The organism is Alteromonas hispanica, assembly GCF_010500915.1.
In the GTDB taxonomy this organism is placed as follows: domain Bacteria; phylum Pseudomonadota; class Gammaproteobacteria; order Enterobacterales; family Alteromonadaceae; genus Alteromonas; species Alteromonas hispanica.
The window spans coordinates 1-57,671 of record NZ_JAAAWP010000014.1; the positions used below are offsets into that span (position 1 = coordinate 1).

Consider the following 57,671-nt stretch of genomic DNA (forward strand, 5'->3'; position numbering starts at 1 on the left):
TCATGGCGTTTAACCTTCATTTGTTTTTGGCGAAAGATCTGATCACCAAACGTCATGAATGTTCCCTTTATTTTTTATCTTACTGAATTTTAGTCATTATTTGTGGGGATACCTCAGGGTCAGAACCGGATTATGCTGCACTGCTAGACGCCTACGGTGTGAGGCGCACAAACCCAAAATTTTGGGAATACGCCGACAACATGCATGAGTACTTTAAACGCAACTACCCCGTCGAGTTTGGCTATCTAGACTTTAATAGGCTAGAAAACAGATAGTTAAAGAATATTCTCTCCCGCCTCTGGGTCTCTTGAGTTGCGTGCCTGTTCTCTAATCTCATGGGCTTCAGAGGTCACATCATCACCTTCAGAGGGGGTTATAGCAGCTGATGATTCTTCATATTCATCGCTGCTTGGCTGTTGAGCACTAATAGACTCTTTCGAGCCATTTAAATTATGTTGAGGTTGTACGTTTTTCACCTCCAAACCTTGAGGAAATATCCGCTCTCTTGCGTCATCTGGCATGCTAATATTGGCATCCATAAAGGCTTGAGTAATATTGCGCATCAGTACTGAGGCCATTTTAAGTACGCTCGTTTCTTCTACATTTACCCAGAAATAAACCTTCACGTTGTAGGCTGACGCCCCAAGTGTATCAATTAGGATTTGGGGCTCAGGATCTTTTAGTACGTTTTGATGTGCTGCAATAACGTGCTGAGCAATACTCTGGGCTTGCTGAATATCGGCATCGTAACCTACCCCTATAACGAATTTGCCACGCATAAGTGGGTTGGCCGTAAGATTTTTAATAACGCCTTTATAAATTGTGGCATTAGGAATTTGAATATGATTGCCATCGAAATCGACCAAGGTGGTTGCTCTTGCTGTGACCTTTTGAATAATGCCAGTAAACTCGTTTATCTGAACAATATCGCCAATGCGAAACGGGCGCTGTATTGTTAACAGCAAACTTGAAATAAAGTTTTCTGCAATATCCCTAAAGGCAAAGCCTAGAATAAGCCCTACAACCCCAGTACCACTGACTACAGCAATAGCGAAACCGGTAAGCCCAGCCAGAAATAATAAAAGATAAATACCAAGCAATATAAGAACAATACTAATACTTCGCTGAATAACCGAACGCAGAAGTGGTGATGTTGTTGTGCGTGTTACTGGCTTTATGAGCAGTTTTGCAGCATGAGGCGCGAGAACAATAAACACCGCCATAACAATAATCCCCAATCCTAACCCTGGCAGGCGAAACAAAAAACTCTCCCACAGTTGGGCAAGCAATGATTGAGCATTAGACAGACTGGTAATTGCTCCACTCCCGGGATGAGATTGAACCTGGGTAAACACAGTAAAAAACCATTTCATTTGTGACAGCGTTGCAAACATAACCTTAATCCTTGGTGTATTGCCTGCTAAAAAACAGCGGCATTGTGAAGAGTTAAGCGCTGCATCAGCTTTTTATGCAGCACCAGTGAAAAGTGACACGGCGAAATTGACGCAGCGAAATTGGCGTAGCCACATTCACAGAGCAACATTACCCCTACTTGTCGCTGCCCCCGGCTTTATCGGCAAACTTTCGCACCCAAAAGAATAAAAAGGGCGCAAAAAACACAACGCAAACCGTGGTCATAGAAATACCGCCAAGCACGCCTATGCTTATAGCATTTTGTGCGCCAGAACCTGGCCCTGAAGCAAATGCCAATGGCATCACCCCTAAGATAAAAGTCAACGATGTCATAATAATAGGGCGAAAGCGTTGTTTTGCGGCGTCAAGTGCGGCATCAAATGCGTTAGCGCCTTCTTTGTAATTGCGCTGTGCAAACTCCACAATCAATATTGCATTTTTGGCAGCTAGCCCCATGGTCATTAGCAAGCCTACCTGAAAGTAAACATCGTTTGACTGCCCCGTTAACCACGTCGCCAACACAGCTCCACAAATACCAAGGGGCACCACCAGTATGATAGCCAGCGGAATGGCCAAACTTTCATATAGCGCAGCCAATATCATAAACACAACAGCAACGGTAATACTGTAAAGCAGTAACGTTTGGTTACCACTTTCCTTTTCTTCATATGACAGACCAGTCCAAGCAATATCGAAACCATCGGGCAGTGACTGGGCAATACGCTCTAGCTCTGCCAGCGCTTGCCCCGAACTTACCCCAGGAGGTGTTGAGCCCTGTATTTCTCTAGACGCGATGCCATTAAAGCGAGTGAGCTTTGAAGGCCCGAAAGACCAATTACCAGCTGCTATTTGACTAAGCTTTACCATAGTTCCGGCACTGTTGCGTACATACCAATCATCTATGTCTTTTGGCAGCATGCGATATTGCTGCTCGGCCTGAACGTAAACCCGTTTTATCCGACCACTATCAATAAAGTCATTAACGTAACGACCTCCTAAAGCAACGCTTAGGGTTTGATTGACCGTTGAAATTGGCACTCCAAGTGCGAGGGCCTTCGGAGTATCTATATCTAAATTATATTGCGGATTATCAGCCAGACCATTAAAGCGCACTTGAGTTAGCATTGGGCTGCTATTCGCTTCTGATAATAGCTGCTGAGTAGCCTTTTTCATCGCCTCATGCCCTGCCCCTTCGCGATCTATTAGCTGAAGTTGAAACCCACTTGCATTCCCTAATGCACTAACAGGAGGCGGAACGAGAGGAATAATCATGGCATCTTTCACTGGCGCCAGCGCTTTCGCCGCTTTCTGCTTAATATTGAAAACACTGTTTGCTTCGCCACGCTGCTCCCAGTCTTTCATCTTAACAAACGCTATTCCCACGTTTTGCGCTTGGCCTGCAAAGCTAAAGCCCGCTGCCGTGAATAGCCCGTCTACAGCACCGTTGCTGCCGTCCAAATAAAAGTCTTCAACTTTAGCCATTTTTTCTCGTGTTTGTTGAAGAGTTGAACCAGGTGGACCGGTTACCAAAGTGAACATTCTACCTTGGTCTTCTTGCGGTAAAAATGATGTTGGTATGCGTAAAAAGATCCATGCACCTGCAGCAACAAGTAGAACGAACACCCCAGGCAATATCAGCTTATTGTTGATTAACTTTTCTAGTAGCTGGCCTTGCGCATTTTTGACACCATCGAACCCTTTGTTGAACTTATGTAGCAAGCCGCCCTGTTTCTTTTTATCACTAGACTGCAAGAACAGCCCGCATAGCGAGGGGGAAAGCGTAAGCGCAATAAACAAGGAAATCCCCATAGCGACAGATATTGTAATAGCGAACTGTCGATAAATAACGCCCACCGAGCCACTGAATAACGCCATGGGTAAAAATACCGCCCAAATAACAACGGTTGTGCCAACCAAAGCCGATGATATTTCAGCCATGGCTTTTTTCACGGCTTCTTTAGGGGTGAGTTCGCTGTCTTCCTCCAGCTTTCTTTCCGCATTTTCAGTAACCACAATGGCATCATCTACCAACATGCCTATAGCAAGCACCAACGCAAACATAGTAAGCACATTGATTGAGTAACCAAATAACAGCAGAAAACTTAGGGTGCCGAGCAAAACGATGGGAATGGCTACCGCAGGAATAAGAGTAGCCCGAAAGGTTTGCAAAAAGATATAAATCACCAGCACCACCAGCACTACGGCAATACCCAGGGTTTCTAATACGTTAAAAATTGAGGCTCGGATAAAAGGCGAGGTATCTACTGGGTAGGCTATTTCCAGGTCTTCAGGAATAATTGTTTTAAATTCATCAATTCGTGCTTTTAGCGCTTCTATAGTGGCAAGCGCATTGGCTGAAGGCGATAATTCTATGGCAATACCCGACGCAGGTTTTCGATTCCAACGCCCAAGTACGCGGTAGCTTTCTGCTCCCACCTCAACGCGAGCAACGTCACCTAAAGTTAAATTTGCCCCACTTGTGTTTGAACGAAGCAAAATTTGTTTAAACTCCTCAGGGGTAGTAAGTAACGATTGCGCCGTAATGGTAGCATTAAGTTGTTGCCCTTCAACGGAAGGTGCGCCACCTATTTCACCGGTCGCTAACTGCACGTTTTGCTGTTCTATGGCATCAATGACATCAAGCGCGGTGATGTTGTAATTATTCATGGCATTGGGATTAAGCCATATCCGCATGGCATGTTCTGGGCCAAAGGTTTGTATTTGCCCAACGCCATTAATTCGGCTTAGCGGTTCTTCAAGATTAGAAACCAAAAAATCTGAAATTTCATTGCGATTCATTTTTCCGCTTTTGGAAAAGAAACTTACTAGCAGTGCATAGCTGTTGCCCGCCTTCTCAACCGACACGCCCAATTGCTGCACAATAGGAGGTAAGGCAGACTGAGCCTGAGACACTTTATTTTGAGTTTGAACCTGTGCAATGTCTGGGTCTGTGCCGGGTTCGAAGGTAAGTGTAATTGACGCAGTTCCGGCTGATGAACTTTGCGACTGAATGTAGCGCAAGTTATCTATGCCAGTAAGACTTTTTTCAATAACCTGGGTAACGGTTACTTCCAGCGTTTCAGCCGAGGCCCTCGGATAGTTTGCTGAAATAGATACTTTGGGCGGTGCAATGTTCGGATATTGTTCAAGGGGTAAGCTGAGCATTGAAAATACTCCGCTACCCATAATCAATAGCGCGATAACACAGGTAAATATGGGGCGATTAATAAAGAAGCGTGAAAACATAATTAGTCCTGCTCCCCATTCGTTCCTTTTTTACCCTGCATTTCGGTTTTTTGGCCTTGCGTTTCTTCTTGCCTTTTTGCATTGAGACGTTCCGGTTTTACCGGCTGGCCCTCTTGAAGCATCATAGTGCCTTCAACAATAAGCCGATCCCCCTCATTCAACCCCTTTTTTACTATCCATTTGTTTTCAAATGCGCTACCAGTAGTAACTTCTCGCTTACGCGCTTTAGCATCGCTATCTATCAACCAAACGTGCTTAGCGCCTTTTGCGCTCATTTTTACGCTTTTTTGAGGAACAATAACAACCTTGTTAGCCCTGTCGTCTTGAATTGCACCACGGACAAAAAGCCCAGGGAGCAATACGTTATCGGGGTTTGGAAATACGGCACGCAGCCTAATAGTACCAGTTTGATTATCTACCGCTAAATCTGCTGCCTGAAGCTTTCCCTCATGTGCATAGGGCTCATCCGAGCCTAAAAATAATGTTACGGTTTCGTTGCCTTCATTTTCTCTGATTCCAGATTTAATAAGCTGTGTGTACATCTGTTGCTGATCGTTTGCCGACAAAGACAAGTCGACATAAACAGGATCTAGTTGTCGAATAGTGGCAAGTGGCTGTTCCTGCTGCTGCGAAACCAGTGCGCCCTTTGTTACGCTAGAGGGGCTGATAAAACCAGTTATGGGTGCGTACACTTTGGTGTAAGCTAAATTTATTCTGGCTGTTTTCAGTTGCGCCTGCGCTTGTGCAAGCGAGGCTTCGGCCTGAGTTAACTCTGTTTCTGCATCGTCAAACGCTTGCTGGCTGAGAACGTCTGAGGCCGCTAAACTATCGTAGCGATTCACCACCGATTGGGCGTTTTCCACCCTTGCCTGCGCATTGTTGTAACTTGCTTGCGCCGACTCAAAATCAGCTTGATACCGATTAGGCTCTATTTGATAGAGCTGCTCGCCCTCTTCTACTATGGAGCCTTCTGTGAACATGCGCTTTTGTACAATACCACTTACCTGCGGTCTTACTTCAGCCACTTGAAATGGAACAACTCGGCCTGGAATCTTATTAACAATGGGCGTTGATTGAAAAGAAACCTCAATATAGCCCACTGGAGCAGCAGGTGCGCTTTTAGAACTTTCACTCGATGAGGTATTGGATGAAGATGGCTTTGACGATTTTTTATCGTCACTACAACCCTGTACCAAAAACAGAAGAGAAAGCGATATTACTACCGCTACAACACTGACACGTTTATTCATTTTTCCATGCTCTTTATTTGATGATATCAAAAGGACGAAGACGTTTAATCCATTAGGTTGTTTATCGCGTCAGCGAAAATAATCTATCGCGATGTTTTGGGAATAATAGGCAGATAACAACCAAAACTCGCAAATTGCTACGAATTCCAAAGGCAATAAAGATCAAACTAAATATGCGGCACTCTGATCTTTTACCCATTCAGTAGTCTAACTATGGTTGTAAAAATAAATTCAAAAGCCTGCAATTTAGCAATCAGATTGTGAGGAAAATAAACCTGAATAGTGCAAATAAAAAAATTAATAACTCTGTATTTTCAAAGTCACCTACTGTGTTACTTGTGTATGGCTATTTATTTTTTCTGGTAATCGCATTTTTGCTTCTCAACCTGCCTTTCGCAAAAACGGCGCAGATAGATTGGCTAGACACACTGTTTATGGCCACCTCAGCGGTTTCCACTACAGGACTTATCACAGCTCAACCTGGCTCAGATTATTCCTTTTTTGGGCAGCTAGTAATATTGTTAATTATTCAGATAGGCGGTATTGGATATATGACATTTGGCTCGTTCATCCTCATTGCGTTAAAAGCGAAAATGTCGAAAGATTCCCTTAAAAAAGGCTTACAGGTAAACAAAAGAGAATTTGCGTTCCCAAAAGAATTTAAGCCAAGTGAATTTGTAAAAAAGGTAATTCTTTTTACTCTTATCGTAGAATTTACTGGCGCTTTATTTCTGTCTTATATATTTATTCAAAGCGGTGAGAATATGCCGATTTGGTCGGCTATTTTTCACAGCGTAAGCGCATTTTGCACTGCCGGATTTAGCCTTATGACAAATAGTTTTCAATACTATCGGGGTGATTTGGCAGTGAATGCCATTATCTCTACTCTGTCTTTACTCGGTGCCATAGGCTTTATCGTGATGGTAGATGTTTGGAACGTAGTTAAATCGCCCAAGCGCTCCCCTCAATTTTCCACAACAATTATTTTAAAAGTTACAATAGTACTGCTCATGTTAGGCACTGTTTTCATCGCCCTCACGGACCCCACATTAAACAACTTATCTTGGTCTGAGCGTTGGATGACCGCATTTTTTCAAACTATGACGGCTAGCACCACTGTAGGGTTTAATACCTACAATGTCGCCGAATTAAATATTGCCTCGGTTTTCTTGTTATATTTTTTGATGTTGTTCGGCGCGTCGCCCTCAGGAACTGGCGGTGGTTTGAAATCGACAACACTGGCTGCACTTTTCGCTATCGTGCGTAGCACGCTGAAAAGGCGAGAATGGATAAGTTTTGATGGTAAAAAACTGCCTATAGACAAGCTTCAGGTGGCGGCGAGCAGCTTTATTTTCGCTACAGGTATTCTTTTTATCGCCATTCTCATTTTACTCGTGACTGAGAGTGCACCAATGAGTTGGATCATATTTGAAGCTCTTTCTGCACTTGGTACCGTTGGCCTCAGTATGGGGCTAACCACGGAACTGAGTTCAACAGGTAAATTCGTTATTATGATTTTGATGTTTATGGGCAGAGTAGGTATTTTGACGTTTGGTATATTCTTGTCGCTCAAAGAAGATGATAAAGAGAGCGAGAACGAAGAAGAATTGATGCTATGACTGTGTTTGAACCAAAGCCAGTAAAGCAATTATTACCTAACTAATTTTTGCTTAATCCAACATAATCCAATACTTCATTGGCCAATTTGGTGAATACCGCTAACGCATTGTCCCAATTCACTGGGCTTTCTGCATAAACCATTGGACTCACGTAGCTGTTGTACCTTTCCTCAAACTTGGGATCATCAGTCAGTAGTTGTAACCCGAAACACAACTCTTCGATGGGAGATTCAACCATTTGTGGATGCTGATTACCGAAACGTTCAACATCTAATTCAATGGCGATTGTCACTACTTTGCTAAGCGATTCTATATTTGCTGGTTGAGCCTTTTGGATATGGTACGTGTCGTAGATATGCCTGATTAGTGTTTCGTCGTCATCACGTTCATGATTTCTGGCGACGCTTGCCGTTCTGCGCATCATTGATAACAGTTTTTCAGCTTGAGTCTCTAAGATTGCAGCGCATGCCATGTTTTTTATTTCGATATCAGATTTGAGGACTTCGGCATAGATAGATTGAATGCTTTTAGATTCAGCTTCATCTAAGAGAACTGATTCGATGAATTCCAACTTAATAAAAGGTCGCAGGCAAGGTGCTTGCTGGTATGCTTGAGGATAACGAATATCAAAACTGAAGTAGCGATATTCATCGCTTACAGTAGCTTGTTCTTCAATGGAAAAGGTGCTGCTCTCTGTTATCAAAAACTCAATATGCTGCTTAACCGCTTTACGAGCCTTTCGCCTAGCGTTTCGTGATGTTAGATTATTAAGTGCCTTTTTGGGAACCAGCTTAATATCGATATCTTCCGACATGCGATACGTTTTGAAGGCAGACTTAGCAAGTGCAGTGCCGCCCGTGAATACCAACTGGTGGTGTTCGAATTCGATTATCGATAGGTGCTTTAATAGTTGGACAACATAGTAGTCCTTTTCGACAATTGCCGGGTTGCCTAGCCCTATGGCGTCGGCAACATCGACAAATAGCGAGCTATCGAGCTTCGTTGACACGCTGCTTACCTACGGTAATTTTACGGGTAAAGCGTGGATCGGTTGGAACAATTTTAACACTAGCTGGAATTTGCGTACTCTGGCCTGAAAAGTTCATGTTCGACAAATCATCGAACTTGTAGTCTACATCTAATCTTTCCATAGCTTCTATTAGTACACCATCAGCACCCGCAGCATTATCCGGCATTAATTTACCTGTAATGCGATTGACTCTGGCACGGGCATAAAGCCCGTAACCTATCTTCATCAACAAGCCTTCACGAGCAAGATTTCTAAGGCCTCGACCTACTTGGTCGTAGTCAGCTATATCTTTAAAATCAGAGCGCAAAAAAACAGAACGCTTAGAACGCTTGACTCTTGTCTTTATTCTGTCTTGTATCGTCATCTGCCACCCCCTATGCATATTGACTATATAATAGGCAAAAATACGACATTTTTCAACCGCAAAAATACGACACTAAGATGACGCAAAAACACGACACAAAAATAAAATAATTAACAATTAAAATAAATAGTTATGTGATTCCAAATACAGAAAATATATCACAGCGCAGACGGATGAAATCGCATGTACGTCTCATTCAACTTGCTCTGCACAATATGCGTGTATAAGTGCGCAGTAGAAAGGGCTAGATATGCCTGAATCTGGCGAGGGTTAGCACCATTGCTAAGCATTTGTGTTGCGGCTCAATGACGCAACACTCTATAGTGAGGGACTAAAAGCCGTATGCATACAAAGTTACTAAGCTGAAATTTATCAATTATTGCGCTCCGACTTTTGGCGCTTTTTACTATTTTTCAATCAGCCCTTTGTGGAAGATTATTTAACACCAAAGATTTTATTAACATGGATCTGAATTAACAGGAGTTTTTAAGCGGGTAGATTGCAGTAAGTACACAAACTGAATTTTAGAACTTGGGGTATCGCTGAAAGCGAGGAAGAAGTTGGTCGGTGTGAGAGGATTTGAACCTCCGACCCCTGACACCCCATGACAGTGCGCTACCAAGCTGCGCCACACACCGACCGAAAGAGCGTGTAAGTCTACTCAAATAAATCAACAATGCAACGACATTTAGCAATTAAGGCACTCAAGCGCTTAATTGCTAACCAGTTCTTTGAAATTACCTATGCAAGGGTGACATAACAAACGCCTGTCACCACTATAGCAACAATGACGTTGAGTACTATTCCTTCTCTGGCCATGGTTTTTATATCAAACTTTTCTGTTGAATACGCAATCGCGTTTGGCGCAGTTGCCACAGGTAACATAAAAGCACAGCTTGCGCTAATAGCAGCGGGGATCATAAGTAGTTTTGGATCTACGCCAACGGCTATTCCAGCTGCGGCTAATATAGGCATGAGCAGAGTTGATGTGGCGGTGTTAGACGTTATTTCAGTCAAAAACGTAACGAATAAACATATGCCCAATATCAGCAGGATTACCGGCAAAGTTGAAAGGCCGGTTAACCACGTCCCCATTAACACGCTCAACCCAGATGCAGTGAAGGCTTTAGCAATACAGATACCTCCAGCAAATAGCAGTAACATTCCCCAAGGAATATCGTTTGCGGTTTTCCAGTTTAACAACTTATCTCGGTTGCCTTTTGCATCAGGCTTTCCATCATCATTACCGCTATTGGTTAAAAACATAGCGGCAACGCCTGCAACCGCAATTGTGCTGTCACTTATTGTGGTTACACCTAGCCATGCTGTCCAAAATGGGCGAAATATCCACGCCATGGCTACGGTACCAAATATGGCTAGCACGCGTTTCTCCGCTCTCGACCATGTGCCTGGAACGGGTAAATCTATATTGCCCACTACGCTTATTCCACGGGCTAGCCATAATGCCATGATAGGTACGGCCAAAATAACGATAGGGATACCGGTTTTCATCCAATCTAAAAAGCTGTATTCAATACCCTGAGTTTCTTCATAAACACTCATAAAGATGATGTTCGGTGGAGTTCCTATAGGCGTGCCTACCCCGCCCACGCTAGCAGCGTAGGCAATACCCAAAATTAGGGCAACACCAAAACGAGGATTATCTACCGCGTTGATAATGGCGATAGCCATGGGCAACATCATCAGTATGGTAGCAGTATTACTTATCCACATACTGAGAACCGCTGTGGTTAGCATAAAACCCAATATCAACTTTATCGGGCTGCCGCTACCCGTAAGACGAAGCATATAGATGGCAAAACGTTTGTGCAGATTTGCTCGCTCTAATGCTTTAGACAGCATAAATGCCGCCATCAGCAAAATAATAACGTGACTGCCTAGAGCAGAAGCGGCCTCACTATGAGAAAGCACACCAAACAGAGGAAATAGCGCAAAAGGCAATAAGGAGGTAGCTGGAATAGGAAGCGCTTCGGTAACCCATAAAATGGCAACAAACAAAGTGATAGCGGCAGTGAAAATTATTTCACTGGGCTGCCCTACAAACCACAATGCGAGTCCACTCGCACAAGCGACTAAGAACGCGATGCCTATTATCAAGTTTTTTGATGTGGACGTTGTTTGAGGTGAGTTATTTTTATTTGTTTGAGGCGTAGTGTCCATTGCGCTTCCCAGTTACTCGTCGTATTTATTATTGATTTTATTTACTTATATAAGTACTACCAGTAATTGAAGGGAAACGCACTACCTAATCACCGCTTTGAAGGTTGAAAGTATTTCTCTCGTGTTTTGTTGGTAATGCCTTTGCTGCTACTTGCGTTGCTCATCGGATGAAATACGGCTTGCAATAGCACCATCTTGGCCTTTGTATTTTGCGTCCACTCTGGCGTTATAAGGTTTCTCTGCCGGACTTGATAGCACTTCAAAACTGATAGCCCCAATCTTCATACCTGGGCGAAGTGCCAGTGGCAACTTTCCACTGTTATAAAATTCCAACACAATGTTCCCAGACCAACCTGGGTCGATTCTATGGGCAGTTACGTGCACCATTAAACCTAGGCGAGCTAGCGAAGAGCGACCATCTAACCAACCTACGATGTTGTCTGGCAGGGTTACCGACTCTAAAGTAACAGCAAGGGCTAACTCTTTAGGATGAAGGAAAAAGGCTTTACCCTCTTCAAGCTCAATTTCATCACTCATAACATGGTCGAGCGCTTCTTGAACTTCAACTTTCGGGCCGCTTAAATCAATGAAAGGTGCTTGATGCTCTTCAAACACCCTAAACTTGTTACCTAAACGAATATCTACCGTTACACCGCTTATCTGGTCGTAGCTTGGTGTGGGTTCTATTTTAATTTTGCCGTCTTGCAGGTATTGATTAATATCGCGGTCACACAAACGCATGATGGTTTCCTCATTTCATTTGGCGGCTATTATGCGTATGTCAGGCAGTCCAATCAACTGCTAGAAGGCTTGTTTTATGTGGTTTTAACAATCTTATTTTTTTAACTCTGAAATCAATTAGTCAGTTGCCATCTTTATTGCATTAGCTATCATTGCTTTTTATCTCTCCGTCATTTTTTATGTCAGCCATTAATCGACAATATCTTATCGCTGTAATCTGTGTGCTTGTTGCAATGATCACCATTCAATCAGGCGCATCACTGGCGAAGCAGCTTTTTCAGCAAGTAGGTGTATTAGGCACAATTACTTACAGAGTGGGCTTTGCTGCCATTATGCTCTGCTTGGTGTTTAAGCCTTGGCGCAATAAACCTGAACAGCTACCATCCATTGTTGTTTATGGCTTGTGTTTAGGGGGAATGAACACTGCATTTTATTTCGCCATCGAGCGTATTCCCATTGGCATAGCTGTTGCGCTTGAATTTGTCGGGCCTCTGATGGTTGCAATTTTTTCATCTAAAAATAGAGTAGATTTGTTGTGGGCATTTATGGCGATAATTGGTCTTGTATTGTTACTACCCGACTTGAGAGCCGCCGACGGGCTTGATCCACTGGGCTTTATTCTGGCACTAGGGGCCGGAGCCTGCTGGGCAGGTTATATTTTATTCGGTAAAAGAACAGGTGAAAGTGGTTCTTCGGGAGCAATCGTTGCTTTGGGCATGCTAGTGGCCGCCGTTGCAATAGTGCCATTTGGTATTGCTATTCACTTTGATGAATTAATGAATGTAGCACTTATTCCCACTGGAATAGGTATTGCTCTTTTATCAAGTGCTTTACCCTACAGTTTAGAAATGATTGCGCTTAGAAAAATGCCATCTCAAAGTTTTAGTATATTAATGAGTGTAGAGCCTGCCATTGCTGCACTAGCCGGCTTTATTATACTTGGCGAGCTATTAACCCTGTGGCACTGGCTCGCCATTGCATTGGTAATAAGTGCGTCTATTGGCACTGCAGCAACACCAAAAAGCTAAGTTAGCTACCCACAACCCCTATTGGGTCGCCTTTTATATGCTTATTACTGTTTTCTCTTGGTGATAGCGTAAATGCCAACTGCATAGAAATAGCCCTCGCAGCCTCTTGATAACTGGCCGCTATAGGGCTCTCAGGCGCGCCAATCAGCAATGGGGTTCCGGCATCGCCGTGCTCTCTAATGTGAATATCTAAGGGGAGCTGCCCTAACAGCGGTAAACCATGCCGCTCGGCAAGTTGTTCACCACCGTCTCTAGAAAACACATAGTCTTTGGTACCACATGCACGGCACTGGTAATAACTCATATTTTCCACTAACCCAAGCACAGGCACGTCGACTTTTTCAAACATACTAATGCCCTTTTGAGCATCGGCTAAGGCTAAATCTTGTGGCGTGGTAACGATCACCGCTGCCGTAAGCGGAACTTGCTGGGCCATAGTTAATTGAATGTCACCTGTGCCTGGTGGCATATCAACTATTAAATAATCCAATACAGGCCATAGGGTTTCGTTTAATAGTTGCGTAAGCGCTCTACTTGCCATAGGGCCCCGCCATACTGCGGCGTCGTCTTGAGGCACTAAATACCCGATAGAGTTAGCCACTAACCCGTGTGCCTCCAACGGCTGCATGTGCTTATTGTCCTCACTCTCTGGATGATCGTTGGTGTTACCTAACATAATAGGAATGGAAGGCCCGTAAATATCGGCATCTAAAATACCCACTCTGGCACCTTCTTTCATAAGTGCAAAGGCAAGATTGATACTGGTTGTCGACTTCCCTACCCCACCTTTGCCGCTAGCCACAGCGATAATATTCTTGATATTCGTAATGGGTGGCAGCTTGGTGTGTTGGCTAGTAATTTGTGTTGTAAATACAAGCTGAGCGCTGTGAAACTCGCTCTTTAATTGGCTCTTTAATTCACTAATCACTACGTCTTTGAGATGAGCTAGCTGGCTATTCATACAAAAAGGCAGTGTTACTTGCACTGTTTGACTTTTATCGCTGCTACCAGCATCGCGTGCACTGGCATTACTGCGGCTATCTTCTATAGTGCTACACCACAAAAGTGTCTCATCAGTGCTTACACTAAAATAGTTGGCTAAAATAGCAGCAACCTTTTGGGCAACTGGCTCGGCTTTACGAGAAAAGAACATAAATTGCCTTACAACCTGTAGAATTGTTTGAATTACGTAATGCAAAAAACGCGGTTTTCCGCTAGTATTTGCAGCCATTTTGAAACGCAAAGAATCAATAACGTCATTATGTCAGAAAAACGCCGAATTCTGGTAACCAGTGCGTTGCCATACGCAAATGGCTCTATTCATTTAGGGCACTTGCTTGAACACATTCAAACAGACATCTGGACTCGTTTTCAGCGCCTTCGCGGAAACGAATGTTACAGTGTTTGTGCCGATGATGCACATGGCACACCGGTTATGCTTAAAGCGCAAGAGCTAGGTATAACGCCAGAAGAAATGGTTGCCCGGACGCGTGCAGAACACCACCAAGACCTCATTGATTTTCACGTAGATTACGACAACTACTATGTAACCCATTCGCCAGAAAACAAGGCATTTTGTGAAGAAATCTATTCTCGCCTTGATAATGCCGGTTACATTAGCAAACGTGTTATCAACCAGCTTTTCGACCCTGAAAAAGAGATGTTTCTGCCAGATCGTTTTGTAAAGGGTACGTGCCCAAGCTGCGGTGCAGAAGACCAAAACGGTGATAGCTGTGATGTATGTGGTGCTACTTATAGCCCAACAGAAGTGAAAAACCCACGAAGCGTAGTATCTGGTGCTACACCAGTACTCAAAGAGTCTGAGCATTTCTTTTTCGACTTACCCAAGTTTGAAGACATGTTGAAAACGTGGATCCGATCTGGCGCGCTGCAAGAAGAAATGGCGAACAAACTACAAGAGTGGTTCACAGAAGGTCTTCAGCAGTGGGATATCAGCCGCGATGCTCCGTACTTTGGCTTTGAAATTCCAGGCGCTCCCAACAAGTTTTTCTACGTTTGGGTAGACGCTCCCGTTGGCTATATGGCCAGCTTTAAAAACTTCTGCGACCAAAACAGCCTAGAGTTTGATGATTTCTGGAAGGCTGACTCTACCGCTGAGCTTTACCACTTTATTGGTAAAGACATTACGTATTTCCACTGCCTGTTTTGGCCTGCCATGTTAGAAGGCGCCGGATATCGTAAGCCTACTGGGGTGAATATCCACGGGTTCGTTACGGTAAATGGTGCAAAAATGTCGAAGTCTCGCGGTACCTTTATAAAAGGTCGTACTTACTTAGACCACTTAAATCCAGAGTACCTGCGTTATTACTTCGCGTCTAAATTAGGCGATGGTGTGACGGATATCGATCTTAACTTCACTGACTTCGCTCAGAAAGTAAATTCAGACCTAGTGGGTAAGGTTGTTAACATTGCGAGCCGTTGTGCTAGCTTTATTACCAAGCGTTTCGACGGCAAACTATCAGACAACGTCATTGAGCCAGAGTTAATAGCCGAATTCCAAAATGCTGCAGATGGCATCGCTGACTTATTTGAAAAGCGTCGTTATCACCAAGCTATACGCGAGATTATGGCACTAGCAGACAAGGCGAATCAGTTTATTGATAACAACGCCCCTTGGGTAACGATAAAAGACGAGACCAAACAGCAATTTACCCATGACGTATGCTCATTGGGTATCAATATGTTCCGCTTGTTGGTGATTTACCTTAAGCCAGTTTTACCTGTTTTGGCTGAGAAAGCGGAAACCTTCTTAAATGATGAGTTTAACTGGGAGTCGCTTCAAACATTGCTTAAAGGGCACGCTATCAATAAATTTAAACCTATGATGCAACGGGTAGAAATGGAGAAAATAGACGCTATGGTTGACGATTCAAAAGAAAGTTTAGCTCCTCAGCAGCCTGCTGTTGCACCTGATAGCCCGCTAGCAAAAGATCCTATTAGCGAGACTATCTCGTTTGAAGATTTTGCAAAAGTCGACCTTCGTATTGCACGCATAGCCAATGCTGAACACGTTGAAAAAGCAGACAAACTACTGCGCTTAGAGCTAGATTTGGGCGGCGAAACCAAGCAGGTATTTGCTGGTATTAAATCAGCCTATGCGCCAGAAGCTTTGATAGGCAAACATACCGTTATGGTTGCCAACCTAGCGCCGCGCAAAATGCGCTTTGGATTAAGTGAAGGCATGGTACTTGCCGCCGGACCTGGTGGTGACGAGCTCTATATTCTAGAGCCTCATGAAGGCGCGAAACCCGGTATGCGTGTGAAATAGGCAAAAAAAGCGATTAGAAGAGAGTTTGCGTATCTAAAAACGCAAACCCAAGGCCATGTTTAGCTAGCTATTACACAGCTGCTAAACGTGGCCTTTTTGTTTTTGAGAGGTAGTGCGAGCACTGGCACCCATTGTTGAAAACTGAGGTTTAATAGCCCGTTTGGGCCTTATCGCGGTCATGGGAACCACCCGTTTTTTAGCCAGAATGACATAAACGGCGCTACACCAAGGCAAATAAGAAGATAAATAATGTTGAACCTTAGCGGCTCCCTCCCAGCGCTGCTGAAAGAAAAGCGTTGAAAACATAATTTGCCGTTGTTCTATTACTTCAAACCCTAAAAGGTGAAGCCAATCTTTTATGCGGTATGAAGAGAAAAAGCGGGCATCGTGTAAAATATTGTCACGTTTTACCGGTAAGTATTTAGCCACGCCGGCTAAGCTAAGTGGGTTGAAGCCACTAATAATAACATGACCGTCTTGCGTAATTACCCTATCCACCTCTCTTAATATTTCGTGTGGATCTTGTGCAAAATCTAATTCGTTAGCAAGCAGCAACCCATCAACACTGTTTTCTGAAAACGGTAGCTTATGGGCTTGCCCTATAACAAAGTTCTCATTACGCGGCTCATTGCGTATTGTATTAGGTTCATTGCCAGCACCATCATTGGGATCACTGCCTCGCTTTTCATGCTTTACACGTTCGCTGCTGGTAAAATCTGGCGTATGGTTAATTTGGTGATGAATGGGGCTTTCCAATAATTGGATCTGGGCACTTAAATTACCCACTTTTACAAAGTGATAGCCAAATATTCGCTGGGCATAATCGTTACACACGGTTTCAACTGCACGTTTTATATTATCGCCCGCGGGAAACTCGTCCCAGCTACCAGGATAGCGTGGTGGCTTTGCTCTAAACGCCGTCTTCATTATCACTGCACACGCTCTTTGGTTGCTCTGTTAACCACATGCCCCTATAGTAACGCATAATTATAGCTAAACAAGCAGGTGTATTATGCGCTCCGACACATTGCCTAAGGGTATAAGCATTCACCCTATTCCCGCTTTTAACGATAACTACATTTGGTGTATTCACGATGATAAGCATGCGGTAGTTGTCGATCCTGGCGACGCTACGCCAGTGTTGTCTTACTTGAGAGAAAACGCTTTAAAATTAGCTGCTGTATTAATAACCCACCATCACCACGACCATACCGGTGGTATTGCAAAGCTTGCGTCGGCAGTAAAAGAATTACCCATTATTGGGCCTCGAGGCGGTCACATAAAGGGCTTAACAAAAACAGTGGCCCAAGGTGATACCGTCGCCTTACCTGTTATTGATATGTCGCTTCAAGTATTGGAAGTGCCCGGACACACACTGGATCATATCGCCTTTTTCGGCCATGGTGCCCTGTTTTGTGGCGACACTTTGTTTTCAGCCGGATGCGGCCGACTTTTCGAAGGCTCGCCAGAGCAAATGCTGCATTCAATGAATAAACTTAAACGCCTACCCGACAGCACGAAGATTTACTGCGCACATGAATACACGCAAGCCAATGTGAACTTTGCGCTAGCGGTAGAGCCAGACAATAACGACCTTAAAAATTACGCCTTGTGGGTAAAGGAAAAGCGCGAACACAATGAGTGTACTTTGCCAGGTGTACTTGGTGAGCAAAAAAAGATAAACCCTTTTTTACGTTCCCATGAGCCTAGTGTAAAAGATGCGGCAGGAGCTTTCACAAACACATCGCTTGGCGATGATGTAGCCGTTTTCGCCGCGGTTAGGCGTTGGAAAGATGAGTTTTAGTGAAAATAGTTGCTGTTTCGCGTACTATGGCGCGTTTGCAGTGCTTAAAGAGGTTTCTTCATAATATGCAGTCGAAGTTGTTCCCGTTTGCGCCAATTATACTGGCGTTAGGGCTTTCAGGTTGTCAATTAACCGAAAGCGAAAAATTGGCCGTCGAGGAAAATGAGAAAGCCGCGCTTGAGGCCTGTTCCGAAACCTATTTAGGCGAAGAAGAGATTGCCGATTGTGAAATTGCTCGAGATGGCGTTATTGATGTTATCCACCCAAAGGACGACATTCTTGAAGAAACCGCTGAAATCACAGAGCCAGAAAATGTAGCAGTAGCCCCAGTGATCACTGATGTTTGGCAACGCGCTAGCAACAGCTTTTCACTTCACATTCCCGACGACAATCGCGTTACGGCTCAACGAGATTGGTACTTAAAACACCCAGAATACATGGCCCGCGTAGTGAAGCGCGCAAAGCCGTTCTTGTATTATATTGTTGAAGAAATTGAAAAGCGCAACATGCCTATGGAGTTGGTGCTGCTACCTATTGTGGAAAGCGCCTTCGACCCTTTCGCGTATTCTCATGGCCGCGCCGCAGGCATGTGGCAGTTTATTCCTAGTACAGGTAAACGCTTTGGCATGCCGCAGAATTGGTGGTACGACGGTAGGCGCGACGTAATAGCCTCTACTCAAGGTGCTCTTGATTACCTCACCTATTTAAACGAAATGTTTGATGGTGACTGGTTACACGCACTTGCCGCTTACAACAGTGGCGAAGGTCGAGTTATGCGATCAATTCGCGCCAATAAACGCGCAGGCAAGCCAACGGATTTTTGGCATTTAGGCCTGCCAAGAGAAACCCGAGCCTATGTACCGAAACTGCTGGCTCTTGCCGATATTTTGAAAAACAAAAAAACCTTCGACTTCTCCTGGCCAGAAGTTGAAAATGTTGCGGTTATTGAAGTGGTAGATATTGGCTCACAGGTAGACCTTGCATTTGCCGCTGAACTTGCGGATATGTCACTAAAAGAGCTTCATGGACTCAATCCAGGTTTCAATCGCTGGGCTACATCGCCAGATGGCCCCCATCGCTTAGTGTTACCCGTTGAAAAAGCAGCCTCTTTTTCACAGGCACTAGCAAAAATAGATAGAAAGGAGCGCCTTAACTGGGTTCGACATACAGTTAAAAGCGGAGATAGCCTTGGCAAAATTGCCAATCAATACCACACTACCATCAAGGTAATTCAGCAGGTTAATGAACTCGATTCATCGATGATCCGCATTGGTCAGGCTATCATGGTACCCGTTGCATTAAAGGCATTAGACGATTATGCCCTTTCGAAAGAACAGCGCCTTGCCAGCATACAAAGCAGCAACAAGTCGAAGCAAAAAGTACGTCATACGGTTCAATCTGGCGATACGCTTTGGGACATTGCACGTAAATTTAAAGTGTCAACCAGACAATTAGCAAAATGGAATGGCATGGCACCGGGCGATATGCTTAAACCGGGCAAGACCCTTGTTATTTGGCTTGAAGGCAAAAGTGATGCTGGCGTGACGAAAAAACTTACCTATACCGTAAGAAGTGGAGACTCGCTTTCTCGCATAGCAAGCAAATTCAATGTTAAAGTGAGTGACATTAGCAAATGGAATAGCCTTAACGCTAAACAGTATTTACAGCCTGGGCAAAAGCTTAAGCTATACGTTGACGTAACTAGGCTGACATCGACAGGATAGAGATATGTTAAAAATTAACCGGGAAAACCTGCGTAACAGCCACGAAACGCCTTGGTTAATTTTAGATTTAGTCATGCTGGGCTTGCTGTTTATAAACCTAGTATGGCTAATTTTTGATGCTCTTTATGCTACTAACTTTGTCTATCAGCAACTAGGTGTACATTTTCCTGCCGTCATAGACGCCTACGACCCCATACACAACAACTTTCTACTCGTCGACTTAGTCTTTATTGGAATATTCTTTACTGAGTTTTGTTTCCGCTGGGCAGTGGCCATAGTACGAAAAGAGCACCTTCGCTGGTACTTCTTTCCATTCTTACACTGGTACGATTTAGTGGGTCTTATCCCAACTGGCGGCACCAGACTATTTCGCTTTCTTCGTATTCTTTCTATTTTGCATCGCCTGCATAAATACGAAATTATCGACCTTAATCAAACGGCCATCTTCCGCTTCTTTGCCTTCTACTACGACGTTTTTGTAGAAGAGCTGAGCGACAGAATAGTAGTAAAGGTTTTAAGCGATGCACAAAAAGATATTTCAGCTGGCTCACCTCTTCTAGATGATATTACCAACCAAGTGCTTGCACCTCGACGCCCCGTTCTCACTCAATGGATGGCGGGAATTATCAATCATCTAGGCCAGTCGATTAGCAATGACGAACATGGCGACGTTATTCGTGAACACGTTCGAAAAAGCGTTGGCAAAGCCGTTCGGGGCAACGCCCAAGTGTCTACGCTCAATTACTTACCTGTTATCGGTAAAACCATTGAAAACACGTTAGAACAATCTGTTACCGACATTGTCACATCGTCGTTGGTGAATTTGTTGAGTGATTTAGATTCAGAGCGCATAGACCACTTTATATCGGTTGGTTTGCATGACTACACGCCTACTGCTGATGCCCTCGATGAAGAAGTGCTTAATGTGGTTAACGAGTGCCTAGAACTTGTTAAAGCGCACGTGTCGCAGCAGCGCTGGAAATCGCAGTTAATGGAAAAAGAGTCGAGTGTTCCGCCACCGGTTGACCCTAAATAGACTTTTATCTTATCGACGCGAGAAAGAACGCGCCTTGCAGACATCAAGTGTTAGACTATTAATAAAGCCACCTTAAAACATTTATTCAAAGAAAGAAGATTACTAATGAAGTTTATTATTTTAGCCATCGTTATTGGTTTAGCCATTTTCTTATTTACCCGCCACACAGCTAACAAGAAAGTAGCAACTGAAAACATTGAGGCAGGCAAAGTATTTCTAGCAGAAAATAAAGCGAATATTGCAGTAAAAGAGACCTCCTCTGGCCTTCAATACGAAGTGCTTCAAGAAGGGCAAGGTACAAAGCACCCTACCCCATCATCAACCGTAAAAGTGCATTATCACGGTACATTACTTGATGGCACTGTTTTCGACAGCTCGGTAGCCCGCGGTGAACCCATTAGCTTTCCACTAAACCGTGTAATCGCAGGCTGGACAGAAGGCCTTCAGCTTATGGTTGAAGGCGATAAATATAAATTCTTTATACCATCACACCTTGCCTATGGCGACAGCGCTGCCGGAAAAATTGCACCGGGTTCGACGCTGATATTCGAAGTGGAATTGCTTGAAGTAAAATAAATTAGCACCCATTAAAAAGCCTGCTTAAGCAGGCTTTTTAAGTATGTTTCGGTTTTATTTTTAAAGCTAACTTCTACGCCAAGTGGTGCCACCAGCGCCATCTTCTAGCACTACGCCCATTGCTGTTAATGCATCGCGCGCTGCGTCGGCAGCTGCCCAGTCTTTGGCGGCTCTTGCGTCATTACGTTGCTTTATCAGCGCCTCAATCTCAGCGGCCTCATCGTCGTTATCGTTACCGCCTTTTAAATACGCATCTGGGTCGCTTTGCAGCATACCTAAAATAGCGCCCAAGCCTTTTAGCACGAAGGCTAGCTTGCCGGCTTCAGTAGCATCATCTTTATTACGATTTATTTCGCGGGCAACATCAAACAGTACTGAGAATGCCTCTGGTACGTTAAGATCATCGTTCATAGCAGCTTCAAAACGCGCTAAATAACCACCGTGCCCTAGGTCTGCTGAATGATCAACTTCTACACCGCGAAGCGCGGTATACAAACGCTCTAGTGCTGCTTTAGCTTGAGTAATATTATCTTGCGAGTAGCTGAGCTGACTGCGGTAATGGGCAGACATCAAGAAAAAGCGTAAGGTTTCTGAGTCATGCTCTTTTAGCACATCGCGAAGAGTAAAAAAATTACCTAGCGACTTAGACATTTTCTCATCATCAACCTGCACCATCCCCGTATGCATCCATACGTTTACGTACGGGCTATCGTGGGCGCAGCACGACTGTGCAATTTCGTTTTCATGGTGAGGAAAGGTTAAATCTGAGCCACCACCATGAATGTCAAAATGTGCGCCTAGGTGCTTGTAGTTCATTGCAGAACATTCTATATGCCAACCAGGACGTCCCTCTCCCCATGGAGATGGCCACGCTGGTTCGCCGGGCTTGGTGGTTTTCCACAATACAAAGTCGAGGGGATCGTCTTTACCCTGCGCCACTTCAACACGGGCACCGGCTTTAAGTTGATCTAGGTCTTGCTTGCTTAGCTTGCCATAGTCTTCATATTTACTCACATCAAATAACACGTCGCCGCTTTGTGCTTGGTAGGCGTAGCCTTTTTCCACTAGGCGCTCAATGATATCGATTATTTCTGGCATATGCCCACTTACGGTAGGTTCCACATCGGGCTCTAGCAAATTAATTGCCGCAAAGTCTTCGTGCATCATGCCGATAGTGCGCTTGGTTAGCACTTCAAAGCTTTCATTATTTTCGTTTGCACGATTAATGATTTTGTCGTCAATATCTGTGATATTTCGTACATATTTCACATCATAGCCAAGGTGGCGCAAATAGCGAACTAGCACGTCGAAGCTTAGGTAAGTGCGCGCATGCCCCATGTGGCTGAGGTCGTATACAGTAATACCACACACATACAGACCCACTTTCCCTTCTTCAAGCGGCACAAACTTCGCTTTTTCACGGGTTCGGGTATTGTAAAGATGTAGCATAGCAAGTCTTCCTGTATATCAATTTGGGCGCAAAGTTTAGCACTGTATAAAAATAATGGTAGGGCTTTTACCCCCTATTTCGCCTGTCTAAAAAGCCAAAATAGAAGTACAAGAGTAATAACATGTTAAGACCGTCTATTTATGCGTCGGTATTTCCCCAAACTTCGCTTTTGCGCTACCATTAGCGCACTTTTTTAAAGAAAATACATAGGACCCCATAATGGTTACGTTAAAAACAAATTTTGGTGATATCACAATTGAACTGTTTGAAGATAAAGCGCCTAACACTGTCGCTAATTTTCTTTCTTATGTGCAAGACGGTTTCTTCGATAACACAATCTTTCACCGTGTAATTAATAACTTCATGGTGCAAGGCGGTGGTTTCACAGAAGATATGGAGCAAAAAGAAACCAAAGCACCAATTGAAAACGAAGCCAATAACGGTGTAGCAAACGAGGTAGGCACCATTGCTATGGCTCGTACTCAAGACCCACACTCTGCAACGTCACAATTTTTCATTAACGTAAACAATAACGACTTCCTAAACCACACTAGCGAAAGCGCTAATGGCTGGGGGTATTGTGCGTTTGGTAAAGTTACAGAAGGCATGGACGTAGTAGAGAAAATAAAAGCAGTTAAAACGGGCAACCATGGTTATCACCAAGATGTACCTGTAGAGCCTGTTATCATTGAGAAAGCGGTAGTTGTATAATTGCTATTGTGCCTTGGCGTTGTAACAGTCAAACTTATCTTCCAATAGGTACTCTATTACTTCGCCATACGCTTATTCGCTGGTTACGAAAAGATCAGCAATAAATGTTTTAGCCGTACCTAACCAGTACGGCTTTTCACTTTTAAATAAGATGTTTTATGCCTTTTACTTACTTCATTGCAGACCTTCACCTAAGTGCCGAGAGAGAGGACATTACTCAATGCCTGATGCGCTTTTTAAAGGAAGAAGCACCAAAAGCAGATGCCCTATATGTATTAGGCGATTTGTTTGAAGTTTGGATAGGCGACGACAACGTAACGCCTTTTAATACCTTTATTGCCGACGCTTTTAAGCGCGTTAGCCAACACTGCCCCATCTACTTTATCCACGGTAACCGTGACTTTGCAATAAGACAAACATGGCTAGATAAAGCGGGCATGACGCTGCTGAACGAGCAAGAGGTTGTAGACTTATACGGAACGCCTACACTACTTACCCATGGTGACGAGCTATGTACAAAAGATGTTGCCTATCAGAAGTTTCGTAAAAAATCACGAGGATGGTGGTGGCCGAGACTAATGCTTGCCCTTCCCTTGTGGTACAGACGCCGAGTCGCGGAAAACGGGCGCGCCGAAAGTAAAGCTAATCAACAAAACCTTAAACCCGAGATTATGGACGTTACCCCCGAAGAAGTGGTGAAAACCATGGAGAAATGGGGCGTTCAACGCATGATCCACGGGCATACCCACCGCCCTAATATTCATTCCCTTACAGCGAATAACAAGCCCGCAACCCGAATTGTGCTGGGCGATTGGTACGATCAAGGAAGTATACTGAAGGTCACGCCCTCAGAAGTAATGTTACAACATCACAATTTTTTGTAATCAATTCCGGCACTTATAATCTGGTCAGTCCACTTATTTGATAATTAATCTTTTTCTTTTTTTACCGCTCATCTTTAGGTAACCGACTCATTACTTTATAAAAAATCCTTCGCCAAGGTTAAATCTATCCTACGAAAACTCTTGAATATGACAAATGTGACAATCTTGCAATATATATGTCAAATAATTGTCACCAAGCATGCCTAACCTCCAGTCTGCGTTTCAGCACTAGCACAAAGGAAAAACCGCTTTTGCTTTGGGAACGCCCACACATACCCAAAAACCGATTTTAATAATACGTTTAGGAAACAATCATGAATCGTAACTGGAAAGCAGCATGCACTGCAGTGGCACTGGCGGTATCCGCTGGGCTACAAGCAGCAGTCTTGCCCGAGCATCAAACAAATAGCGCTTGGTTTACCGATGCGCAATCGAAATTGACTGAGAAACTAGCAACTAATAATAAATTCAAAGCCAAGAACGTCATTCTTTTTGTTGGTGACGGTATGGGTATTTCTACACTTACCTCTGCACGTATCCACAAGGGACAGTTAGCGGGTAACCCAGGCGAGGAAGGTTATTTAAGCTTTGAATCTTTCCCTCACACGGCGCTGGTTAAAACTTACAATGTAAATGCACAAACACCGGATTCAGCAGGAACAATGACTGCCATGATGTCTGGTCTTAAAACCGACGTAGGCGTTATTGGTGTCGATGAAGACATCGAACGTGGCGACTGCTCTACTGTAGCGGGCAACGAAGTGATTACTGCGCTTGAGCTTGCAGAAATTAAAGGTCTTTCTACTGGTGTCGTGTCCACTGCGCGTATTACTCACGCAACACCAGCAGCAACGTATTCAAAATCAGCCGATCGCAACTGGGAAGACAACTCAGACATGCCTGAAGACGCCATCGCTGCTGGATGTGTTGATATAGCCGATCAGCTTGTAAATTTCGAAACTTATCTTGAAAGCCGTTACAGCGGAATTGATGTTGACGGTATTGAAGTAGCAATGGGCGGTGGACGCCGTCATTTCCTGCCAAAAGACGCTGCGTTTAACAGCCCAGATGCGCAAAGCGACGTAGAAGGCGATCGCACTGACGAGCGCGACTTAACCGCAGAATGGCAGCAGAAATACGAAAACGGTGTTTATGTTTTCGACCAAACTGGTTTTGACGCGATTGATACAGAAACTACAGAGCGGGTTTTCGCTTTGTTTAACGAATCTCACATGCAGTACGAAGCAGACCGCAGCAACGATATTGCCGGCGAGCCTTCAGTTTCTGAAATGACAGAAGCAGCTATTAACATTCTTGATAATAACGAAAAAGGCTTTTTCCTAATGGTTGAGTCTGGTCGTATCGACCATGCTCACCACGCAGGTAACGCTGCTGGCGCACTTACCGATACCCTTGCGTTTGAAGAAGCAGTAATGACAGCGGTTGAAAATACTAACCCTGAAGAAACGCTTATTCTTGTGACTGCCGACCATGGTCATGTATTCACAATTGCGGGCTATCCTAAACGCGGCAACCCTATTTTAGGAAAAGTTGTGAACGTGGGCTCTGAAGAGCCAGCAACAGCATCTGACGGTACCCCTTACACTACGCTTGGGTATACAAACGGAAGAGGCTTTTATGACCTAGGCGATGAAACAAATTCAGATGTCTCTTACGGGTTAGATATTGCGGCAGGACGCGTAGACCTCACCAATATCGATACCACTACTCCAGGCTATCACCAAGAAGCACTTATCCCATTGAGCTCTGAAACGCACTCTGGGGAAGATATTTCTTTACATGCAACTGGTCCTGGAAGTCAACTCGCGCAAGGTGTGGTAGAGCAAAATGTTGTTTTCCACTTAATAAACCAAGCCCTTGGCCTTGTTAACGAATAAGTGGAGATAAGAAAATGAATTTATTTAAATTAAGTTTAATTGCAGTAGCAATAGCTGGGCTTTCAGCCTGCTCTTTAGAGGGTGATGATGGTCAAGACGGCGTAGATGGTGCAGACGGCGTTGCTGGCGTAGACGGTTCAAATGGTGCCGATGGCGCTAACGGTTCTAATAGCCTTACCGTGCAAACGCAGCTACCAGAAGGCGATGTAAACTGCCCTAACAGCGGCGTTCGTATCGACTCTGGCTTAGATACAGACAACGATGGCACATTGTCCGACAGCGAAATCACTTCAACAAGCTACGTATGTGTGCCCGGCGCAAGCTCAGTGGACAACAGCGAAATTCTAACTAGCTTAAACAACGAATGGTTCGTTGATGGGCAAACAGAAGTAGAAAATAATAAGCAGGTTTGGATGAATGCTACTTCAGGTAATGCTGCAGCATCTTCTAATGTGAGCGTTGCTACCGTAAGTTCACAAGAAGAACTTGATGCAATGGTTCAGAACCTGCGCGGCACGGTGAAAAACGTTATTTTATTCGTTGGTGACGGTATGGGTGTTTCAACCGTTACCGCGGCTCGTATTCTAGACGGTCAGATGAAAGGTTTGGAAGGTGAGGAAAATCAACTAAGCTTCGACCGTTTCCCATTCTCTGGCTTGTCAAAAACCTACAACGTTGACGCTCAAACGCCTGATTCTGCAGGCACCATGACTGCGATGATGAGCGGTATCAAAACTGATGTGGGCGTTATAGGCGTTGATGAAGATATTGAGCGCGGCGATTGCTCTACAGTAGCAGGTAATGAACTGGTTACTGCACTAGAGCTTGCTGAAATTGCAGGTAAATCTACCGGTATCATTTCAACAGCACGTATAACCCACGCTACACCAGCTGCCACTTATGCAAAATCTGCCGACCGCAACTGGGAAGATATCTCAGATATGCCAGAAGCAGCCGTTACTGCTGGCTGTACTGATATTGCAGACCAACTAATCAACTTTGAGAGCAATCTTGAAGCGAAATTTGATGGTGTAGACGTTGACGGTATTGAAGTGGTAATGGGTGGAGGTCGTCGTCACTTCCTTCCAAGAGATGCAGCGTTTAATAGCCCGGATGCTGCCAGCAGCACAGAAGGCGACCGTACAGATGGCCGCGACCTAACGGCAGAATGGCAAGATCTCTACACTAACGGTGTTTACGTGTTTGACCAGTCTGGTTTTGACGGTTTAGACACAGAAACCACCGAGCGTGTATTTGCGTTGTTTAACGAGTCACACATGCAATACGAAGCAGACCGTGCGAACGATATTGCCGGTGAGCCATCGGTTGCCGAAATGACCAGCGCTGCTATCAAAGTACTCGATAACAACAATGAAGGCTTTTTCTTAATGGTAGAGTCTGGCCGTATAGACCATGCTCACCACGCAGGAAACGCCTACGGCGCATTGCACGACACCATTGCATTTGCTGAAGCCGTAGCCGCGGCAGATGAGCTAACTAACGATGAAGATACACTTATCATTGTTACCGCTGACCACGGCCATGTATTTACTATTGCGGGCTATCCTAAGCGCGGTAACCCAATTCTGGGTAAAGTTGTTAATGTAGGCGCTGAAGACGCAGCAACGGCTGCCGACGGCACGCCCTACACAACGCTTGGTTACACTAACGGTCTTGGTTTTAGAAACTTAGGTGATGTGACTAACTCAGACGCGTCGTATCTTGCTGGCCCAGACACTGGCCGTGAAGATATTACCGATGTTGATACCACTACACCAGGCTATCACCAAGAAGCTTTGGTACCGCTTGGTTCTGAAACTCACTCGGGTGAAGACGTTGGCATTTACGCTAAAGGCCCAGGTGCCTTCTTAGTGAATGGTACTAACGAACAAAGCGTTATTTTCCATGTTATGGACTTTGCTGGTGATTTCGTATCACAAGCTGAGAGCGCAATAGAATAATTGTTAGGATATAAGTACAGTAACTCAGGTCTGCTGGTAAACACGGCAGGCCAGTTTAATATGCAAAGGGAGCTGGCTCACCAGCTTCCTTTGGTATTGGAGCAAAAATGAAAAAATCACTATTACTTTTTTGTGTACTAGGGCTAGCACCGGTATTAAATAGCGTACATGCAAATGAAGTATGCGACAAAAACAGCAAGCGCTTAAAAGCTGATTACTCAATAAGTATTACCAAACACACCACCATGGGTGACAGCACACGCACCACTAATTTGTCGCTTTGGCGCATGGATAATAAGGTAGCGCATCAGTACCCTGAAACAAACATCACCGAAGAATACACTTTGGTGCGCAACAAATTCATTAAGCCAGTACGGTATTTTGATGGCCACAAGCGAGCGATTGAGTATCAGCCTGGTGAAACCATTCACGGTAAAAAAGAAACTGACTTTTCTTATCGCTACCAACTTGTTAGTGACACCTTTCTCGATTCGATGACGCTGGTAAGTTCAACGGGAAGCGGATGTGAAAAAACAGAGACATACGAACTTAAAAACTCAGCCGGCTCATTTGCCTTAACATGGCTTGTGCACCAGCAATTAATTGCCAGCTTTGAAGTAGAGAGTGGAAAAACTCATCGAACTTGGACGTTAACGTCAACCAATTACAATGCAGACGTGAATTCGTTCTTTGCGAAGCGAGCAGACTATCAAGCCACCGATTACGCCGATATTGGAGACGACCACACCGATCCTTTTCTAACAAAGATGGTGACTCAAGGCTTCATAGAAGCTGGAGCAAGCGGCTTTTACAATGACAAAGGCCATGCTTTAGAGGGCGAACACAGCCATTAATAGTCGCTAACAAGTACTCACAATAAAGCATTTATAATGAGGTACTTATAATAAGTATTTAGTACAGAGTGCCCTGTCACTGCTAGAACGGTTAGCAAGTGTTTCACTACAACTTGCTAACCCAATCTTCTCAATTTATTTAGAACCAAGGGCTCCAAAGAAAAATCGGGCCTCTCTCCCCTTGAACTTTTGTTTGAATTTACAGCACTATCACCTCATACTAATTAGTAGTATATAAGGTAAATTCAATGGATAAGGCAAACCAAAATACTGCTCAATTCGAGTTACCTCCTGAGCCCGAGAAACCACTGCGTGACGATTGCTGCGGCGGAGGCTCGTGTTGCCCTTGCATTTGGGACGTCTATTTCGAGAAGCTAGATAAGTGGCGGGAGCAAGTTCGCGCAATAGAGCAAAAGCAAAATGAGTAAGATATTAGTTTACGCTCTCACTGTTATGCTCTCGACACAATATAATAGAAATACGATAGATAAGAAAAATACATTCTCGCCGTAGCGAATTACAGGCCCTAAATACAGAGACAGTAATGAAAAAATGGGGAAATATCGCCTTAGTTAAATTTGTATTGCATTGGACAAGGTACTTTACAAGGTGTCTTGTATCATGCCTCGCGTTTTGCACTCTCTTTGCAAACACCAGTGTCGCTGCCGAACAAGAGTTAATGCAACAGCAAATCTATCGAGTGGGTGTCGAAGACATAGATTATTACCCCATGTATTCGAATAAAAGCGCTCTTGATAACCCCGGCTTTTTAATTGACGTTCTCGAGATATTTGCCAAGCAGCACAACATCAAATTCGAATATATACATTTACCGACAACCCGATTTCACGAATGGTATCAAAAGGAAAATATCGACTTTCGCCTTCCCGACCACTCCCTTTGGAATAGCGGCAATGAGGGCTTAGTGTTTAGTGAGGATATAATTAACCTTCGCGCAGACACTGTTGTGTTAAAAGAAAACAGAAAGCTTCCAGAAAGTGAAATAAGAACGATTGGCACTTTATACGGTTTCATCCCGGGCCCACAGTGGGCCTCTCGCATCGAAGAAAACAATATCGAATTTGTTTATGAAGGCTCTACTCGCATTTTAATTCGCATGCTTAAAAAGGGCTTGATAGACGGGCTAGACCTTAACATTCATGTTGTAAAACACTATGCAACAGAGTTAGGTTATGATGCCAACGACTTTGCTCTAGCAACACACGCTCCAAGCACTCAATTCAGCTATCAACTCTCTACCACTTCTCACCCAGATATTATCCGTCAGTTCGATGCGTTTCTTGAAAATGCCAAGAACGAAGTCGCAGCACTTAAAAGAGCGAATAATATATACAATTAAGCTTATACATGGCGTAGGAATAATGACTGAACACGTTAATGCCTTTTTGCATTCCTTAGTGAGTTATTGCACCTACTGGATCATAGTACCGTGCCTGCATATAAAATAATCGGAAATACGAACCAGACTACGTTCTTTTGGAAAAGCAAGTGGTTCGCTTATGGAGAGAGCAATTCGTCCTTGGCTGCTTTTAAAAGATCATCCCATCCCTCGGGAGGATGACCTGTCTTTAACATTTTTTCGAATACTTTGTAAGCATCGGTCTTGCTACCGTATGCGCGTTTATTGTTTTCATCATTTACCCAAGCATAAACGATGACTTTTGACTCTAGGTGATAACGAAAAAACAAACGGTATTGCTGGAAAAACTTTGCCCGAAACCAATGCTTTTTATCATTACCTAATGTGCTTCCTTGGCGAAATTCAGCACTGATAGGGTCATGTGGTATTAATTCAAAGATTAGCCTTTGAATAGCGGCTAATCGTTTCGTGGCGTTCTTTTTAAGGTAACCTTTTGGATCTTTTTCACGTAAAGCCTCAACTTGTGATTTCAGATTAAGGTACTGCTCTTTAAACAATGGATGAGTGTAAAGTGTCCAGCCATTTACGACCATTGGTATCGTTTTTTGCAAACTTACTCGTCCTCATCCGATAACGGAGCATCTAAATCAATTTCAACACCTTCAACCAACGCATCAACGCTTTCACGCATACTTGCTGATAACGGCTCTAGTCTTTCAGGATGAGCCTTCATATCACGCGCTATGAATGATAAAAACTCGCTAAGTACAGGGTCACTTTCTTGCGCTGCTGCACGCGAGATAACAACGCTGCCATCAGACTGTATCGCGTATTTAATTTTGTCTTTCTTGCCTAACTGCAACGCCTGACGAACAGGACTAGGCACTGTGGTTTGAAAGCGGTCTGTCAATGTTGATTCAGTTTCTAAAGCAACCCGTGCCATAATAGCCTCTATCTTCTGCTAGTTTCATTAGCTTTGATTTTAGTATTAACCAAGAGGTAATGCAAATGCATTACCTCTTGACTAGCTAGGAATTGCTTAAGTTGCTTAACGCCGAGAGAAGGGACTTGCAGTAGATCTCAGTAAACTAAGTGTTGGCATTAGCGAATGAGGTTGAGTTCGATAGCCAATCTGGGAAATTAAGCCGTGACTTGCTAGCTCAGGGACAAACGCTTTATGAAAAATATGCTGAATCGACCAGACTTTCCAGACTACATCGAACGCATCATGCCTGATGGCAGAAAATCTCTCGGCCATTGGCGCAATGGTGAATTTCAGCAAATCATCAACCTGCTGTAAAAACAAAGCTCCGCGAATGCGAGGCTTTGGATTCAAAAGAATTTATAGGTCTTTGCCCATGAGCTAGTCGTGCTTTTTTAAAAAGTTTATGTTCAATTTACCGTTTTTCCTGAATATTTCGGAATCTGAAGTTTCTCCAGCCTCAATTCCTTTTTTAATTCCTGTATAAACAGTTAAAAAGCTAACAACCAGAGCAAGTAAGATAATCCCTGAAAAACCTAAAAGTACATTACTAATCTTCAATTCTGAGCTGTTGCTTATGCTTAACATAAAAAAGAACAAGACTGACAGTACAATAAATGAAAACGAAAACATGTATCTAAAACCTTTCAAAAAGGCAGTGTTTGCGTCAGGTTTACACATCTTAGTTATTCTCTTTCAACTCATAGTTAATCTTACCAGCCTCTACACCCTCTGCGGTTTTCACGAGTGCAGCCCTCGTTTCTGTTATTACTGAATCTAAAGATTTAACACCAGTGTTTACTGTTGGCGTTTTTGCTCCAACAATATTACTGATAACACCCAGCTTTCCTTTGCCAGCAGAAACCGTTGCTTTACCCGGCCCCACCGCAGCATTCAATCCCGTTTCAGCTGCTTTAGTAAATGATCCTTCTATATCTCCCGTTAAACCGTCAGAAATCAAACTCGCCGACGCTTGTGAAGTAGCGTCAATAGTAGTGTTACCGGCAACTGCCAGAGCCTTTTGACCAACCGATAATCCCTTAGTAGCAATACTCAAACCACCGGACAATGTACCCGCAACACCCATCGCACCAACTTTAGCCCAAGTAGTGACTTTGCCTTCGGTTGCGACTTGAGTTAACGCCTCTACAGCAGCGCCTACTAACCCACCGATCGCAAAGTTTAAGAATTCACCATTCGGATCATTCGAATAAAAACGCCCAATCACTGGATCATAGTATCGTGCCTGCATATACATTCAACGACACTATGAGTCATAGTAGGTAATCGAAAAGAAATAATTTATTCAGTGCTTTAGCAATATAGTTTACTTTTTAAGTCAGTTTGTATGCGAACAAAAAAAGCCCCGCGAGTACGAGGCTTTTACTTAAATTTGGCAATAAATAATCGCTACTAGGCCTAACCTTTATTATCTTTTAACATCAGTGCAACGGCTCCAACCGTCCCTGTCACAAAAGAAATTGCAACTGCCTGTAGCGCACCTGATATGGTTAGTTGACTTATAGTGCCATTAATCAGAGTTTTTAAGACTGCGAGAATTAAGATTAAGAATGACAAAATTAGAGAAATTTTTAATAACTTTTTTAGTTGGTGTTTCTTGATCATCTATTAACACTCATTATTTAACGCGCTACAAGCATCAGATACAGCTCGCTCGGCAACTTTACTCACTGCTTCTGAACCAAGATCAGTTGCACCATCTCCTGCACCTGCCTTATTAAGTAGAGAGCTTGTGATGTCACCAGCAATATTTCCAACCGCTTTTACTTGTGGGGCGACACTCTCAATTGCACTTTCGAGTGAGGCATCCATTATTTGACCTGAAGGTTTTCCTTCAATTGACGCATTGATTGCTCCAGCTCCACCATCTAGAACTGCTCCACCAGAAACAGTTAGAGATGTTGCTGCTAGTTTTTCTGCTCCAGTTGCTACAATTTTACCACCAACTGTAACCGATGATTTTGCTATTGATGCTAATCCGCCAGTCAATGCTCCAGAAACTCCCATAACTGTAGCCTTAGTTAAACTGTATCCTTCACCTGCAATAGCTTGTGAGGCCAATTCAACGCCGAAGCCTATTGCAAATCCGAGAAGGCCGAATTCTCCATTGGGATCTATATATTTATAAGGGTTATTATTTGCATAAGTATAACGACCAAATCCATGAACAGGATTTCCACGCTGCATATGCCCTAGGTAATCAACCGGATCATTACTATAAAACCGCCCAATCACTGGATCATAGTATCGTGCCTGCATATACATTTATCGACACTACGAGTCATAGCAATACATTAATAAAATACAACTAATTCATTGCATTAGCAGTATAGCTTAATTCTTGAAGTCAGTTGAATTGAGAACAAAAAATAAAGCCCCGCTAGTGCGAGGCGATTGGGTTGGATTCAATTTAAAGCAAATTTAACCTTTACCCTTTATAAACCTGTATAGAAGCTTCAGGCTCCCCAATTGATTTCAAGTCCATATTAATCTCAACATCCAATGGAATATCTGGCTTGCCGACAACTATTACAGTCTCCTTTGTACGGGCAGTATGTATATGTTCCTTTCCATTTTGGCTGAAACTGACTTTTACAAATTTAAAGTTAAAAATATTGTATCTAACTCGTACTAAGCAAGTGCCGTCATCGAGCTGATGCTTGTTCACATAAGTGATGCGATAAAACCATAAAATGGCCAAAAAAATGGCAACGAGCATGAGGAGTTCAAGGTAATAAAAACTTATTACTTTTGCAGCTATTCCCAATACTACCAAAACAGGAAATATGAAGAGTAGCTTTAGTACATTTAAGAACTTGTTAGTTTTTAATTTGAACGTTTTTTTCATCTTTTTCCTATTTTGCAAGTTCTTCTTTCTTGGCTGACGTTGCTGCGTTCGTGGTTTCTGTTATAACACCAGTTGCAGTATCAGAAAACTTCATAGTCTGGGCCAATTTTGCAGTACCTCCTCCAAGTGCGCCGAGAGCGCCATTTACACCTGCTTCTTTCAAATTGATATCACTAACTGCATCTCCAAGCTCGTCAACAGAGGACTCCAGCGCAGAAGATACAGAGCTTATGTCTACTGCATCTGCATCAAAGTTGGTTATCGTTTGGCTAGCTAAATCACTAGCAACACCCACGGCAGCGCCTGTCCCAACTGTTGCGACAAGTGAGGTCCCAAGAGTGAATCCAGCTAATGCACCTGTAGTCGCTCCGACTCCAGCACTAATAGCTATATCTTTTGCTGAACCACCATTTAGCGCAGCAGATACTCCGCCCCCAATACCACCTATGACAGCACCGATTCCGCCTGCAATTGCATTGAAGAACTCCCCGTTGGGATCAGTGTATTTTTATGGATTGTTGTTGACGTATGCATAACGATTAAATCCATGTACAGCACTATTTCCTCTTTGCATTTGCTTAAGTACATCAACCGGATCATTTGAGTAGAAACGCCCGATAACTGGATCATAATATCGTGCCTGCATATACACTGTAGTGCTATAACTCTGGTGAAAAGTAAACAGGCGTAAAAAACCCGGTTGCAGAACCGGGCTTTCAAATTACACTTTTAGGTGATGTCTAGGCTTATAAACATCAATTTATAACCCCCAACTCTGACTTACTGTGGGTTTAACGGCATGTTCGAGTTATAACGGAACTGCCCTTTTAAAGTTGGGTTGGTAAGTTCACAGCTCTGTTCAAAATCGACGGCTAAACTTTCGACTTCACCAGATTCATTGTATGACAATTCAAAAATTTCAAACCTACCACTGCTTTGGTTGCATCCTCTTCCCGACCCAGTAAAACTTAAACCTGGCGATGTAGGAGATTGAAAAGGATACCTTCTAGCCCCTTCATATACACCTACGCCAATAATCTCGTCAGATGGCGCTGCTAGGTCTAAATTCCACCAATCGTTTCCATTAAACGAAACGTCCAAATAGTTTGCACTTTCTTCGTAAGAGTTAACATTGAACACACCGTCCGCATCAGTAAAGAACCTGCTTTGTCCCCCGCCGATATAGTCTCCTTGAGGACTGTCAAAGCTCAGTATCGTGCTCATTGGCTCAACGTAACTGATAGTCATCCCTTCAATCACGCTGTAACCTGAGGGTGCTGTAATGACTACTTCAATAGAAAGGTCGTCAGTTGTTTCTTCTGGTACGTTAAAGCTCGTTTCTGCTCCAGTTGGGTTGTCAAAAACCACTCCCGCATTGCTAGCCTCGCGCCACTGAAAAGAGAGCTCTCCGTTTGAGTTATTGGTTGTTTCTGCCGCATTAAGTAACGGAGTATCATTAAAACGGTATAGTTTTGATTGGCTAGTTATAGCTGGAATAATTTCGTTGCTTGTTTGAATTGAGGACAAATATACATATTCATTTTGACCGTTCGTCGCTACTACCTCAATATCTACTAAGGTATAATTCTTATCAGCCTGAAGAGCTCGTTCAGGCGAAGCAATAACCATAGCCCCGTTAATTTCTATTGATGCAGGAACATCGACATATGGGTACTCGTTTGCACCAAAAGCAAATTCTCCATAGGGTGGGCTCACCGATTCTACTGGGCGAGAAAACACTAAGGTAACACTGTCACTTAAACCAAACTTATCTAGCGAGGGCTTGTTGGCAACGGTGACAAATGCAAAGTTATCTGAGCGAAACGGAACAATATAATCTGGCAATTGCGCGCTGACGCCCATCATCGCGCCCTCTATAGCATCATCCCACTGCATTAAATAGGTATCTGAACCGTAAGATACGTTGAAGAAGGTGGAGTTTTCCACAAAATTTGCGGTTACCGTTGCAACATCAGTTGAGGAAGTAGAAATAGAAAGCTCTCCCTCATTCGGATATTCATTCAAATAACCTGAAAAACCTTGCAGTTGGGAAATACGATATGTAGCGCCTAGCTCTTCGTCGTTAATACTTCCACTGACGCCAACTCGATACTTTGCTGTTTGATAATCGTCCTGCTTTACAATTTCAAAATTGCTGAAAGTCATAACCTTTTGGCTGTTAAAATTAAGCGGTACGTTGCCTACTGTATTTACAATAAGTGAACTTTCTGACGTCTCACCCTCATATTTAACACGTATTACGCCATCAAGATTTATGACGCCATCGATAATTAAATCGCTTATATCCACATTTGCTGTAAAACTCTCGTCCTCAGCAAATAACTCGATATCGTAGACAACACTCCCATCAGCAACATCGTCTAAGCTTGCAACATAGCATTCACGATAATTAATGGTTACCGTATCCCCATCTGAGAACTCGCCATTACTGTCATTATCAGCATGCACTTGCTCAAACAATCCACCATTACTACAGCTTAACTCCCCCGTTGAACCAGAGGTACTGTTAAGCACTAAGGTGTTTTGAGACATAAAGCCAATTTGTAGTAAGCTATCCATGGCTGAGAGGCTACTGAGTGCAGCTTGACTATCATAACCAGACAGCGTAACCGCAGGCGCAGCCGGTGGCGGGTTTGACCCACTTCCAATATTCGAATTACCACCACTATCGCTACCTCCACCTCCACCACATGCGGTGAGGATGAATAACGAGCTTAGCGACAAAATTGAGGTTTTATAGGCAAGATTACAGGCGATCATGGCCAGACTTCCTTTTCTATGTGATTGATATTGTTGTCCTAGTACCCAGAGTATATGCACAACAGCAATTGATGTTAATCTTTAAATGAAACCAAGTAGCGGATTCTTTTCTTTGGAAAAAATAACAATTTCACTAACAAAAGCGCTAACCCATTAAAATACTTAGCATTTTCAGACTCACCCTCACTATTTTTCTTTTTAAAACAAACATCTTGTAACAAATTACCGCTCTTTCTCACTTGCCTTGTACAAATAAACATCTCATTTACATTTGCGATAACTATTGCTACCATTTCTTAATCGATTAAGAAGCGATACTGTACTGGAGATGGAAAGCTTCCACATATCGCAGCGTATCTATACTTAAGCTAAGCCTCTACTATATTGAAAGTGACTTTAATAAAGCGGTCCATGCTTAATGGTATTTATCGTATACCAAGGCGCTTTTTTGCTCCTATCGTAAAAACCGTATTTTTGGAGAGTTTCAATGTCTATAAGCAACGGCGTTCAATTAATTACCTACGCAGACAGATTGGGTGATGGCAGTATCGAAAGCCTCAATAGCCTTCTCAATGGTCCGCTCGCTGGTTTGTTTAAGGGTGTGCACCTTCTGCCATTTTATTATCCTTACGATGGCGAAGATGCTGGATTCGACCCTATCGATCACACGAGTGTCGATAAGCGTTTGGGTGATTGGAGCCATGTTAAAAAAATGGGCGAATCTGTCGACATAATGGCTGATCTTATTGTTAATCACATGTCGGCGCAGAGTAGGCAGTTTCGCGACGTGCTTGAAAAAGGCCGAGAGTCAGCGTATTGGCCGCTATTTTTAACTAAGCAAGATGTGTTTACCGACACTGATGAGACAAAAACTAACGAGCAAATTGCCAACGTTTTTCGTCCAAGACCCACGCCATTTTTCAGCGACTATGAAGTTGCAGGCAGTGAAACTGTACCTTTTTGGACTACATTTACCTCGAACCAAATTGATATTGACGTTGAGTCTGACCTTGGAAAGGAATATTTATCGTCTATTCTCACATCGTTCACTGAAAGTAACGTCGACCTTATTCGCCTTGATGCGGCAGGCTATGCCATTAAACGGGCGGGTTCCAACTGTTTTATGCTTGAAGAGACTTTTGCCTTTATTGAAGAGCTTAGTAAACGAGCTCGCTCTATGGACATGCAGTGTCTGGTTGAAATTCACAGCCATTATCAAACTCAAATTGATATTGCAGAACGCTGTGACAGTGTGTACGACTTTGCTCTACCGCCATTAGTTCTGCATACTCTTTTCACGCAAGATGCCAGCGCGTTAGCACATTGGCTATCAATTTCACCACGTAACTGTTTTACGGTACTAGACACCCACGACGGCATTGGGATTGTTGATGTTGGCGCAAGCGGCGACAAGCCAGGCTTACTTGATAACGCATCAATTGATGCTCTTGTCGAGCAGATTCACGTTAACTCCAAAGAAGAGTCTAGAAAAGCGACGGGTGCAGCAGCCAACAATGTCGACCTTTATCAGGTGAACTGCACTTACTACGACGCACTAGGAAAAGATGATTTAAACTATCTCCTTGCTCGCGCCATTCAATTCTTTAGCCCAGGCATCCCTCAAGTTTACTACGGGGGCCTACTCGCAGCCGATAACGATATGGAGTTGTTAGCTAAAACAAATGTAGGGAGAGATATAAACCGGCCTTACCTTTCAACTGCCGACGTAGAAGCAGCCATTGAGAAACCTGTGGTTAAAGGGCTTATTGAGTTAATCAAGATAAGAAACGACAGCAATGCTTTTAATGGCGATTTTTCAGTGTCGTATAACGATAAACTGCTTGCTCTTAATTGGGCCCATCATTCGGACACAGCTTGCCTTGAAATCGACTTTAACACGATGAGTGCTGTTATCGATATCACTGATGCAGGCAAGTCGACGACGATAACAATAAGTGAATTGCTAGGATAAAAACTATAGCAGCCACCTGTTGTTTAGAAGTTCAAAAGATATTAAATAGCTAAGGCCCGGAATGGTAATTTCGGGCCATTTTTACATCTGGCGCTGGTATTACTAATACGCTGACAACAGCTCTTATAGAATAATCCAATCGATGATAAAACACGCATTGATAAACAATCGTTCACGGAGCCTTAAATTTATCTTTTCACAAAATACTAACTGTGTTGGTCACTAACGATGCTGGTCGTGGAAGTCTTTTCCCCAGTCGCATAGCTGTCGCAATGTAGGCTCTAACGTTCTGCCAAGGTCTGTTAACGAATACTCCACCCGAGGCGGCACTTCTGCGTAAACTTTACGATTGACAAGCTGATCTCGCTCCAGCTCTCTTAATTGTTGCGTTAGCATCTTTTGAGTAACTCCCTGCAAACGGCGTCTCAGTTGACTAAATCGTAACGTCTTGTGGCACAAATGCCATAAAATGACTCCCTTCCACTTACCACCAATAATCTCAAGGGAAACCGCTACGCCGCATATATAGTTCGGTGTCTGCTGCTCTAGCACGTCATTGCTGTCTTTTTTTACTGCCTCAGTCATGGCTGTTTTCTCATTTATCTGGTGTGTATTTATCTAGCGAGTATTCATCTAGCGTGCATTCATCTAACGATGGGCTCAGCTCGCTTTTAGCTTTTTCTCAACTCGAACTAAGCGAACGGTTGATTTAATTCCATATTAGCTAAACTTTCCCATTAGTATCATTTTGGGTGCTACCCTACTAAAAAGTGCATACTTGCACAAAATAAATATACGGTCAGAATGGAAGAAACTCAGATATTAATACGGAGAGTAGAATGACTACATTTAAAGCATTATTGGTAGAAAACGCCGAAGACAAAACGTTTACACGTTCTGTCGTTGAAAGAAATATAGATGAATTACCTGAAGGTAATCTCCTGATAAGAGTGAGCTACTCTTCGTTAAACTATAAAGATGCGCTGTCTGCTTCAGGAAATCCAGGAGTGAGTAGAAACTTTCCACATACCCCCGGCATTGATGCGGCGGGTACGGTTGTATCTTGCGACGACGACACATTTAGTCAAGGCGATGAAGTTATTGTTACAGGCTACGACCTCGGCATGAACACTGCTGGCGGATTTGCTCAATACATACGTATCCCTTCAAAGTGGGCGGTGGCAAAACCAGAAGGGCTCACTCTTAAAGAAGCCATGGTATTGGGCACGGCGGGATTTACTGCCGGGCTCTCTGTTCAAGCGATTGTTGAGAACAACGTGTCGCCAGAAGACGGAGAGATTTTGGTAACAGGAGCCACCGGCGGTGTAGGAAGCGTGGCGGTTACCCTGCTTACACAAGCAGGTTTTAATGTGGTTGCCTGCACCGGAAAAGATTCACAGGCTGATTTTCTTAAATCGTTGGGCGCTTCTCGTGTCATTACTCGAGACACTATGCTTGAAAATAAAGAACGTCCCATGCTTAAAGAGCAGTACGCCGGAGTAGTAGACACAGTGGGTGGAGAATTTTTGGCCCAAGCAATTAAGTCTACTCAGTATGGCGGCGTAGTTACCTGCTGTGGGCTTACCGCTTCTGCTCAGCTAGATGTGAGTGTATTTCCTTTCATCTTGCGTGGAGTTTCATTACTGGGGATCGATTCTGTTGAATGCCCCATGGCGCCACGTTTAAGACTATGGGATAAACTAGCAGGTGACTGGAAGCTGAATCTGCTTGATTCACTGACAACCGAAGTTGGTTTAGACGCATTAGATGAAAAAATAAATGACATATTAAAAGGTCAATTATTTGGTCGCACCATTGTAAATGTAAACCTTTAGCATTTCAGATACGGGCACAATAATTGTGTTGTGCCCTCATCAATTTAACACCAGTAAAGAGGTCTTTAGTGGCCGTATTGCTTTAACATGCCAAACAAATGATTCATGTCTATGGGCTTGCCTAGGTGACTGACAAAACCTTGTTGTAAATAGAACGCCACATCGTCGGGCATAACATTAGCCGTAAGCGCTATTATGGGTATATGCTTTTTCATCTGGCTAATTTGGCGCTGAGCTTCTACGCCATCCATTTCAGGCATATGAATGTCCATAAGAATAACGTCAAAGTCTTCTTTCTCTACCGCCTCAACTGCTTGTTTTCCGTTATCTACAATGGTTATCTCTGCCTTTGTATCTTCAAGCATGGTTTGAATAACAACTTGATTAATAGCGTTATCTTCTGCGATGAGGATTTTTTTATTCGACATCATTGGTGCTGCAAGCGACTTTTTCACACTTTTCTGTTTATCGAGCTTTGCAGGCGCAAGGGGCAATAAAACGGTGATTGTTGTTCCCTCACCTTCAACACTATCAACTTTAATATCACCCCGCATCATCTCAACTAAGCTGAGAGTTATGGCCATTCCTAAACCGGTGCCACCGTATTTTCGCGTAGTCGTTGCATCGGCTTGTGAAAAGCGTTCGAATAACCTGTTTTGGGCCTCTTCGCTCATGCCGATACCAGAGTCGATAACGCTTATAGCGATTGCGTTTTCTCCTTTGTACTCGTAGCAAGAAACATCAACTTTTACCATTCCTTTGATGGTAAACTTTACGGCGTTTGAAACGAGGTTTAGCAATATTTGTTTTACCCTAACTACATCACCAATCCAGCCATCTTCAAATTTGTCATCTATATCTACAGAGTAAACAATGCCCTTACTACTGAGCATTTCATCCATATCGTATTTAACAGCATTAAGTACTTCTATAAGTGAAAACGGAGCAAACTCCATACTGAGCTTATTCGACTCTATTTTTGAATAATCGAGAATATCGTTGATGATGGTTAACAAGCTCTGGGCTGAAAACGCTGAATTGTTAAGTATTGTACGTAAATTTCCCTTTATATCTGAATTTCTTAAAAGCTGAAGGCCGCCAAGGATGGCATTCATGGGAGTGCGTATTTCATGGCTCATATTGGCAAGAAAGTCACTTTTTGCTTTCGCTGCTGCCTCTGCTCTTTCTTTTTCCTGCTCAAGCACCGCCATTGTTTCTACTTTATCGGTAATATCGTAGTTTACACCTATAGCTTTCACAGCTTCACCAATGTCGTTACGGAGAATAACAGCGTTGGCTTTAAGGTGTTTTATCTTCCCACTGGGCATAACCACGCGAAATTCGGTGTCGTAATTTATGTTTTTTTCGATAGCTTCATCAAGCAACTGTTTAGCTCGTTCTAAGTCATCTGGATGAAGGCTTCGTTCCCAAGCTTCAAATGCACCGGTGAATTGTTCTTTCGATACGCCGTAGAGAGAATACATCCACTTGTCCCACAGCAACTCACCTGTGACCAAATCATATTCCCACACTCCCATGCCAAGCGCATCATTAGCTACCTGCAAGCGTATCGATTCGGCAACGGCTCGCTCGCGAATCTTTTGTTTTTGGGCTTCTACTTGCTTTTGAGGCGTTATATCTTGGAAAACGCCAAACAGGCCTACGCATTCACCGTTAACAAACTGAGCCTTACCCTGTGCGCGAACCCAAATATCCCGCCCTGTTGCAGTGACAAGTTCTAACTCCAGATTCCAAGGAGTGCCATTGGCTATACTCTCTGATACCGCTCTAGTAATAAGTTCTCGACTTTCACCTTCTTTATAAAAATTAATTCCCTGCTCAAGCGTTGGCTCGTAATTAAGTGGCACTTCGTGAATTCGTTTTGTTTGATCGCTCCAAACTACCTTGCTACTTATTAAGTCTACTTCCCAGGTACCAATATTGGCGGTTTTTTCAAGTTCATCTAAAAGAAAGGCTTGTTTCTTAAACGCCAGTTTTTGCTGTTTTTCTTGCTCTAGACGCGATAACTCTTGTAGTTTTAGCTCTGTTACATCTGTCTGTGCGCCCAGCATTCTTATCGGCTTTCCGCTACTATCTCGAATTGCTACACCACGGCAACGTACCCAAACAGTATGTCCATTTTTGTGAGTATATCGGATGATTTGATCGAACATTGATGATGGGGTTGCATAATGCTGTTCAAGATTATCTAAAGCATCTTTCACGTCTTCGCGGTTAACTAAATCTTGCCATTCAGAACGTAAATGACGCTTTGAATCGGGGTCGAAACCGAGTATTTTCCAGAACGTTGGGCTCATCCATCCATTTTCTGGCTCTTCTAAATCCCAAAACCAAACGCCATCGAGCGCAGAACTCTCAAGAAAATCAAATAAGCTTTCATCAGTATTCAGTAAGCTTTTTAACTCTGAAAACAGATAATGTTCGCCGTTGGTGTTGGATATAGTCAAACTGTACTCACTTTTTGAAAGACACTATTGACAGCACAAGAAAACTGCTATGGATAGAGCATAGCAGTATAAAGGTACTTGTGAAAACAACCGTTTAAAACCCCTCTAGCACCAGCTTACCAACGGCTGTGCCTGCTTCAAGCTCTTTATGAGCCGCAATAAGGTTTGCGGCATTTATTTTACCGAGGTGCCTGCCCACAGTGGTCTTAATCTTGTTCTCATCCACTAAGTCAGCAACGTGAGACAGTAATTTCTGCTGCTCAATCATATCGTCAGTTTTAAACATAGAGCGAGTAAACATAAACTCCCAGTGTAAAGACAAACTTTTTTGCTTTAATTTTGAAATATCCACATGCTCAGGATCGTCAATCAGCGCTAATTTACCTTTTGGCTTCATCACTTCAACAAACGTTTCAATGTTTTCACCTGTATTCGTTAAGCTAGCGACATGAGTTACGGGGCCGATATTAAGCGCCCTAATTTGCTCCGCCATGGGCTGACTGTGATCTATAACAAAATCTGCGCCTAGAGATGATACCCAGGCTTTTGTCTTGTCGCGGGATGCCGTAGCAATAACCGTTGCGCCGGTTAATACTTTAAGCAGCTGCAGCATAATAGAACCCACTCCACCGGCTGCACCAACAACAAGTATGACTTCGTCGCTTTTTTCGCTCTGCTGTTTAATCTCTAAATGATCAAACAACAGCTCGTAGGCAGTTATAGAGGTAAGCGGCAATGCAGCCGCCTCACTATCCGTTAATGAAGAAGGTGCTTTTGCTACAATACGTTCATCTACTGCTTGATATTGTGCATTAGTTCCTTGACGAGTTAGGTCTCCCGCGTAATAAACGCGGTCGCCTACGTTGAAAGCCGTAACGTCACTTCCTGTTTCAACCACTTCACCAACGGCATCCCAGCCTAAAATTTTTGGTTGACCTTCTGGTTCTACTCGTTGACGAATTTTGCAATCTACAGGGTTAACAGCGATAGCGCTTATTTTAATAAGTAAATCTCGCCCTGTAGCAGTTGGTTTATCTACTTCAATATCTTCTAGCGCATTCTCTTCGCTAATTGCTAACGAGCGTGTGTAACCTACGGCTTTCATGTTTTGCTTCCTTAATTAACGCTTGTACATGGCAGGTTGACCTTCAAGAGGCGTGCTGCCTTTGATAAATTCGCGTAAATCTTGATTAGACTGCTTTAGGTCATCACGACGTAGATACATCATGTGCCCGCTGCGATAACCTTTAAAACTCAAGCGATCTTTCATCGCTCCGCTTTGGTCTAGCTGCCACATCGTGTATTTGGCATCAAAGTAATTTGTTGCTCCATCATAATAACCAGCCTGAACCATTACATTTAAATAAGGATTTTGGGCCATAGCCAGGCGCAAATTACGGCCTGTATTGTTATTGCTTCTGTCCCATGGACGCACGGGCCCAAACATGTTGTATTTAATGTCAGTTTTATAATTTAGTTCTTCACGCAGGTAATAGTTTATCGCGGGCGTAAACGAATGTAGCCAAGATGTGAGTTCAGCCCAATAGTCTGGTCTATCACCGCTTTGTTTAGCATCGATACCCAGATAGCGACTGTCTAACCGCCCCAGGGTTTTGCCTTCATCTCGCAATAACTCTTTCCAGAAAAATGCCGTGGAAACATCTAAGTTGTTTTGAGCAACAGCCTCTTCACTTAAGCCAGAGTAGCGAGCCATTTTAGCAAGCACCTGGCGTTTCTCAGCCGGATCAATAAAACCGCCCTTTGCCAAAGCAGGAATGAGTTCGTTAATAGTGAAGTCTTCTACTTCAGGTAATAGTTCGGTTAAGTCTTTGCTTTGCAGGTCTGAATCAAGTTTATTGTGATACCAGGCAGCTGCTGCAAAGTAAGGCAGGCGATTCGCAGCTTTCACCGGACCATTGCGTTCAATACCTATGTCGGTAGGTGACACTAAGATTACACCGTTTAAGTACATCCACTGACTGTTCTGGAGTTCAAGTGCAAGACCTGAAACTCGAGTAGTACCGTAGCTCTCACCAATAAGGTATTTAGGAGAGCGCCAGCGATTATTTCTGGTCACAAACGTGTTCACCCATTCAGCTAGGTAGCTGATATCTGCATTTACACCGAAGAACATTTTTTTCTGCTCTTCCTGAGACGGCATTTTACCCTCGGCGTTTGTAAGCACTCGGCTATAGCCGGTGTTTACTGGGTTCACAAATACAATATCTGCGGTATCGAGTATTGAATACGGGTTAGTTTGAACACCGTATGGTTGAACGGGGTAACCTTCATCATCAATATTGAGTATACGAGGGCCGGTATACGCCACATGCATCCATACCGAGGCAGAACCTGGACCGCCGTTAAATGAGATTATAAGTGGTCTTTTCGTATCGTCTTTAACATCTGTGCGCTTATAGTATGTGTAAAAAAGCGTAGCAACGGCCTCGTCTTTGCTATTCCACACAGGCTGAGTGCCCGTAGTGGCGCTGTATTTAACGCGTTTGCCTAAAATTTTGGTCTCGTGTTCAGTAACGACTTTACTGTCTATTTCTATGGCACGGTCATGCTCTTGGGCCACTGAATTGAAAGTTAAAAGAGAAAGTAATAACAAAAAATGGGCGGCAGCCCATTTGCGGGGAGTTCTGTAGGAGTTCATCATTTTCATACCGAGTTCTTTTTGTTTAGATTATTGGCACATCCACTATAACCCCCTCGAAGCATTCTCTCTATACAGAACGACAAGTTAACCAAATTAGTCGATATATCTCTGTAAAGCTTCGCACTTTAATGAGACAGGATAAGTTTCCCAAACATAGCCTACTTGCTTGTGATATAAGGTTTTTATAAACTTACTGCACTCTTTAACGTCTGGTTTAGCGGGATCTTTCAAGCTTTTTTTACTGTCCTGCTATGTGCTCTGCTGAATACTATTCTGTGCGCTCTTCTATACCCCTTTCATGCACATGCGCTATTAGTTGAGGGAAAAACGATAAGAACAGGCTTTCCAACTCTTTTTTGTTGCAAACAATGTCATTAACGCTTTTGTGAAACTCGTTTTTAAAGCGAATTCGTTTCGCCACTACAGCAATTGCCTTTGCAATTCCCTCTTCTTTTGCATAATCATTAAACCAATTGTGAGTAATTAAGTGACCTACACTGTGCTGCATATTTCGAGGCATAACAGGCAACCGCCTTTCTAAAAGCGCAAATCGCTCGTCACAAAACAGCGAGAACGGGGTATCCGTAAAAGCGGACCAGTGTTTAATTAACAAATGATCGAAATAGATATCGATAGCAACGGGGGCAAACCTGCGGCGACTTGGGTGAAAAAGTAGCTTCGCCTGTCTCACTAACTCATGCTGATCGGTAAACTTATCGACAGTATGATGATTTTCAAGACCACGCTGTACGTTGAGAGAATATGAGGCCACATTTACACCGCGGCGAAAATCTCCCAGTAAGTTACCAAACTGAGAGTCTGCGGTAGGTTTTGCTAAAAAAAGATGCGCCAAATAATTCATGTTTTAGTTTTATAACTTATTTAAGTTGTTTCTACGGCGGCCCTTCGGGTAGTATTGCCGCCGTCAAAAACGTTGTCTTACACAGATAACGAATCGTATCAGTTTTTAAGCTATTTCATTAGGTAAGTATCACAATGTCTGCTATTTCATCTTCAGAAATTTCATCACTTCTCACGCCCGTTACTGCTTTTTTGCAATGCAGTACACCAGATGCATGGGTAGATGAAGCAACAAAAGAAGAGAATTTGAAGATACTGCTGACAGACCATCTTATCTGCGAGTTAAAAGCAGCACAAAGCGCCATGTATTTATTGCGACGCTATGTGGCAGATGAAAAGACAAGTAAAATATTACTTGGCTGGCTTAAACCTTACGAAGACTTTACATATAGACATGAAGGTGACTGGCAATCACTCAATACCAAACATTTATCGAAAAGCGTATTTAACGTAAGCGGATTAGATACTGTTAAAAAAGACATGTTAGATAAAATGGTAATGCTTATAAAAGAAGAGTTGCACCACTTTTATCAAGTGCTGGAGATAATGCATCGCTTGGGTTTTGAGTATAAATCGGTAACCTCTAGTCGCTATGCAAACGGATTACTTCGTCAAGTTCGCACTTACGAGCCAGAAAAGTTGGTGGACAAGCTTATTTGCGGTGCCTACATTGAAGCGCGCTCGTGTGAACGATTTGCAAAGCTAGCTCCCCATGTGTCTGACGAACTAGGCAAGTTTTATATGTCGCTACTGCGCTCCGAAGCCCGTCATTTCGAAGATTATCTTACGCTTGCGGCTAATATTTCCTCCACTGATATTACAGAGCGTGTAGCACTGTTTGGTGAAGTGGAAAAACAACTTATCGTCAGCGAGGATATCGAGTTTCGGTTCCATTCTGGAATACCAAGCGCAGCGTAAGGTAATCCATCTTTTCCTAAAAACCGCTTTTAATTCAAAGGCTCAATTTAGCCGTTTTAAATAGACGATTAATTAGACAATATTCATTGACGCAGGAGTGATCTTACTGCACACTGAAATTGTAAAAATATTGTTAACGGCAGTTAAACGCGCGCCCGAGTGGCGTGTAACAAACACTTTTACTTTGCTACAGCAAGCAACCAGCAGTGGTAAACGCGCTACTTAATCTCCACTGTGCCTAATTAGTATTTAGGGCCAATTTTTTAGAATCACACTGCCAATAAAACAATACTCTTTTATTTTTAATAACTTAACTCTAAAAACTAGAACGTTAGTTAAAAGGCAGGGACTATGATTTTAAATCACCTCGTTGGTATTTACACTCATCCGAAAGAAGAGTGGCAAACAATTGATACAAAGCATGAAAACTATTTTTATGCACTCACACATATAGCCTTTATCGCGCTTATTCCTTCTGTAGTAGCCTATTATTCAAGTGCACATACTGGGTGGAGTATTGGGGCGGGCGATATTATCCGCCTTAGCGAAAATAGTGCAATTATGATGGGCATGGGCATGTATTTCGGCTTAATAGCGGGTGTTATTGGACTAGCTATATTGATACACGAGCTAGCCAAAGCATTCGACGCCACACCTACCTACACACAATCGCTTGAGTTAGCTGCTTATACAGCTACACCACTATTTATGGTTGGATTTGCAGGTCTTTATCCAGAGCTGTGGGTTGTTATGACCGCCCTGTTGGTTGGTATCAGCTATTCGGTTTATCTTCTTTATTCTGGTGTCCCTATTCTTATGCACATGCATGAAGACAAAGGGTTTATCTACTCGAGTTCAGTTGTAACCTGCGGGTTGATACTTCTGGTTATTCTGATGACAGGCTCAGTGCTGGTTTGGGGCATGTTTGGCGGGCCAGTATTTATTCACTAACCTCTGGGTTTAAGTAAAGCTTTCTAGCAGAGCTAAGCTTACAAGCAGACAAAAGCCTCTATGATGCAGATACAGATACGGGTACAGATACATTAAAGGCCGCTTTGAGCGGCCTTTCATTTGGGTTAATATTTCATGTAGCTGCGATGCTATTTAGTTAGAACCCATGTTATGCACATCTAAATTACTCAATTCAGCCTGCATAGTAGGTGCTTGATTCGACTTTTCACCTCTAGACATATCTATGCGCTCTAAATACTCTTGGTCGATATCTGCCGTTATGTAGTTTCCATCAAACACAGAAGTTTCAAAGCGCTGAATACTGTCGTTTTCCTCACGAACAGCTTCAACAAGATCAGATATGTCTTGGAAAATAAGGCCGTCAGCTTGGATAAGATCGGCAATTTGATCAATTTCTCGGCCGTAGGCAATCAGTTCATTTGCCGATGGCATATCTATGCCATATACATTTGGAAAACGAATTTCAGGCGCAGCAGACGCAAAGTAAACTTTCTTAGCGCCAGACTCTCTTGCCATTTCAATAATTTGCCCTGACGTTGTACCTCGAACGATAGAATCGTCGACTAGTAGAACACTCTTACCTTTAAATTCAGAAGATATAGCGTTGAGCTTACGGCGTACTGATTTTTTACGCAGTGTTTGTCCCGGCATTATAAAGGTGCGACCAATATAGCGGTTTTTCACAAAGCCCTGACGGTAAGGCAGGTCTAGCGTTGTCGCAATTTGTAGTGCCACATCCATAGAGGTTTCAGGAATGGGGATAACGACATCAATATCTAAATCTGACCACTCCCGCTTAATTTTTTCACCGAGCTTTCTTCCCATGTTTACCCGTGAGGCGTAAACAGAAATACCATCGATAAAGCTATCTGGGCGCGCGAAATAAACAAACTCAAAAATACACGGAGACGTAATTGGATTCTCGGCACACTGGCGAGTATGCAGCTGACCTTCTTCAGTTATAAATACAGCTTCACCTGGCGCTACATCGCGCACAAACTGGAAGCCCACAGCATCGATAGCAACACTTTCTGAAGCTACCATCCACTCTTCCCCCAGCTCTGTCATTCGCTTACCTAAAGCAAGAGGACGAATACCATGAGGGTCGCGAAATGCAACAATACCTTGACCAATTATAGCGGCAACAACAGCGTAAGCACCGCGAATTTTTTTGTGTACTTTTGTTACTACTTCAAAAATATGCTCTGCGCTAACGCTAAGCCCAGCCACTTGCTGAAGCTCATGGGCCAGAATATTAAGCAGTAACTCAGAGTCTGAAGTGGTATTGATATGGCGACGAGCAATGCGGAACACTTCTTCTTGAAGGTCGTGAGCATTGGTTAAGTTACCATTGTGGGCAAAAGCAATACCGAAGGGAGAGTTAACGTAGAAAGGCTGTGCCTCTGCAGAACTCGACGTACCAGCGGTTGGGTATCTAACATGCCCTATGCCCATGTTACCGGTTAAACGCTTCATGTGGCGAGTGTGAAAAACATCTCTCACTAAGCCATTTGCTTTGCGCAGGTTAAACATATTTTGATCGATAGTCATTATACCCGCAGCGTCCTGCCCACGGTGTTGAATAACCGTTAGACCGTCGTAAAGAGACTGAGCTACGGGGGTTTTACCAACTATTCCGACAATACCACACATGTGCGTTACCTATTTTATACGGGATTTAAAAAACTGGAGGAGTCTTTAACATACGTAAAAAACCACTCAATAATGACACCAAACTCTGGTATGAGAATCGATGACTGCCACCATAATGCGGCGGCGGCACCTGTAAAGGTATCCATAAAAAAGAGTAAAGCGCTCACGATGAGTACACCGCGCAAAGCGCCGAATACGATACCAAGCGCACGGTCAGTGCCTGACAATCCTGTTGCTTGGACTAGTTGACCAAATACAAAGTTCACCATGCCGCCGAGTATAAGTGTAGATACAAATAATGCCGCAATTGCAGCGCCATTTTTAATGTAGGTATCGTCGATGGCGGTGAAGTAAATAGCAAGGTCTGCATAGAAATTGCTGGAAATAAAGAGTGCAGAAAACCAAACCACAAGCGAAATGGCTTCTTTAACAAACCCTCTTATAAGGCTTATTAAGGTTGATACCGCAATGATACCCAGTATGGAGAAGTCAACCCAGTTCATCGTCTCTTTATTGCGTTGATGTTGCCTAAACTCATGTTAGACAAGATGCCGTTGGCGAGATGGCGCGCATTCTAACAGAAGCCAAAAATATTACCAGTATGTAATAAAATAGCCTTTTGTATAACATCTAGAAAGCAGCCAAAATATTTACAGGTTAATTAACACTAAAGGTAGTAACTTTGCCTTTAAGCCCCGTAAGCTCTTTTAAGTGCGGGAGCGCCGAATCGAGTTTCTTTTTATCTAGATCTGGGCCAACAAACACTTTATTGAGCAAACCTGAACTAGTTTGGATTTTTCGACTAAAGGCTCTATACCCTGCTTTTTCTAACTTACCGAGTAATGTTTTGACATTCTTTTCGTGTCTGAAACTACCTAACTGAATCACCCAGCCTGCATCTTCCTCAACAAGTCGGTTGGTACTTTCAACAACTGTTTGGCTGGCAAGTTCATCGTCATCTTGTACGGCAGGCTGCGATACTTTCAATGCGGTATCAGATGCTCCCTCGCTCTCTGCGTTAATACTTGCGGCTTCCTGATTTTCAAAAACATCGTCAAGCGCTTCGGCTTCTTCTATGTCAACCGCAGGCACAGCGGCTCTAGCCACACGCTCTGAAGGAAATGGCTCTGGCTCTACAATGGGTTTAAGAGGTGGGTTTGCAGGCACCGAAACGAAAGGCTCACGGTTTTGCTGCTTTTTTCCATCGAGAAAGTCGGGAAGGAAAATAACGGCAAGCGCCACAACGATAATGGTTCCTACCAACCTATTCTTTAATGCCGATGTCACTGATATCTCCTGGCTGAATGCCTTCACGCTTGTACCTTGTCAGAAACAAGCGGATTGTTAGTTGGTTTTTACGAGTACGTCTGCCACGGTAACAAAAGACCCAAACACTAAAATGAGTTCATCGGGTTGATAATTTAACAGCGCACTCTCATACGCCAAGGTAACATTGTCGTATGTGCTGATATTCTCTATGGTTGTGCCTGCATTAACAAGTGCACTTTTAAGCACATCGGCATCACAACCTCTCGCGCCTTGCGTACTTGCCACATACCATGTCGCTGGTAACGACGCTAGCGGTGAAAGCGTTTCAGCAATTGACTTATCCTTTAGCATTCCTACCACAATACGGTATTTATCAACCTTGTAACGACTTAACCATTCACGCATAGAGGTCGTCGCTTGGGGATTATGGGCAACATCAACCACAACGAGGGGCGAATCGCTTATTTTTTGCTGCCGTCCTGGCATAGTAGTTTTACAAAGTATTTCTTTAAGTGCATTGTGTTGGGGCAATAAATTTAGCGCTTCTAGCGCAGCGAGTGCCGTGCTTGCATTTTGCAGAGGTATATTAGGGTAAGGAAGCTCACTGAAAGATATCGTCTTCCCTTTCCACTCCCATTCACTTTGGTCTGAATTGACAACACTCGTGAAATCTTTTGTCGCCCAGCATGCGTTTACATTTAGTTCGTTAACCACGTCGTATAGCGAAGAAGGCGGAAACAAGTCACCAATTACCGCATTACCGCCCAAGCGCATAATACCCGCTTTTTCCCGCGCTATTTTCTCACGCGTATTGCCTAACCAATCTTGATGATCTAAATCGATTGTGGTGATAACTGCCAAATCAGGGTCAACGATATTGGTTGCATCTAGTCTGCCACCCAGCCCAACCTCTAAAATAGCAATTTCGACCTGCCAATCTTGCATCATTTTCATTGCGGCAAGTGTACTAAACTCGAAATACGTAAGAGAGATATCTCCTCTTGCTCTCTCGATACATTCAAATGCGTCAACAAAAGTATCGGGCGCTGCAAGGTCGCCGTTGAAGCGAACCCGTTCACAGTAGTCGATGAGATGAGGAGAGCTATAAACCGCGACGGTTTTGCCTTGCGCAAGCAGCGACTGCTCTAGCAGGCGACAGGTCGTTCCCTTGCCGTTAGTGCCAGCCACGGTAATGACAATAGAGTCTGCTAAGCTCAGCGACATTGCATCGGCAACGCGCTTAACTCTCTCAAGGCCCATGTCTATGGCACTAGGATGGATAGATTCTAGGTAGGAAAGCCACTGGCTCAGGCTTTTTTTAACGGGTGAAGTCACCTGCCCTGAGCCACTGTTATTATTATTTTCGTTATTCACTAATTTTTATTATGCAACTTAACCAATAAGCCGTGTAATTTATCACGCATATCTCTGCGGTCAACAATCATATCAATAGCTCCCTTCTCTACCAGGAATTCGCTGCGCTGAAATCCTTCTGGAAGCTTCTCTCTAACCGTTTGTTCAATCACTCTTGGGCCTGCAAAACCAATCAAGGCTTTGGGCTCTGCCACATTAATGTCGCCAAGCATGGCCAAACTTGCAGATACCCCACCCATTGTTGGATCGGTGAGTACCGAAATATAAGGCAGTCCTTTTTTGCTCATTTTTGCTAGCGCCGCAGAGGTCTTTGCCATTTGCATTAACGACATTAACGCTTCTTGCATACGCGCACCGCCACTTGCAGAGAAGCAAATAAGCGGCGTGTTATTCTCAAGGCACGCATTAACGGCAGCAACAAAGCGCGCACCAACAACCGACGCCATTGAACCGCCCATAAAAGCAAACTCAAAACACGCTACCACTACAGGCATGCCTTTTACTTTACCCTGCATGACGACTAATGCATCTTTTTCATTCGTCGATTTTTGCGCAGCGGCAATGCGATCTTTGTAACGCTTAGAATCCTTAAATTTCAACAAGTCTTGTGGTTCGTGTTCGGCACCTAATTCAACGCGATCGCCTTCATCTAAAAATGCATCAATACGACGGCGCGCCGTAATACGCATATGGTGGTCGCATTTAGGACAAACTTCTTGTAGCTTTTCTAGCTCTGTTTTGTATAAAACGGCCTGACAAGAACCACACTTTGTCCAAATACCCTCTGGAACATTACCCTTAGAGGTCGTTTGAGTGCGTGGAAGTATTTTTTGAATCCAGCTCATGGAAATTGAATCCTTTGTTTTTTAGAGTGTCGGCATTTGTTTTTAATACGGTTCATATTGGTTACCAACAACACATGAATTATATGTCTTTGACAGCGTTACAAAGAAAACGTGCGCAACCTATCAAAGCGGCTATCTAATATAGCGCGCTATTAGACCACAATACAACGAAATGGAAAAAACAAAACTGGTCTAAGAAGTTACACTCCGACCAGTTTAAATTACGCTTGCATTAGTTTTTAATCAACGAGAGACGTTTTACCGCAGAAAATTAGGTTTCGGGTAAAAATAAGGGCCCAAGTGGTTTTTTAGGCAGATCGTGTTCTTCTGGGTAGGTAACATCTACCAGGTATAGTCCATTAGGCTTTGCAGTCGACGCCGCTTTACTTCTATCTTTCAGTGCAAGTAGCTGAGAAATCCACTCTATTGGTTGCTCCCCCGCCCCTATTTCAACAAGCGACCCTGTTATATTGCGCACCATGTGATGCAAGAATGCGTTGGCTTTAATATCAATAATGACATACTGCCCCTGTCTATAAACAGTCACATTAGTCACATTTCTAAACGGGGTTTTACTTTGGCACAGAGACGCTCTGAACGAGGTAAAGTCTTGTTCGCCCAGTAAGGCTTGAGCAGCCTCGTGCATTTTTGCTTCATTTAAAGGCCGGTGCACATGGGTAACACCATGGTGAAGTATAGCGGGTCGCATTTTGCTGTTGTGAATAATGTAGCGGTAGCGGCGATGCGTCGCAGAGAAACGCGCGTGAAAATCATCGCTTACATTTTTTACCCATGTTACTGCTACTGAATCTGGAAGGTTGGCGTTAACACCTAATGTCCAAGCACGATCTGGCCTGGGCTCGTCACAATCAAAATGAACCACTTGGCCTGTAGCATGAACGCCCGCGTCTGTGCGCCCGGCACATTGCACGTGAATAGGCTGATTAGCGACTTTCGATAACGCTTTTTCAAGATACTCTTGAACACTTGGCACTTCTTGTTGGCGCTGCCAACCGTAAACAGCAGCACCGTCGTACTCAATCCCTAAGGCAATTCGCCCCATGATTCTGCTACCTCTAAACTAAAAGCCGCTAAGTGTAGTCATATGCCAACTAACATGCAATTAGCCGATGGATTTCAATATCGTTTCAGCTTCTTGCCTTTGCTCTTCGCTTCCCTCGTTAAGCACTTCTTCAAGGAGTTCTTTGGCAGCGTCAACATCTTCCATTTCAAGGTAAGCACGGGCCAAGTCTAGGTTTGCATTTTGGCCTGCGTCTTTATCTATATCGATAACCGAATCGCTGTCATTTACACCAGTGAAGTCCGAGAGGCTTACATCTAAGTCTAGTGGCTGACTATCGGGGTCGTTCATGGTGTCATCGTCGCCGTCATCCATAAGCGCTTCTACATCTAAGAAGTCTTCACGCTCATTGGTTTCACCTCCCATCTCAACAGAAGGCATATCGCTGAGCAGAGCTTCTAGGTCAAGATCAGGGTTATCAAGTTTAAGATCGTCATCTTTGAGGTCGTTGCTCTTGGGCTCCTGATCTTTTTCTAAATCACCTTCCTTTAAATCACCTTCTTCTGAATCAGCTTTTTCTGATTCCTCTTCTGCCGCTGATGACTGTGAATGAGTGTCAGCGTTACTTTCGCTGTCGTCGTCCATGTCGACATCTGGTAATGATAAGTCGTCTAGCTCGCTATCATTGTCGTTGTCGCTTTCGTTGTCGCCATCGTTATCGAAAGTATCATCGAGCAAGTCATCGGCAAGGTCTTCATCGGCAAGGTCGTCAATGTCTTCTAGTTCAAAGGTATCATCCTCTAGCGAAAACTCATCATCCTCATCATTCGACTCTGCTCCTATTTCATCTTGAGCATCGTCCGCTGCGCTAACTTCATCTTCAATAGGTTGTTCTACTTCGGGCGAAGCTTCTTCGATTGGCTGAGGCTCCTCGTTTGCCTGGGCATCATCGGCGTCTTGATTCTCGCCATTGGCCTCTTCCAGTTCGCCATTTTCTCCGCTCGGGTCGCTATCTAGCAGTGAGTCTGCGTCAGATGGAGTCTCAGATTCTAGGCTTTCAAGAAGTTCATCGAATTCCGCGCTGTCGAGTTCATCCAAGATTTCCTCGTCTTGAATGTCATCGTCGCCATCGCTACTTAACCAATCATCGAGGCCGGGTACATCGCCAAGTTCATTTATATCTTCATCGTTAACAGCATTGTTTTCGCTAGTATTATCGACTTGTGACTGTTCTGGCTCTTGTTGAGGCTCTATTCCATCCACTTCTTGTTCTAGTGCGAAAGAGTCAACGTCATCAAAGGCATCATTGAGAATGCTGTCATCATAATCGTTTTCGTCTTGCTTAACATTCTCTTCAGAGTCGGACTCTGCAGCATCATCTTGTGTCACTTCATCAGTTGATTCAAAATCGCCAAAAGACGGGATATCATCCATCATGTCTTTTTCAAAGGCTTCGAGTGCATCATCTAACGGATCGTCTGATTCAGCTGCAGGCTCTTCCTCGACTACAGATTCATCCTCGGCAGTAGGCTCATCTTCGTCAGCAGGTTCTTCCTCAGCTACAGGCTCTTCGTCTGCGCTAATGTCTTCTTCGGCTGCAGGCTTCTCGTCCGCCGCAGGCTCTTCCTCGACTAAAGATTCATCCTCGGCAGTAGGCTCATCTTCGTCAGCAAGTTCTTCCTCGGCGCCAGGTTCTTCCTCGGCTACAGGCTCCTCGTCTGCTGCAGGCTCTTCCCCGACTAAAGATTCATCCTCGGCAGTAGGCTCATCTTCAGCAGTAGATTCCTCTTCAGCGGCAAGCTCATCTTCGGCTAGAGGCTCTTCCTCGGCTACGGGTTCTTCCTCGGCTACGGGTTCTTCCTCGGCTGTAGGCTCTTCTTCAGCTGCAGGCTCTTCTTCAGCTGCAGGCTCTTCTTCAGCTGCAGGCTCATCTTCAACTGCAGATTCTTCCTCAGCTGTAGGTTCCTCTTCGGCTGCAGTCTCTTCTTCGCTTGAATCAGATTCTAGCTCTGCCAATAATTCATCTGTTAGCGGGTCGCTTATTTCTTCTTCAAACGCTGATTCGTCGACGTCTGTTTCAGGCTTTTCACTTGCTGAAGGCTCTTCACCCGCTAAAGGCTCCTCACCAGCGTCACTGCTATCAACATCATCAGTGTCGTCTTCAAGCTCTGCTTCTAACTCGGCTAACAGGTCGTCAGAAAGAGAATCGTTAAAATCGTCAGAATCATCAGATGTGCTCTCTTCTATAGCTTGGGGTGCACTTGCAGTCTCATCGTCAGATGCTGCGTCTTCGTCATCTGGCATTTCGCTTTGTAGTTCGGCAATCAGTTCATCCGAAAGCGGGTCTGAAAAGTCGTCTTCAATTTCGTCGTTTAAAATTTCATCTAAGTCGTCGGTAATTGAGTCGAAATCTTGAATAGACTGAGGCGAACCTGAACCCGATATTATTTCGTCTTCTAGTTCTTCATCTGCGTCCTCTTCGTCATCGAGGCCGCCCATCATTTCAATCTGCTCAATTTCGTTTAGCAAATCGTCTGTAATTTTGTTGATTTCGTGATTTTGCTGATTTATTTCATCGTCTAGCTTTTCAAGCATCTCTTCATTAATGAGATCATCTTTGCTATCTAGTTCGTCAGTTAGCGCAGTATCAGGTGCATTTTCCTCTAACAGATCGTCTATGCTTATCTCTGGTTTTTCATCTTCATCATCAACACTCGGTAATGACGCGGTCTCAGTTGCACTATCGAGT

General features: G+C 43.7%; 50 protein-coding genes and 1 tRNA gene (1 of these 51 running past the window's edge). 20 read left to right on the forward strand and 31 right to left on the reverse strand.

Annotated features, from left to right (window positions below):
• Window positions 1-98 precede the first annotated feature (98 nt).
• The gene (locus GTW09_RS17825) at window positions 99-275 is read left to right on the forward strand and encodes a fatty acid cis/trans isomerase (protein WP_420809559.1); all 177 of its coding nucleotides are present in this window, start codon (window positions 99-101) and stop codon (window positions 273-275) included.
• Here GTW09_RS17825 and GTW09_RS16235 read toward each other — a convergent pair whose 3' ends face one another.
• From GTW09_RS16235 to GTW09_RS16245, 3 genes are all read right to left on the reverse strand, one after another.
• Entirely contained in the window at window positions 276-1,373 is a 1,098-nt protein-coding gene (locus tag GTW09_RS16235) for a mechanosensitive ion channel family protein (protein WP_338024974.1), read from the reverse strand. It abuts the gene before it with no gap.
• Between the two features lie 175 nt (window positions 1,374-1,548).
• The gene (locus tag GTW09_RS16240) at window positions 1,549-4,659 is read right to left on the reverse strand and encodes an efflux RND transporter permease subunit (RefSeq protein WP_163112713.1); all 3,111 of its coding nucleotides are present in this window, start codon (window positions 4,657-4,659) and stop codon (window positions 1,549-1,551) included.
• Between the two features lie 2 nt (window positions 4,660-4,661).
• Window positions 4,662-5,909, reverse strand: a complete 1,248-nt coding sequence (locus tag GTW09_RS16245) for an efflux RND transporter periplasmic adaptor subunit (RefSeq protein WP_163112714.1) — start codon at window positions 5,907-5,909, stop codon at window positions 4,662-4,664.
• Between the two features lie 260 nt (window positions 5,910-6,169).
• Between GTW09_RS16245 and GTW09_RS16250 the strand changes: the two genes are divergently transcribed.
• Window positions 6,170-7,528, forward strand: coding sequence for a potassium transporter TrkG (locus GTW09_RS16250; protein WP_203565804.1), 1,359 nt, complete (start codon window positions 6,170-6,172; stop codon window positions 7,526-7,528).
• Window positions 7,529-7,568: 40 nt separating this feature from the next.
• Here the strand turns inward: GTW09_RS16250 and GTW09_RS16255 are convergent, their stop codons facing one another.
• The 5 genes from GTW09_RS16255 to dcd all read right to left on the reverse strand — a co-directional run bounded on the left by GTW09_RS16255 (window position 7,569) and on the right by dcd (window position 11,844).
• Window positions 7,569-8,537, reverse strand: a complete 969-nt coding sequence (locus GTW09_RS16255; RefSeq protein WP_163112715.1) for a nucleotidyl transferase AbiEii/AbiGii toxin family protein — start codon at window positions 8,535-8,537, stop codon at window positions 7,569-7,571.
• Window positions 8,518-8,922: a DUF6088 family protein gene (locus tag GTW09_RS16260; RefSeq protein WP_071979919.1), complete on the reverse strand. Its 405-nt coding sequence runs from the start codon at window positions 8,920-8,922 to the stop codon at window positions 8,518-8,520. Before GTW09_RS16260 ends, GTW09_RS16255 begins: the two co-directional genes overlap by 20 nt.
• A gap of 561 nt (window positions 8,923-9,483) precedes the next feature.
• Window positions 9,484-9,560, reverse strand: a tRNA-Pro gene (locus tag GTW09_RS16265).
• 103 nt (window positions 9,561-9,663) lie between these two features.
• Window positions 9,664-11,103 (reverse strand): SLC13 family permease, encoded by a 1,440-nt coding sequence (locus GTW09_RS16270; RefSeq protein WP_100971531.1) that lies wholly within the window; start codon window positions 11,101-11,103, stop codon window positions 9,664-9,666.
• A 147-nt stretch (window positions 11,104-11,250) separates the two neighbouring features.
• Complete coding sequence (dcd, locus tag GTW09_RS16275) at window positions 11,251-11,844, reverse strand: dCTP deaminase (RefSeq protein ID WP_071979939.1); 594 nt, start codon at window positions 11,842-11,844, stop codon at window positions 11,251-11,253.
• 179 nt (window positions 11,845-12,023) lie between these two features.
• Between dcd and GTW09_RS16280 the strand changes: the two genes are divergently transcribed.
• Window positions 12,024-12,872: an EamA family transporter gene (locus GTW09_RS16280; protein ID WP_163112716.1), complete on the forward strand. Its 849-nt coding sequence runs from the start codon at window positions 12,024-12,026 to the stop codon at window positions 12,870-12,872.
• 1 nt (window position 12,873) lies between these two features.
• Here GTW09_RS16280 and apbC read toward each other — a convergent pair whose 3' ends face one another.
• Entirely contained in the window at window positions 12,874-14,025 is a 1,152-nt protein-coding gene (apbC, locus tag GTW09_RS16285) for an iron-sulfur cluster carrier protein ApbC (protein ID WP_163112717.1), read from the reverse strand.
• A gap of 108 nt (window positions 14,026-14,133) precedes the next feature.
• Here apbC and metG point away from each other — a divergent pair, with 108 nt between their 5' ends.
• Window positions 14,134-16,161, forward strand: a complete 2,028-nt coding sequence (gene metG / locus GTW09_RS16290; RefSeq protein WP_163112718.1) for a methionine--tRNA ligase — start codon at window positions 14,134-14,136, stop codon at window positions 16,159-16,161.
• An 81-nt stretch (window positions 16,162-16,242) separates the two neighbouring features.
• Here the strand turns inward: metG and GTW09_RS16295 are convergent, their stop codons facing one another.
• Window positions 16,243-17,088 (reverse strand): class I SAM-dependent methyltransferase, encoded by an 846-nt coding sequence (locus tag GTW09_RS16295; RefSeq protein ID WP_163112749.1) that lies wholly within the window; start codon window positions 17,086-17,088, stop codon window positions 16,243-16,245.
• Window positions 17,089-17,173: 85 nt separating this feature from the next.
• On the opposite strand from GTW09_RS16295, the gene gloB reads away from it, so the two are divergent.
• From gloB to GTW09_RS16315, 4 genes are all read left to right on the forward strand, one after another.
• Window positions 17,174-17,965, forward strand: a complete 792-nt coding sequence (gloB, locus tag GTW09_RS16300; protein ID WP_163112719.1) for a hydroxyacylglutathione hydrolase — start codon at window positions 17,174-17,176, stop codon at window positions 17,963-17,965.
• Window positions 17,966-18,030: 65 nt separating this feature from the next.
• Window positions 18,031-19,689, forward strand: coding sequence for a lytic transglycosylase (locus tag GTW09_RS16305; protein WP_163112720.1), 1,659 nt, complete (start codon window positions 18,031-18,033; stop codon window positions 19,687-19,689).
• A gap of 4 nt (window positions 19,690-19,693) precedes the next feature.
• Window positions 19,694-20,725: an ion transporter gene (locus tag GTW09_RS16310; protein WP_163112721.1), complete on the forward strand. Its 1,032-nt coding sequence runs from the start codon at window positions 19,694-19,696 to the stop codon at window positions 20,723-20,725.
• A 105-nt stretch (window positions 20,726-20,830) separates the two neighbouring features.
• Entirely contained in the window at window positions 20,831-21,301 is a 471-nt protein-coding gene (locus GTW09_RS16315; RefSeq protein ID WP_163112722.1) for a BamJ family beta-barrel-assembly machinery protein, read from the forward strand.
• A 66-nt stretch (window positions 21,302-21,367) separates the two neighbouring features.
• On the opposite strand, the gene cysS is transcribed toward GTW09_RS16315, so the two are convergent.
• On the reverse strand, window positions 21,368-22,750 hold the full coding sequence (gene cysS / locus GTW09_RS16320) for a cysteine--tRNA ligase (RefSeq protein ID WP_163112723.1): 1,383 nt from the start codon (window positions 22,748-22,750) through the stop codon (window positions 21,368-21,370).
• A 220-nt stretch (window positions 22,751-22,970) separates the two neighbouring features.
• Between cysS and GTW09_RS16325 the strand changes: the two genes are divergently transcribed.
• The 7 genes from GTW09_RS16325 to GTW09_RS16355 all read left to right on the forward strand — a co-directional run bounded on the left by GTW09_RS16325 (window position 22,971) and on the right by GTW09_RS16355 (window position 30,419).
• Window positions 22,971-23,462 (forward strand): peptidylprolyl isomerase, encoded by a 492-nt coding sequence (locus tag GTW09_RS16325; protein ID WP_071979959.1) that lies wholly within the window; start codon window positions 22,971-22,973, stop codon window positions 23,460-23,462.
• A gap of 158 nt (window positions 23,463-23,620) precedes the next feature.
• Entirely contained in the window at window positions 23,621-24,346 is a 726-nt protein-coding gene (gene lpxH / locus GTW09_RS16330) for a UDP-2,3-diacylglucosamine diphosphatase (RefSeq protein WP_163112724.1), read from the forward strand.
• Window positions 24,347-24,660: 314 nt separating this feature from the next.
• On the forward strand, window positions 24,661-26,244 hold the full coding sequence (locus GTW09_RS16335; RefSeq protein WP_071979961.1) for an alkaline phosphatase: 1,584 nt from the start codon (window positions 24,661-24,663) through the stop codon (window positions 26,242-26,244).
• A gap of 14 nt (window positions 26,245-26,258) precedes the next feature.
• The gene (locus GTW09_RS16340) at window positions 26,259-28,205 is read left to right on the forward strand and encodes an alkaline phosphatase (RefSeq protein ID WP_163112725.1); all 1,947 of its coding nucleotides are present in this window, start codon (window positions 26,259-26,261) and stop codon (window positions 28,203-28,205) included.
• A gap of 107 nt (window positions 28,206-28,312) precedes the next feature.
• A complete protein-coding gene (locus GTW09_RS16345; RefSeq protein WP_239059449.1) occupies window positions 28,313-29,059 on the forward strand; it encodes a hypothetical protein in 747 nt (248 codons plus the stop codon).
• A gap of 248 nt (window positions 29,060-29,307) precedes the next feature.
• The gene (locus tag GTW09_RS16350; protein WP_071979964.1) at window positions 29,308-29,487 is read left to right on the forward strand and encodes an oxidoreductase-like domain-containing protein; all 180 of its coding nucleotides are present in this window, start codon (window positions 29,308-29,310) and stop codon (window positions 29,485-29,487) included.
• A 251-nt stretch (window positions 29,488-29,738) separates the two neighbouring features.
• Window positions 29,739-30,419 carry a type 2 periplasmic-binding domain-containing protein gene (locus GTW09_RS16355; RefSeq protein ID WP_163112726.1) on the forward strand — a complete coding sequence of 227 codons (681 nt, stop codon included), beginning with the start codon at window positions 29,739-29,741 and terminating at the stop codon, window positions 30,417-30,419.
• A 158-nt stretch (window positions 30,420-30,577) separates the two neighbouring features.
• On the opposite strand, the gene GTW09_RS16360 is transcribed toward GTW09_RS16355, so the two are convergent.
• Together GTW09_RS16360 and GTW09_RS16365 are read right to left on the reverse strand one after the other, a co-directional pair.
• Window positions 30,578-31,033, reverse strand: a complete 456-nt coding sequence (locus GTW09_RS16360) for a type II toxin-antitoxin system YhaV family toxin (protein ID WP_203565805.1) — start codon at window positions 31,031-31,033, stop codon at window positions 30,578-30,580.
• A gap of 20 nt (window positions 31,034-31,053) precedes the next feature.
• Window positions 31,054-31,383 (reverse strand): type II toxin-antitoxin system PrlF family antitoxin, encoded by a 330-nt coding sequence (locus tag GTW09_RS16365; protein WP_100971503.1) that lies wholly within the window; start codon window positions 31,381-31,383, stop codon window positions 31,054-31,056.
• Window positions 31,384-31,617: 234 nt separating this feature from the next.
• Here GTW09_RS16365 and GTW09_RS17715 point away from each other — a divergent pair, with 234 nt between their 5' ends.
• On the forward strand, window positions 31,618-31,740 hold the full coding sequence (locus GTW09_RS17715; RefSeq protein ID WP_275407135.1) for a hypothetical protein: 123 nt from the start codon (window positions 31,618-31,620) through the stop codon (window positions 31,738-31,740).
• Window positions 31,741-32,104: 364 nt separating this feature from the next.
• Here the strand turns inward: GTW09_RS17715 and GTW09_RS16375 are convergent, their stop codons facing one another.
• From GTW09_RS16375 to GTW09_RS16400, 6 genes are all read right to left on the reverse strand, one after another.
• Entirely contained in the window at window positions 32,105-32,674 is a 570-nt protein-coding gene (locus tag GTW09_RS16375; protein ID WP_163112710.1) for an RHS repeat-associated core domain-containing protein, read from the reverse strand.
• A 377-nt stretch (window positions 32,675-33,051) separates the two neighbouring features.
• The gene (locus GTW09_RS17655; RefSeq protein WP_239059450.1) at window positions 33,052-33,702 is read right to left on the reverse strand and encodes an RHS repeat-associated core domain-containing protein; all 651 of its coding nucleotides are present in this window, start codon (window positions 33,700-33,702) and stop codon (window positions 33,052-33,054) included.
• 169 nt (window positions 33,703-33,871) lie between these two features.
• The gene (locus GTW09_RS16385) at window positions 33,872-34,291 is read right to left on the reverse strand and encodes a hypothetical protein (RefSeq protein WP_163112728.1); all 420 of its coding nucleotides are present in this window, start codon (window positions 34,289-34,291) and stop codon (window positions 33,872-33,874) included.
• A 7-nt stretch (window positions 34,292-34,298) separates the two neighbouring features.
• On the reverse strand, window positions 34,299-34,586 hold the full coding sequence (locus GTW09_RS16390) for a hypothetical protein (protein ID WP_163112729.1): 288 nt from the start codon (window positions 34,584-34,586) through the stop codon (window positions 34,299-34,301).
• 213 nt (window positions 34,587-34,799) lie between these two features.
• Entirely contained in the window at window positions 34,800-34,937 is a 138-nt protein-coding gene (locus GTW09_RS16395) for an RHS repeat-associated core domain-containing protein (protein ID WP_239059451.1), read from the reverse strand.
• Between the two features lie 134 nt (window positions 34,938-35,071).
• On the reverse strand, window positions 35,072-37,072 hold the full coding sequence (locus tag GTW09_RS16400) for a hypothetical protein (RefSeq protein WP_163112730.1): 2,001 nt from the start codon (window positions 37,070-37,072) through the stop codon (window positions 35,072-35,074).
• Window positions 37,073-37,559: 487 nt separating this feature from the next.
• On the opposite strand from GTW09_RS16400, the gene gtfA reads away from it, so the two are divergent.
• Complete coding sequence (gtfA, locus tag GTW09_RS16405) at window positions 37,560-39,044, forward strand: sucrose phosphorylase (protein ID WP_163112731.1); 1,485 nt, start codon at window positions 37,560-37,562, stop codon at window positions 39,042-39,044.
• A gap of 222 nt (window positions 39,045-39,266) precedes the next feature.
• On the opposite strand, the gene GTW09_RS16410 is transcribed toward gtfA, so the two are convergent.
• The gene (locus GTW09_RS16410) at window positions 39,267-39,629 is read right to left on the reverse strand and encodes a winged helix-turn-helix transcriptional regulator (RefSeq protein WP_071981285.1); all 363 of its coding nucleotides are present in this window, start codon (window positions 39,627-39,629) and stop codon (window positions 39,267-39,269) included.
• 254 nt (window positions 39,630-39,883) lie between these two features.
• On the opposite strand from GTW09_RS16410, the gene GTW09_RS16415 reads away from it, so the two are divergent.
• Window positions 39,884-40,879, forward strand: coding sequence for a YhdH/YhfP family quinone oxidoreductase (locus tag GTW09_RS16415; protein ID WP_163112732.1), 996 nt, complete (start codon window positions 39,884-39,886; stop codon window positions 40,877-40,879).
• 65 nt (window positions 40,880-40,944) lie between these two features.
• Here GTW09_RS16415 and GTW09_RS16420 read toward each other — a convergent pair whose 3' ends face one another.
• The 4 genes from GTW09_RS16420 to GTW09_RS16435 form a co-directional block, all read right to left on the reverse strand.
• Window positions 40,945-43,347: a PAS domain-containing hybrid sensor histidine kinase/response regulator gene (locus GTW09_RS16420; protein WP_163112733.1), complete on the reverse strand. Its 2,403-nt coding sequence runs from the start codon at window positions 43,345-43,347 to the stop codon at window positions 40,945-40,947.
• A 94-nt stretch (window positions 43,348-43,441) separates the two neighbouring features.
• On the reverse strand, window positions 43,442-44,452 hold the full coding sequence (locus GTW09_RS16425; protein ID WP_163112734.1) for a zinc-binding alcohol dehydrogenase family protein: 1,011 nt from the start codon (window positions 44,450-44,452) through the stop codon (window positions 43,442-43,444).
• Between the two features lie 15 nt (window positions 44,453-44,467).
• The gene (locus GTW09_RS16430; RefSeq protein WP_163112751.1) at window positions 44,468-46,006 is read right to left on the reverse strand and encodes a S10 family peptidase; all 1,539 of its coding nucleotides are present in this window, start codon (window positions 46,004-46,006) and stop codon (window positions 44,468-44,470) included.
• A 271-nt stretch (window positions 46,007-46,277) separates the two neighbouring features.
• On the reverse strand, window positions 46,278-46,871 hold the full coding sequence (locus tag GTW09_RS16435; RefSeq protein ID WP_163112735.1) for an acyl carrier protein phosphodiesterase: 594 nt from the start codon (window positions 46,869-46,871) through the stop codon (window positions 46,278-46,280).
• 134 nt (window positions 46,872-47,005) lie between these two features.
• Here GTW09_RS16435 and miaE point away from each other — a divergent pair, with 134 nt between their 5' ends.
• Both miaE and GTW09_RS16445 read left to right on the forward strand, forming a co-directional pair.
• Window positions 47,006-47,788 (forward strand): tRNA isopentenyl-2-thiomethyl-A-37 hydroxylase MiaE, encoded by a 783-nt coding sequence (gene miaE / locus GTW09_RS16440; RefSeq protein WP_071979978.1) that lies wholly within the window; start codon window positions 47,006-47,008, stop codon window positions 47,786-47,788.
• Window positions 47,789-48,139: 351 nt separating this feature from the next.
• Window positions 48,140-48,739, forward strand: a complete 600-nt coding sequence (locus GTW09_RS16445; RefSeq protein WP_163112736.1) for a Yip1 family protein — start codon at window positions 48,140-48,142, stop codon at window positions 48,737-48,739.
• Between the two features lie 153 nt (window positions 48,740-48,892).
• On the opposite strand, the gene purF is transcribed toward GTW09_RS16445, so the two are convergent.
• The 7 genes from purF to GTW09_RS16480 all read right to left on the reverse strand — a co-directional run.
• Window positions 48,893-50,413, reverse strand: a complete 1,521-nt coding sequence (gene purF, locus GTW09_RS16450; protein WP_163112737.1) for an amidophosphoribosyltransferase — start codon at window positions 50,411-50,413, stop codon at window positions 48,893-48,895.
• 14 nt (window positions 50,414-50,427) lie between these two features.
• A complete protein-coding gene (locus GTW09_RS16455; protein ID WP_071979981.1) occupies window positions 50,428-50,916 on the reverse strand; it encodes a CvpA family protein in 489 nt (162 codons plus the stop codon).
• A gap of 154 nt (window positions 50,917-51,070) precedes the next feature.
• Window positions 51,071-51,700, reverse strand: a complete 630-nt coding sequence (locus tag GTW09_RS16460) for an SPOR domain-containing protein (protein ID WP_163112752.1) — start codon at window positions 51,698-51,700, stop codon at window positions 51,071-51,073.
• Between the two features lie 57 nt (window positions 51,701-51,757).
• Complete coding sequence (folC, locus tag GTW09_RS16465) at window positions 51,758-53,056, reverse strand: bifunctional tetrahydrofolate synthase/dihydrofolate synthase (protein ID WP_163112738.1); 1,299 nt, start codon at window positions 53,054-53,056, stop codon at window positions 51,758-51,760.
• Complete coding sequence (gene accD, locus GTW09_RS16470; protein ID WP_071979984.1) at window positions 53,056-53,901, reverse strand: acetyl-CoA carboxylase, carboxyltransferase subunit beta; 846 nt, start codon at window positions 53,899-53,901, stop codon at window positions 53,056-53,058. The genes folC and accD overlap by 1 nt, the downstream gene beginning before the upstream one ends.
• A gap of 271 nt (window positions 53,902-54,172) precedes the next feature.
• Complete coding sequence (gene truA / locus GTW09_RS16475; RefSeq protein WP_163112739.1) at window positions 54,173-54,964, reverse strand: tRNA pseudouridine(38-40) synthase TruA; 792 nt, start codon at window positions 54,962-54,964, stop codon at window positions 54,173-54,175.
• A 60-nt stretch (window positions 54,965-55,024) separates the two neighbouring features.
• On the reverse strand, window positions 55,025-57,671 hold the 3' portion of the coding sequence (locus GTW09_RS16480) for a FimV/HubP family polar landmark protein (RefSeq protein ID WP_163112740.1). The gene runs 1,571 nt beyond the window's last position; the window shows 2,647 of its 4,218 coding nt (coding positions 1,572-4,218); its start codon lies off the right edge, out of view — the gene reads right to left on this strand; it ends in the stop codon at window positions 55,025-55,027.

What these genes read in the sequence shown, in the direction of transcription:
- GTW09_RS16235 (WP_338024974.1), bottom strand. Translation starts at nt 1,373, where the DNA reads ATGAAATGGTTTTTTACTGTGTTTACCCAGGTTCAATCTCATCCCGGG.
- GTW09_RS16240 (WP_163112713.1), bottom strand. Translation starts at nt 4,659, where the DNA reads ATGTTTTCACGCTTCTTTATTAATCGCCCCATATTTACCTGTGTTATC.
- GTW09_RS16245 (WP_163112714.1), bottom strand. Translation starts at nt 5,909, where the DNA reads ATGAATAAACGTGTCAGTGTTGTAGCGGTAGTAATATCGCTTTCTCTT.
- GTW09_RS16260 (WP_071979919.1), bottom strand. Translation starts at nt 8,922, where the DNA reads ATGACGATACAAGACAGAATAAAGACAAGAGTCAAGCGTTCTAAGCGT.
- GTW09_RS16270 (WP_100971531.1), bottom strand. Translation starts at nt 11,103, where the DNA reads ATGGACACTACGCCTCAAACAAATAAAAATAACTCACCTCAAACAACG.
- dcd (WP_071979939.1), bottom strand. Translation starts at nt 11,844, where the DNA reads ATGCGTTTGTGTGACCGCGATATTAATCAATACCTGCAAGACGGCAAA.
- GTW09_RS16280 (WP_163112716.1), top strand. Translation starts at nt 12,024, where the DNA reads ATGTCAGCCATTAATCGACAATATCTTATCGCTGTAATCTGTGTGCTT.
- apbC (WP_163112717.1), bottom strand. Translation starts at nt 14,025, where the DNA reads ATGTTCTTTTCTCGTAAAGCCGAGCCAGTTGCCCAAAAGGTTGCTGCT.
- metG (WP_163112718.1), top strand. Translation starts at nt 14,134, where the DNA reads ATGTCAGAAAAACGCCGAATTCTGGTAACCAGTGCGTTGCCATACGCA.
- GTW09_RS16295 (WP_163112749.1), bottom strand. Translation starts at nt 17,088, where the DNA reads ATGAAGACGGCGTTTAGAGCAAAGCCACCACGCTATCCTGGTAGCTGG.
- gloB (WP_163112719.1), top strand. Translation starts at nt 17,174, where the DNA reads ATGCGCTCCGACACATTGCCTAAGGGTATAAGCATTCACCCTATTCCC.
- GTW09_RS16305 (WP_163112720.1), top strand. Translation starts at nt 18,031, where the DNA reads ATGCAGTCGAAGTTGTTCCCGTTTGCGCCAATTATACTGGCGTTAGGG.
- GTW09_RS16310 (WP_163112721.1), top strand. Translation starts at nt 19,694, where the DNA reads ATGTTAAAAATTAACCGGGAAAACCTGCGTAACAGCCACGAAACGCCT.
- GTW09_RS16315 (WP_163112722.1), top strand. Translation starts at nt 20,831, where the DNA reads ATGAAGTTTATTATTTTAGCCATCGTTATTGGTTTAGCCATTTTCTTA.
- cysS (WP_163112723.1), bottom strand. Translation starts at nt 22,750, where the DNA reads ATGCTACATCTTTACAATACCCGAACCCGTGAAAAAGCGAAGTTTGTG.
- GTW09_RS16325 (WP_071979959.1), top strand. Translation starts at nt 22,971, where the DNA reads ATGGTTACGTTAAAAACAAATTTTGGTGATATCACAATTGAACTGTTT.
- lpxH (WP_163112724.1), top strand. Translation starts at nt 23,621, where the DNA reads ATGCCTTTTACTTACTTCATTGCAGACCTTCACCTAAGTGCCGAGAGA.
- GTW09_RS16335 (WP_071979961.1), top strand. Translation starts at nt 24,661, where the DNA reads ATGAATCGTAACTGGAAAGCAGCATGCACTGCAGTGGCACTGGCGGTA.
- GTW09_RS16340 (WP_163112725.1), top strand. Translation starts at nt 26,259, where the DNA reads ATGAATTTATTTAAATTAAGTTTAATTGCAGTAGCAATAGCTGGGCTT.
- GTW09_RS16345 (WP_239059449.1), top strand. Translation starts at nt 28,313, where the DNA reads ATGAAAAAATCACTATTACTTTTTTGTGTACTAGGGCTAGCACCGGTA.
- GTW09_RS16350 (WP_071979964.1), top strand. Translation starts at nt 29,308, where the DNA reads ATGGATAAGGCAAACCAAAATACTGCTCAATTCGAGTTACCTCCTGAG.
- GTW09_RS16355 (WP_163112726.1), top strand. Translation starts at nt 29,739, where the DNA reads ATGCAACAGCAAATCTATCGAGTGGGTGTCGAAGACATAGATTATTAC.
- GTW09_RS16360 (WP_203565805.1), bottom strand. Translation starts at nt 31,033, where the DNA reads ATGGTCGTAAATGGCTGGACACTTTACACTCATCCATTGTTTAAAGAG.
- GTW09_RS16365 (WP_100971503.1), bottom strand. Translation starts at nt 31,383, where the DNA reads ATGGCACGGGTTGCTTTAGAAACTGAATCAACATTGACAGACCGCTTT.
- GTW09_RS17715 (WP_275407135.1), top strand. Translation starts at nt 31,618, where the DNA reads ATGAAAAATATGCTGAATCGACCAGACTTTCCAGACTACATCGAACGC.
- GTW09_RS16375 (WP_163112710.1), bottom strand. Translation starts at nt 32,674, where the DNA reads ATGCAGGCACGATACTATGATCCAGTGATTGGGCGTTTTTATTCGAAT.
- GTW09_RS17655 (WP_239059450.1), bottom strand. Translation starts at nt 33,702, where the DNA reads ATGCAGGCACGATACTATGATCCAGTGATTGGGCGGTTTTATAGTAAT.
- GTW09_RS16385 (WP_163112728.1), bottom strand. Translation starts at nt 34,291, where the DNA reads ATGAAAAAAACGTTCAAATTAAAAACTAACAAGTTCTTAAATGTACTA.
- GTW09_RS16395 (WP_239059451.1), bottom strand. Translation starts at nt 34,937, where the DNA reads ATGCAGGCACGATATTATGATCCAGTTATCGGGCGTTTCTACTCAAAT.
- GTW09_RS16400 (WP_163112730.1), bottom strand. Translation starts at nt 37,072, where the DNA reads ATGATCGCCTGTAATCTTGCCTATAAAACCTCAATTTTGTCGCTAAGC.
- gtfA (WP_163112731.1), top strand. Translation starts at nt 37,560, where the DNA reads ATGTCTATAAGCAACGGCGTTCAATTAATTACCTACGCAGACAGATTG.
- GTW09_RS16410 (WP_071981285.1), bottom strand. Translation starts at nt 39,629, where the DNA reads ATGACTGAGGCAGTAAAAAAAGACAGCAATGACGTGCTAGAGCAGCAG.
- GTW09_RS16415 (WP_163112732.1), top strand. Translation starts at nt 39,884, where the DNA reads ATGACTACATTTAAAGCATTATTGGTAGAAAACGCCGAAGACAAAACG.
- GTW09_RS16425 (WP_163112734.1), bottom strand. Translation starts at nt 44,452, where the DNA reads ATGAAAGCCGTAGGTTACACACGCTCGTTAGCAATTAGCGAAGAGAAT.
- GTW09_RS16430 (WP_163112751.1), bottom strand. Translation starts at nt 46,006, where the DNA reads ATGAACTCCTACAGAACTCCCCGCAAATGGGCTGCCGCCCATTTTTTG.
- GTW09_RS16435 (WP_163112735.1), bottom strand. Translation starts at nt 46,871, where the DNA reads ATGAATTATTTGGCGCATCTTTTTTTAGCAAAACCTACCGCAGACTCT.
- miaE (WP_071979978.1), top strand. Translation starts at nt 47,006, where the DNA reads ATGTCTGCTATTTCATCTTCAGAAATTTCATCACTTCTCACGCCCGTT.
- GTW09_RS16445 (WP_163112736.1), top strand. Translation starts at nt 48,140, where the DNA reads ATGATTTTAAATCACCTCGTTGGTATTTACACTCATCCGAAAGAAGAG.
- purF (WP_163112737.1), bottom strand. Translation starts at nt 50,413, where the DNA reads ATGTGTGGTATTGTCGGAATAGTTGGTAAAACCCCCGTAGCTCAGTCT.
- GTW09_RS16455 (WP_071979981.1), bottom strand. Translation starts at nt 50,916, where the DNA reads ATGAACTGGGTTGACTTCTCCATACTGGGTATCATTGCGGTATCAACC.
- accD (WP_071979984.1), bottom strand. Translation starts at nt 53,901, where the DNA reads ATGAGCTGGATTCAAAAAATACTTCCACGCACTCAAACGACCTCTAAG.
- truA (WP_163112739.1), bottom strand. Translation starts at nt 54,964, where the DNA reads ATGGGGCGAATTGCCTTAGGGATTGAGTACGACGGTGCTGCTGTTTAC.